Below are 56,218 nucleotides of genomic sequence, written 5' to 3'. Positions count from 1 at the left end.
ACCTCGCCGCGCTCGACGCCCGCAACGACACCTTCGCCGGTCACTGGGGCAGCACGATTTACGAGCCCGACGCCTGGCGCCACCTGGTGACCGGCTCGAAGGACTTCCGCCCGGACCTGTCGTTCCTCGTCCTGGACGGCGACAAGGTGCTGGCGTTCGTGCTGAGCCACCACTACGCCTCCGAAACCGAGGCGACGGGCGTCCGCGAGCACTACGCCACCTGGGTGGGAACGCGGACCGCGCTGCGCGGCCGCGGTGTCGCGTCCGGGTTGCTGGGGCACACGCTCCGGGCGGCGAAGGACGCGGGGTTCGACCGATCGGCCCTCAACGTCGACGTCGACAACGCGCACCGCGCGCTCGGTGTCTACGAACGGTGCGGCTATCGCGTCGAAGACGAATGGCACGTGTACGTGCTCAAAGGTCCACGAGGTTGAGCAGCTCCTCGCCCTGCGCATACCGGCGTAGCTGCTCCGCAGCGAGCTTCTTCGCGCGCGGGTAGAACGACGCCGATCCGCCCGCGATGTGCGGGGTGATGACCACGCCCGGAATTGTCCACAGTGGATGGTCCGCGGGCAGCGGTTCCGGGTCCACGACGTCGAGGCCGGCGCGGAGACGTCCGGTGCGGGTCTCGGCGACCAGCGCGTCCGTGTCGATCGCCGTGCCGCGGCCGACGTTGATCACCAGCGCGTCGTCCGGGAGGGCGGCGAGCTCGGCCGGGCCGATCAGGCCGCGGGTCGCGGGGGTGTCCGGCAGGATCAGCACCACGATGCCGGCCCCGGGCAGCAACTCGGGCAGCTCCTCGACGCCGTGGACGTCCTCGGCCGGCCGGGGGCGGCTCGCCACCCGCGTCACCACGGCCTCGGCGGCGACGAGCTGGCGTTCGACGGCCTGCCCGATCGAGCCGTACCCGACCAGGAGCACCCGGCTGCCGGCCAGCGACCGCGTGTGCTCGCGGACCCATTCGCCGCGCGTCTGCTGGGCGAACCAGCGTGGCAGGTCGCGCTGCGCCGCGTGGATGAGCGCGAGGGCGTGCTCGGCGACGCTCAGGTCGTGCAGCCCGCGCCCGTTCGCGAGGCGCACGCCGTCGGGCAGCAGCGGTACGAGCGTCTCGACCCCGGCGGACAACGACTGCACCACCCGCAGCGACGGCAGTTCCGGGATGAGCTTCGGCGGTTCCGGCCCGCGGTCGTAGGGCAGCACGTAGAACTCGACGTCGCCGAGATCGGCCGGAGGGGCGTCGACGCCGTCGTAATACGCGGCGCCAAGCCCCTCCGGCACGTCGATGTCGGTCCACGGCAGCAGTACGCGAGCGCTCATGCCGCCTTTCTACCCGCTACCGCGTGTAGTAGCCCTGCAGGTCGACGACCACGTGCGTCGAGCCCGCCGAGTTGCGGACGTCGAACCGCGCCCCCGAGCCGAGCCGGACCGTCGCGGCGTTGGACGTGTTCTCGCCCGCCGTGACGTTCACCGTCGAGGGGACACCGCTGTAGGGCAGGTCGTGCGACCAGGCGGCCAGGAACGTCGAGAGGCTCGGCTGCACGCCGGTGATGTTCAGCGCCGCGGCGGTCGCTCCGGACGGCAGCCCGCCGGCGGTCACCGTGACGATCCCGCCCTGGCCCAGCGGCGCCGCCGCGGTGCCGGCGCGGGTGTCGAGCAGGCGGGTGGGCGTGCTCAACGCCGCGTACCGGCTGCCCGCGTCGCCGGGGACGAACGCGCCGGCCAGCGACAGCAGGGCGTGGCTCTGGCCGTGGTGCAGGAAGACGCGGATGGCGCCGTCGTCGCCGATCCGGACCAGCGACTGGGCCGCGCGGTTCTCGTCCGGCCGGATGTTCAGCGTCGACGGGCCGGGCGTGCCCTGGGCGAAGACGCTGAAGTAGGTGTCGGAGTCGGCTTCGGTCCCGGTGAGGTTGACGGCCACGGCGACGGCGTCGGCGGGGATGCCCGCGACGCCGCGGACCGGGACCGTCACGACCTCGCCCGCGGTCAGCTTGCGCGGGTGCCCGCCGAGCGACGTGCGGGTGTCGAGCACCAGTTCGGCCTTGTCCTTCGGCTGATAGGTCGACTCGCCGGAGGCGCTGTAGTAACCGAGGTAGTCGACGATGACCTCGATGTCGCCGGCGTTGTTGCGGACCTTGATCCTGCCGTCCGGGCCGACCGGGACCACGGCCATGACGGCGGCGGTGCGACCGGCGCCGATGTTGAGGTTCGACGTCGTGGGCAGGGCGTCGCCGTAGGCGGTCAGGAAGGTGCTCGCGGTGCCGCCGGTGCCGACGAGCCCGACCGCGACGGCGCTCGCGTTGGCCGGCAGGCCGGGGACGGCGACGGACACGGATTCGCCTGCCGCCACGGGCTTCTTGTGCCCGCCCAGGTCGGTGCGGGTGTCGAGCACGCGCTGCGCGGCAGGCAGCGCGGTGTAGGCGTCGCCGCGGAGACGGAGGCCGATCCAGCCGGCGATGTCGTCGATACGGGTCTCGACGGTGCCCTGCCGGGTCTCGTTCGAGCCGAGGCAGCCGGCCTGCCAGGACGCGTGGTGGAGGCCGGCGAGCTCGACGACGCCGTCGCGCTCGCGCAGCAGCGGACCGCCGGCGTCGCCCTGGCAGGTCGTCGCAGTGGCGGGGTCGCCGAGGACGGCGAGGGTGGTGGCGGTGACGCTCTGCACGGCGACGGGGACGGTGTGGAGCTTGCCGGGCACCCACTCGGTGGCGGTGCGGCCGTAGCCGGCGACGCGCAGGCGCTCGTTCTGCGCCGGGGCGGCGGTGCCGATGGCGACCGGGGTGACGTCGGTGACCGGCGCGGCCAGCTTGGCGAGGGCGACGTTGCGGTCGGTCCGGAAGAGGAGGTCGACGATCGCGCGTTCGGCCCCGGCGGTGCCCCGCTGGCCGACGATGGCCTTACTGGCGAGCTTCGGCGGACCGGCTTGGGTGCCGTTTTCCGGGAAGCAGCTCGCGGCGGTGACGACCCACTGCGGCGCGACCAGGGCACCGCTGCACCCGCGGACACCGCCGACCTCGATCTTGGTGGCGAAGGTGTAGGCCCCCTCGGCGGCGGGGCTGCCCCCGGTGACGGCGGACGCGGGAGCGGCGCCGGCAACGCCGGCAACCACGGCGACGGCGAGCGCGATTCCGGCTCTTCCGGTTCTTCCGGGCATGGTGAAGGCACCCTTGACGGGCGGCATGGATCCCCCTGAGAAATCTGGTCGCGAACGGGAAATGTCGCGGTCACCCCGCACCGAGGACCCCCGTTCCTGGTCGCGGCGATGCTAGCGGGTTGCGTTGGCGGGTCGCCAGTAGCCGAAAGGCGGGTGCGGGGGGTTGGGCCGAACGGACGATCAAGGGGGGTTCGCGGTGGCGGGTGGCGCGGATCCGGCCTGCCGGCGGGTGGATTTGCGGAGGGCAGCGTCGGACGGCGCGGGACGCGGCCGGGGTAGGCGAGCAGCCACTCGACTCGCTCCCGGACCACCGAACCGGCGCTCGCTCTTCTCTCCCTCCCCCCGCCCACCCCCACCCCCCCGGTCAGCCCGCGCTCAGTGCACCCCGGCCGACACGCAGAACTCGTTGCCCTCCGGGTCGGTCAGTACCGTCCAGGCCAGGCCTGGCACCTCGTGCTCCGCCACCTCCTTCGCGCCCAACCCCACGAGCCGCTTCACCTCGGCCGCGCGGTCCTCTGCCCCGAAGTCGATGTGGACCCTGTTCTTGCCCGCTCTCGGCTCCGGTACCTGCTGGAGCCCCACCATCAGCCCACCCTGGGGCGGCGGTGCGAGCAGCACGAACTCGCCGTAGTCCTGCTCCACCCTTGTGCCCAGCGCCGCCGTCCAGAACTGCGTGAGGACCTTCGGGTCCGCGCAGTCGATCGTGATCATGCCCATCTGGATCGTCATGGCCCGACGCTAGCGGTCACCACCGACAAAAACGGGCCGCCGAGTAACCCGTTGGAGTCACGGCCGGGTGGTTGACTACCCTGAGCGGGACTTTCACACCCGCCCGGAGCAGGGAGCCCCGCAGTGATCACCAGGACTTCGTCGTTGTTCCTTCGCACGTTGCGCGAGGATCCGGCGGACGCCGAAGTACCGAGCCACCGGCTCCTGGTACGTGCCGGCTACGTCCGCCGGGTCGCCCCGGGCGGGTACTCCTGGCTGCCGCTCGGCCTGCGCGTGCTGCGCCGCATCGAGGCCGTCGTGCGCGAGGAAATGAACGCCATCGGCGCGCAGGAAATCCAGTTCCCCGCGCTGCTGCCGAAGGAACCCTACGAGGCCACCGGCCGGTGGACCGAGTACGGCGACGCCCTCTTCCGCCTCAAGGACCGCAAGGGCGCCGACTACCTCCTCGGCCCGACGCACGAAGAGCTCTTCGCCCTCACCGTCAAGGGCGAGTACAGCTCGTACCGCGACTACCCGGTCACGCTGTACCAGATCCAGACCAAGTACCGCGACGAGGCCCGCCCCCGCGCCGGCATCCTGCGCGGCCGCGAGTTCGTCATGAAGGACTCCTACTCCTTCGACCTCGACGACGACGGTCTCGCGCGCTCCTACCAGGCCCACCGCGACGCCTACACCAAGCTGTTCGACCGGCTCGGCCTGGAATACGTCGTCGTCAAGGCGACGTCGGGTGCCATGGGCGGCTCGGCGTCCGAGGAGTTCCTCGCCGTCGCCGAGACCGGCGAAGACACCTACGTCCGCAGCACCGAGTCCGGCTACGCGGCGAACGTCGAAGCCGTCGTCACGCCCGCGCCGGCCGCGCAGCCCGTTGAGGGCCGTCCCGAGGCGCAGGTGCACCACACGCCGAACACGCCGACCATCGAGACGCTCGTCGCCTTCCTCAACAACGCCGGCCTGGGCCGCACCTTCACCGCCGCGGACACGCTGAAGAACGTCATGCTCAAGACGCGGCAGCCGGGCTCGGACGAGTGGGAGCTCGTCTGCGTCGCCGTCCCGGGCGACCGCGAAGTGGACATGAAGCGCCTCGAAGCGTCGCTGGAGCCGGCCGAGGTCGCGCTGCTCGACGAGGCCGACTTCGCGAAGAACCCGTTCCTCGTCAAGGGCTACATCGGCCCGAAGGCGCTGCAGGACAACGGCGTCCGCTACCTCGCCGACCCGCGGATCGTCCCCGGCACCGCCTGGGTCACCGGGGCCGACAAGGTCGACCACCACGTCGTCGACCTGCTGGCCGGCCGCGACTTCACCCCGGACGGCACCATCGAGGCCGCCGAGGTCCGCGAGGGCGACGCGTCGCCGGACGGGCACGGCACCCTCGTGGCCGCGCGCGGCATCGAGATCGGGCACATCTTCCAGCTCGGCCGCAAGTACACCGACGCCTTCGAGGTCGACGCGCTCGGCCCCGACTCGAAGCCGATCCGGATCACCATGGGCTCCTACGGCGTCGGCGTCTCGCGGCTGGTCGGCGTGCTCGCCGAGCAGAACCACGACGACCTCGGCCTGATCTGGCCGCGTATTGTGTCGCCGTTCGACGTGCACATCGTCATCGCGGGCAAGGACGAGGCCGTCGCGGCCGGCGCCGAGAAGATCGCCGCCGAGCTCGACGCGGCCGGTGTCGAGGTCATCCTCGACGACCGCAAGGCCACGCCCGGCGTCAAGTTCGCCGACGCGGAGCTGGTCGGCGTCCCGACCATCCTGGTCGTCGGGCGCGGCCTGGCCAACGGCGTCGTCGAGGTCAAGGACCGGCGGTCCGGCGAGCGCGAGGAGATCGCGGTCGACGCCGTCGTCGAGCACCTGGTCAAGCTCGTCCGGTCCTGATGGGACTGTTCTCCCGGCGGCCCGAAGACGTGACGCCGGGGTACGAGGACAACGCGGCGCTTCGCGGGTTCGGCGGTTACGAACCCGCGGACGCGCCGCGCGCGCAGCCGAAGCGGATCCGCCCACGGCCGAAGCCGCTGAAGTGGCGCCGGGCGCCGTGGTTCGGCCTGGTGTTCATCGCCCTGGTCGCCGGCGTGCTGAACGCGCTGGGCGTCGGCAAGCCGCGCCCGGCGTCGTCGACGCCGCCGCCCGCGCCGCTGGTGGTGACGCCGTCGCCGCGCGCGGCGGTGCCGGCGGTGGTCGCGGGCTGGCAGTCCGTGGCGGGGCGCGACGGCTCGTACGCCTACGACGTCCCCGCGAACTGGGTGCCCGCGCCCACCACGCTGCACGGCTGGGAAAAGACCGCCGCCGTCCCGGGCCTCCGGCTGATCACGAGCGCGTTCCTCGGCGAAGACTTCTGCGGCGAGAACACCATCGGCGGCGCGGGAGTGACCACGCAACCGCCGCCCGACCTCGACGCGGCGGCCCGCAAAGCGGTGACCGACCTCGCGGTGAGCGCCTACAGCCCGGACAACGGCCCGCTCGCCGCCGTGACCCCGGACGCCGGCGCGGACGCGCGGATCACGAAGGCGGACGGCACCGCGGTCCCGGCCAGGGTCGTGGTCGCCGAGGTGGTCCCGACGGAAACGGGGGAGTGCGCGCCCCGGCACGCGCTGGTGGCGGCGCTGGCGTTCGGGAACGGCTCGGGCGCGTCGGGTGTGGTGGTGGCGTACGCGGACAGCGACCGCGGCGGGCCTTCGGTGCGGGACGACCTGGTGCGGATCGTGCGCAGCTACCGGTTCGTGCCGGAGGCGCAGCGGAGCACGACGACTCCGCCGCCGACGACGTACCGCTAGCGCGGACGGCTTTCGTACGCTTCGAGGTCGCCGACGATCCAGCCGTGGGTGAATTCGTCTTCCGCGGGGGACGCGCCGACGACCGAGCGGACGAAGAAGTCTTCCTGCGTCACGTCGATGTCGTCGTCGAGCATGGCGATCGAGTCGGGCCAGGCGTCCGGGACGTGCTCGGTGAGAATTTGCATCGGGGCGTTGCGGAGATCCGCGTCGACGCTGGAACCGGCGAGTTTCAGGTCGATTTCCCGGGGGAGGTTTTCGACGATGTCGAGGGCGTTGTCGTCCAGGGCGGGGCAATCGCCGAGGTCGACGTGTTCGAGGGCGTTCAGTGGGGCCAGTTCACTTATGTCGGTGAGTGAGGCGCAGCCGCCCAGCGCGATGCTGCGCAAGCCGGTCATGCGGCTGATGCCGTGGAGGCTTTCGAGCTCGGAGCCGGGGGCATCGAGAATTTCGAGGTGGGGGCACCCGGCGAAGGCGCTGAGGTCGCTCAGTGGCCACTCGGGGATGCTGAGGGAGCGCAGGCGGGGCAGGGACAGCTCCGCGGCCGGTGCGCTCGACGGCGTAAAGCCGGCCAGCTCCAGGTTCTCGATCTTGTCCAGGGCGTTGAGCGCCTCCAGGTTGATGAGCTCGATCTCTCCTGAAGCATTTATTTCCAGGTCGGTCAGGTTGGGGACGCGGTGGAAGAAAGTACAGTCGAGGGGGAGCCGGTCGCCGCCGGAATTGATGACGAAGAGAAACAACGAGGTGAGGCTGGAGTTCCGGGGCGAAGGGGAAGACCCCGGAAGGTTTCCCACAGCGGAGTCGACTACAGCCGCCCAAAGTGTCTGTAAGCCGGGAATGTCGAGGAGCGGGACCAGGTCCTCGGTGGTGAGCCGACCCATCACGGACAGGCCGGTCAGCCTCGTGTTCGCCGTCGAACTCGGGTCCGACCACCACGACGACGATATCAGACTGGCGTGGACCAGGTAGTCGCGGCTGAGCTTTCCAGTGAAGGGAACCCTGGAGAAATCCCGCAATTCCACCGCGGTCGGTGCGTGAAGCTCCGTGAGCACCTGTTCCGCGTACTCCGCGGGCGGGAAGAACGACCAAGCCTCGATCAGGCTCTGGGCGAGTGACCGGCGAAGCGCCACCGGAAGGTCGATCAGGACCTTGAGCGCCTTCGGGGTCCCGATCCGGCCCAGCGCCTCGACACAGCGTTCGAGCGCGTGATCATTGTCGGCCACACCGACCAGGAACCGTTCGACCAGGCCCACGCTGGTGTCCCCGCCGGCCACCAGCTTCAGCATCGCGTCGCTGTTGAGCGGCGGGACCAGCGACTCGAGGTACGACTCCAGCCTGCGCGTCACGCTTTCGTCCACCCGCAGACACGCGTCGACGCAGTTCATCACCAGGCTGTACAGGTATTCCCGGTCTCCGTGCGCGGCGTTTTCGGCCTTCGTCAGCAGATGGTCGAGCAGCTTCGTGGCTTCGCCGGGCCGGGCCATGCCGACTGCCAGCGCGACGACCCCGGCATACGACGGGTCGCCGGACCACTTCAGCAACGCGCCGAAGTCGCCCTGGCCGCTCATCCAGCGCGCCGCGAGGTACTCCAGGAACGTTCGGTGGGCGAAGCCGAGCACGTCCGTTGCCGGCTCGCGCAGGATGGACCGCTCGACGAGGTCCTGGAGGGCCTCGTCCGCGGTGATGGTGTCCTGGCGCAGCAAGCGAAGAGTTCGCGAGACGTGGTTCCGCGCCTTGTCCTTGGGGATCTCCGAATGGTCGTTGCGGACCAGCCACTGCGCGAGATCCTCCAGGAGTGCGAGCCGTTCCTCGGGACCGAGCGGGGATGTCGCGAGGTTCCGTTCGGTGTCGCGTCGCCCGGCCAGCATTTCGAGCGCGTTCTCGTACAGTTCGATACGCCGCCGTGGCAGGCTGCCGATGCCCTTTCTCGCGTAGGTGAGGGCGCACAGGACCGCGCACAGCAGCGGCGTGCGGGCCAGGTCCAGCAGGACCGGACTGTGCAAGATGTGCTCGGCGACCAGCTTCCCTTTGGCGCGATGGCCTTCCTGGTGCTCCTTCGGCAGGCCACTGCTCGTCGAGACATGCCAATGCTGCACCAGAGCCGAGATCTGGTCCGGCCCCATCGGTTCGAGCTGCGCCATGGCGTATTCCTCGAGCTTGAAGCCCGGGTGACGCAGCGCGGCGGGGCGGCCGCTGATGATGAACACGCTGTCGGGGAATTCGTTCCGCAAGCGGTTGAGCCAGTCCTGCACCGCGGGGCGGCGGGCGACCGGGAGCTCGTCCAAGCCGTCGATCAGCACGAGCGCCCGGCCGCCGGCGAGGATGTCGGTGCACCAGCCGACCGGCTTCCGGGCGCCGAGGTTCGACGCCACCTCGTCGGTGAGTGCCTCGACTTCCGGGAGTGGCTGCTCCACGTACCGCCGGAGCCGCACGACGAGCGGGATCCGGCCCTTCCACTTCCCGAGTTTCGGCGGCAGCTGTTCCCGGGCGGTGGCCACGGCGATCCACTGCAGCAGCGTCGTCTTGCCCGAACCCGCCTCGCCGATCACCACGTGGTGGTCGGCCGAGGCGAGGACGTTGACCACGTCGTTGCGGCGGCCACCAGACCACGTGTGGTCGTCGTCCCACCGGCCGCTCGCCGCGGACAGCGCCACGAACGCCGGCGTCAGCGCGTACCGCTCGACCGAGCGGGCGAGGTCGATGCCGAGGATCTCGAGGGTGTCGAGGTGGTTGCTGACCGCGCGCAGGTAGTCCGTCGTGTAGGCGGCGGCCGACAGCTGGGCGTCGATGGCCTCGTCGTGGGCTCGTTGCTGCCGCGGGACGCTGCTGAGGGCCGTTTCCAACGCCTTGGGGAGGTCCGCCTCGCGCTCGATCGCCCCGGGCAACGCCTCGCGGCGCAGGTCGGGGAGGCCCAGGTACGCTCCGACCAGGAACGCCGTGACGTCGGAACGGAAGTAGCCCTCGCCCGGTGAGCCTCGGTTGCCGAGGAGGGGGCGGAGCGTCGAAGCCTCGACCTTCGCGGCGTGGGAGTGGCTGACCGCCTGAAGGCCCGTGACGACTTGCTCGAAGAACCCGGCATCGTCGACGGCGTAGGCGTCAACGGCTCGTTCGAGGTGCTCCAGCAGGACTTCCTCGAGGTCCTCGAGCAGCCGCTCCGCCTTCCGCTTCTCCTTCCGATCGCGGCCCAGCGCGGGGATTTCCGCGCGCGAGCCCCACCGGTTCAGCCGCAGCAGCGCCGACAGCAGGGCGGCGGCGACGTCTTCAAGGGTGTAGGTCGTCTGGTCGACCGCGTCGAGCAGCGCGAACGCGAACTCGGCGGCGTGGCCCGCGGCGATGTCCTGCCACCCTGCCCGGTCGGATTCCGCCTTGCCGGACAACAGGTCGCTGATCCCGCGGATGACGCCGATCGAAACGCCGGACCGGGCCGACGCCGCTTTGACGAACCCCAGGCCCTCCTGCTCCGTCGCCACCACCTGGCTGTAGTGGCGCTTGATGACGTCGGCGGTGGGCGCCTCGGCGTCGGCGACGACCTTGCCGCCCGCGGCGATCGGCTCGACCACGACGGAGAACCCGGTGGCCAGCTCGTGACGCAGGTACCGGGCGGCCTGCACGAGGTCGTAGGACGCCGTGCCGACCTGACCACGCGGGACGAAGGCGTCAGCCACCTCCTTCCCGTACTCGTAGCCGTGCACTTCGGTGGCGAACACGACGTCGCCGAGCTCGACGTCCTTGACCCCGCCCGCCACACCGACGAAGAGCGCGGCCTCCGGGGAGAAGTGCTGGAGCGCGCGTTCCGTCGAATAGCTCGCCTCTTCGTTGCCACGGCCGATCTCCGCGACGGCCACCCGCCACGCACCGGACGTCCCGACGAGGTACCGGCTGCCCTGGGCGTGCGTCTGCCACCGCGCACCCGTCAGCCGGTCGGCGACCGCGGTGAACTCGACCGGCAGGGCGGTGAGGACGACCGCCGTCCGGGTCATTCCTTCGCGTCCGTGCCGGAAGGTGCGCGCAGGCGGTCCCAGTTCTTGCTGTCGCGCTCGATGGCCCGGTTCAGCTCGCCGTAGATGCGCTCGACGTCCTGCTTGAGCGCGTCCGGCGAAAGGTCTTTGCTCATGCTGTACCGCAGGTCCCGGGAAATGTTCTCGAGGTCGCGGACGGTTTGCGTCCGGAGTATCCACAGCTCACGGTGGGAGAAGAAGGCGTCCGCCGCGGCGAGTACGGTGATCAGCGCGCCCAGCGCGAGCGCGATGTTCGCGAACAGATCGGCGTAGCCGTCGAGGTTCCGCAGCCCGAGCAGGACGCTGATGGTGGCGGACAGCAGAACCGTCGAAAGCCGCAGCGCAAACGCCTTGCGCTTGTCGCGCTTGCGGCGCGTCGAGTACCGCCGCAGCTGCTGATCGAGTTCGGAGCGCAGAAAGGCAAGCTCGCCGTTGGGCTCTTCGGACACGACGTCGAATGTAGCACCGGGCGTTTTGCCGCTTCTGCTTCCGCTGGGCACGCGGATTCGGCAGGCTGCCGGGCATGAGCGGTGATGCAGACAGACGGCTCGGCCGGATCCGGGCCGTCGCGTTCGGGGTGCTGGCCGTCGCCGGCGTGCTTCTCCTCTTCGGACCGTTGCTGGCCAAGGCCTGGATCTGGCTCGTCGAACCGCGGGACCCGGACTGGTGGGGTGCGTCCGGCCAGTGGGTCGGGGGCATCGGCACGATCGCGGCCGTCGTGGTGGCGTTGTGGATCGCCATCCGCGACGGCCGTCTCGCGCGCGAAGACCGGCGGGAGCGGGACCTGCGTGAACGGCAGGAGCAGGCCGCGAAGGTCACCGCGTGGATCGAGTACGCCGGTGGCCAGGGCTACATGGTCGTCTCCAACGCGAACGCCGAAGCGGTCAACCACGTCGTCGTGTCTTTCGATCTGGTGCACAACCTGCCGATGACCGGGTCGACGCTGCACCGCGGGCCGGACATCGAGGACGACGAGTACCTCTACGCCATCCTGCCGCCCGGCAAGTGGCGGATGCCGATCCGCGAGGAGTGGCAGCGCCCGGACATGACACCCGGGGTGATGCTCGCCTTCACCGACTCGCGGAACAGCCACTGGCTGCGGCTCACCGACGGGCGGTTGATCCCGAAGGAGCAGAACGTGGTGACCCGGCGGAAGATCCGGTTTCCGCAGCGGATCAGCGTGCCCGAGAGTTACTGATCGGCGAGCGGGCCGGGAGCCCGCTCGCCGCAAGGGGTCAGCGGGTGCGGACCAGCTTGGCCAGCTCGCGCAGGCGGACGTCCGGCAGGTAGGCGCGGCTCAGGGCCAGCCCGATGCGCGGGAGGTCGGCCTCGTCGCGGAAAGCCAGGTACAGCGGGACGTGGCGCGGCTGGAACTTGGCCTTGAACGCGTGCAGGGAACGGAATCCGTAGTACGGCTCCATCACGCGGCCCAGTGACTCCAGCGCCCGGTCGACCGGCCGCGCCGGGAAACCGTTGCCGCTGCGGGCCAGGGGAGCGCCCGACAGTGACACGAACCGGGCACCTTCCTCTCGGAACGCCAGGCAGGCCGAGGCGATGAGGAACTCCATCACCGGGCGGAAGCCGTGGGCGCTGCGGCGCATGATGTCCAGGGTCCAGCCGCCGACCTTGCCGGCACCCGTGTGGACCGGGAGCCACGACGTCACGCCGTGGACCGTGCCCTCCGCGTCGACCGCCAACCCGACCCGGGTGGCCGGGTCCATGGCCTCGTCGACGCCGCCCAGCGTGAAGCCCATCTCCGGCATGGCCTTGTCGGACATCCACTCCTCCGACAGCGCCCGGACCTGCGCCAGGATCGGCTCGGGCTGGTCGGCCAAGCGCACGAGCCGGAACTCGATGTCCTGCTTGGCCGCCTTGTTCAGCGCCGTCCGGACGTCCTGCCACGCCTTGCCGCGGAACTCGAGGCCGTCGAGGTCGAGCACGTTGTCCTCGGCGACCTGGACGTGCTGCCAGCCCAGCTCGCGCGTGGCCGCGACGGTGGCTTCCGTCGCCGAGAACACGCACGGCACCAGGCCGGAGTTCTCGCACATCGCGGCGAACTCGGTGACCGTGGCCGCCGCGGTGCCGTCCGGTGCGATCGGGTCGCCCAGGGCGACCGCGACCCCCGCGTGGCGGCGGTAGGCCAGGTACGACCGGCCGTCTTCGCGGACGAAGTACGTGTTACGCGGCCAAGTCGTCATCCACGACAGCGTGCTGCCGCCGTGACGGCCCAGCAGGGTGCGGGCCAGCGCTGGCCCCGGGCCCTGCGCGTGGCGGCGCAGCCGGCGGCGCGACGGCACCCGGAAAGCGTGCCGCGCGGCGATCAGCACGCCCAGCTCGACCGTCCACAAGAGATTGTCCACGAAGAACAGCGGCAGGCCGGCGACGTCGTACTCGCCGCCGAAGATGTCGGCCACGCCCAGCGCCGTCGCGACGGCCAGACCCTGCAGCGTCACGAACGCCGAGAGCGCGACGGCCCAGCGCCACGCGACGCGGCCGCCCTTGCGCAGCCCGTTGATCATCGGCAGCACCAGCAGGACCAGGATGCCGAGTTCCGGCGCCGTCAGCGAAACGCCGTCGTCGGAACCGAACGGGCCGTCGCCGGGCACCAGGAACATGACGATCTCGGCGATGGTGAGCAGCAGCAGCCCGGCCACGGCCAGCACCCGCCACTCCCGCAGGTTCGGGGCCGTCTGCCCGGCCGCCCGCCGCGTGCCCACCAGGCGCTTGCCGAGCGGAAGGGCCAGCAGCAGCGCGAAGAAGTGCACGAGGTCGGCCAGCGTGCCGACGTAGACGATCGCGACGCCGGCGTACACGCACAGCCCGGCCCGCAGGCGCAGCGCCCACGGCGGCCGCAGCGTCGCGCTGGCGACCGCCACCGCGGCGAGCGCGCCGCCGGAGAACCCGACGTCGAGGCTGCCCGCGACCCGCTCGGCCCACAGCCAGCCGGAGTTGCGGCACAGCGCGAGGAACTGGGTCGCGACGAGCACCGAGACGATCTGGCCGCCGATGGTCACGGCCATCGCGCGCCGCGTTCCCAGCTTCCACTCGGCGAAGCCGGCGAAGAGCGCGAAGCTGCCGACCATCGGGAGGTAATACCACGGGATGACGGCGAAGAACGGCCCGGTGAACATGGTCCACCACCGGCCCGCCTCCAGCGACGGCAGCCCGTAGGCGACGAACGGGTAGACCGCGCGGTCTTCGGCCGCGTTCCACAGCGCCCCGGTCGCGACGGCCAGCACCAGCATGGCGAGCGTGACGCCGCTGGTGAACGGCAGCCGCCGTGCGAGCACGGCAACCGTGCCTCGGATGCGTCCCCCTCCGGCGGGCTTGGCCGCCGCCACTGCTTCAGTCATGAAGAAGAGTCTGTCGAGTTCCCCGCGCGGGCAACATCGGGCAAGGGAACGAGATTTCCCCTAGGGGTGTCGTTCTTTCGGCTGAGGGTTTCCCCCTCCCAAGGACGACTTTCAGCCGAAAACCGCCCGGCGGACCGCGTCCGTGTCGGCCAGGTCCGGCAATACGGTGTGCGCGCCGGCCGCCCGCAGTTCCTCGGCGGAGAAGTGCCCGGTGGCCACGGCGACGGAGACCGCGCCGTTGTCCACCGCCGCCTTGACGTCGTTGGGGGTGTCGCCGATGACGACCACCGCGTCGGCGCCGAACTCGGTGCCGTGCTTGGCCGCCGCCAGGCCGACCGCGTGGGGGACCAGGTCCGGGCGGTGCACCGACAGCGTGCCGTAGCCGCCGATCTCGAGGTCGAGGTGCTCGTCCAGGCCGAACGGGGCGAGCTTGTGCCGCGAGATCTCCGGCAGGTTGCCGGTGACGAGCGTCTGGACGACGTCGCCGCCGCCGGCGAACGCGGCCAGCGCCTCGGCCGCGCCCGGCAGCGCGCGAGCCGTCTCGGCGAAGGTGTGCCGGTGGCGTTCCGACTCCGCCACCAGGGCCTGGAACAGCGCCTGGATCGTCTCCTCGGCGGCCTCGAAGCCGTTCGCGGTGAGCAGGTCGGTCGTCGTCGCGCGTTCCGTGCGGCCCCCGAACACCGGGTGCACGCGCAGGGTCGCGCCGGTCGCGACGGTGAACGCCGTCCCGTACCAGGCGGCGCCCAACTCGGCGAAGTCCACGAGCGTGTGGTCGATGTCCCAGAGCACCAGCCGCTTCTTCTCCATCCATGCCCCCGCCGCCACCCTCAACGGAGGCGCTTCGCGCCCAGCTTTTCCCATGTGTCCGAGGCTACCGGGACAGTTATTCAACGCACGTTGACTTTTCGGCGGCGGGGTCGTACCTTGAGGCGTAATTCAACAAGTGACGAATAACTGGAGGCAGTGATGACCCGTCCCGCAGGGGCGCTCGCCCTGGTCGCCGCCCTGGCCGGCGCGCTGGTGGCGGTGGTGCTCGGATTCCTCACCTTCGGCGCGCAGGCCACCATCGCGCCGGACGGCGTCCCGGTCGCCGTCGCCGCGCCGCCGGAGATCGCGCAGCGCGTCGCCGGCCACGGCGGCGGCCAGCTCGCCTGGACGGTCGCGACCCCGGCCGAAGCGCGGCAGCTGCTGGAAGACAAGAAGGTCTACGGCGTGCTGGAGCTCGCGCCGGGGCCGGTCGCGACCGTGGTGACGTCGGGGGCGGTCAACCCGGCGGGCACCCAGGTCGCGCAGCAGGCGCTCACCGGCGCGGCGACCGCGCTGGCGGGCCCGCCGAAGCAGGAGGTCCTGCACCCGGCCGGGCTCGCGGGCCGGGTCGCGCCACTGGCCGCGAGCGCGCTGGCGTGGATCGGCGCGCTCGTCGCCGGGCTCGCGCTGACCCAGCTCGCGAAGCGGACCGGTCGCACGGTCGGCGCCGGCGCGCGGTTCCTGCAGGTCATCGGCGCCGGCGTGCTGATCACGGCAGTCGTGGCCGGGTTCTTCGCGCTGTGGGACGCGTCGCTGCCGCTGACCGCGGACGTCCTCGGCTTCGTCTTCCTCGCCGCGACGGCGTTCGCGGCGCTGCAGGCCGGGCTGCTGCGGCTGCTGGGCCTGCGCGCGATGGCCGTCCTCGCGCCGCTGTACCTGGTCGCGCCCGCGGTGGCCGGGCAGGTGCCGGAGCTGCTGAACCCGGCCTACCGCGCGCTGCTGTGGTCGTGGACGCCGTTCCGGTTCTCGGCCGAAGGTCTGCGGAGCCTGCTGCAGGGCGTGCCGGGCGCGCCCGACGTGACGACCGCGCTGTGGGTGCTCGGCGCGCTGCTGGCCGCCGGCCTGCTGGTGACGCTGTGGCCGGGCCGGTCAGCCCGCCAGGAGACTGAAGCGCACCTTGCGAACGGGGTTGTCGAGGTTGGTGTCCACTAGGCAGATCGACTGCCAGGTGCCCAGCGCCAGCACGCCGCCGAGCACCGGGATCGTCGCGTAGGGCGGCACCAGCGCCGGGAGCACGTGGTCACGGCCGTGACCCGGGCTCCCGTGCCGGTGCCGCCAGCGGCCGTCCCGGGGGAGCAGCTCGTCGAGCGCGGTCAGCAGGTCTTCGTCGCTGCCGGCGCCGGTTTCCAGGACGGCCAGCCCGGCGGTGGCGTGCGGGACCCAGACGTGCAGCAGCCCGTCGGCCGCGTCGGCGTCGCGCAGGAAGGCCTCGGCTTCGCGGGTGAGGTCGTGGACGACGGCTTCGGAGCCGGTGCGGACCTCGATCTCGGTGGAGTACATGCCGCCCAGCCTAGGGAGCCACCGGCTCCTTCGCGGGTTCGCCGGTGGTGGTGAACGCGAACGCGGTCAGCACCGCGAGGAGCACCGCGCCGGCGAGGTAGGGGACGACGGGAGCGATCTCGTACAGGCCGGTCCCCAGCAGCGGCCCGGCCATGAACGCCAGCGCGCTGCCCGCCCCCATGAGCCCGGCGACGGCGCCCTGCTCCTCGCGGGTGGCGAGCAACGTCGGCGCGGACATGAACCCCGGCGTCGCGAACCCCATCCCGGCGCCGAGCACGCCCACCCCGGCGCCGAGCAGCAGGCCGTCCGAGCCGGCGGCCACCAGGAGCATTCCGCCGGTCATGACGACCGCGCCCACCCGGACCAGCCGCAGCGGCGGCCAGTCCAGCCGCGGGACGGCGGCCACCTGGACGAGGATGATCATCCCGGCGCCGGCCAGCATGACCAGGCTGGTGACGCGGCCGGTGTCCTGGCCGGTCAGGTGCAGCCGGTCCTGCACCAGGAAGCCGATGGTCATGAGGACGATCGCCAGCGCGAGGTACAGGCCGAAGCCGAGAATCAGGAACGGCCGGAAGCGCCGGTCGAGCGGGCTGACCCGCACCGTCTCCGGCCCGGCCTCGCGCTTCGGCGGCTTCGGCAGCGCGAACGTGATCGCGACGGCGATCCCGGCCAGGACGACCGGGGCGGCGTAGACCGGGACGAGCAGGTTCCCGGTGAGGCTCAGCAGCCCGCCGAGCGCGGGGCCGGCGGCGAGCGCGAGGCCCTGGGCCGCGCCGAACACCGCCATACCCCGCACCCGCTCGGCCGGGCCGTCGGTGACATCGGCGATGTAGGACTGGGCGGTCACCGGGGTCGCGGCCCAGGCCAGGCCGAACAGGACGCCGCGGGTGAGCAGCACCGCCGCGAACAGCACCGGCACGGCGAGGGCCTTCGCCAGGCCGAGCTGGGCGACGAAGGCGAACGCGACCAGGCTCGCCATGGCGCCGAACAGCGAGACCAGCAGCACCGGCCGGTGCCCCCAGCGCGCGGTCCGGCGGCCCCAGAACGGGCTGGCCAGCACGACGCCCGCGCCGCCGACGGCCCATACGGCACCCAGCGCGAACTCGCTGAACCCGAACTCGCGGGCCAGCGGCGGCAGGATCGGGTTGAGCAGCTGCTGGCCCGCCATCAGGCCGAACACGGCCAGGCAGACCAGAAAGACCGGTCGTTTCACAACGCACCCCCAGGTGACTTTTCGAACGTGTTCCGAAAGTAGCACCGGGCGGTCGGAGCTGTCGACCGGGCATGATGGGGACGTGCCACGCATCGGGCGGCCGCCCTCGACGTCCCGCGAGCAGATCCTCGAAGCCGCGCGGGCGATCCTCGACCGGGACGGCCGGGAGAAGCTGACGATCCGCAGGCTCGCCGCGGAGCTCGGCGTCGGCGCGACGACGCTGTACCACCACGTGCGCGACAAGGACGACCTGCTGATCCAGCTGCTGGAGCACTACGCCGAGCGGCTGCCGCGGCCCGCGCTGCCGGACGATCCGCGGGAGCGCGTCGTCGCCGCGGCGACCCTGATGCACGACGCGCTCGCCGGTCGGCCCGAGATCGCGGAGGTGCTCACGGCCGACGACTTCCTCGGCGAGTCGGCGCTGTGGATGGTCGACGCGATCGTCGGGGGCGCGCTGGCCTGCGGGTGCCCGCCGGAGCGGGCCGTCGAGCTGTACCGGAACGTCTGGTACTACACGATCGGCGAGATCCTGGTCCGGGCGCGCGCCGGGCGGCGGGCGGCCGAGGGCAGGCCGAGCTACCGCGATCAGGTGTTCGCCGGGCTGGACGCGGCCCGCTTCCCGAACCTCGCCGCGGTCGGCGACCGCTGGCCGGAGCTGAGCGCGCGCGACACCTACCGGGCGGGGCTGCGCGCCTTCGTCGACGGGCTGCTGGCTCAGGAATCCAGGTAACGCAGCACCGCGAGCACCCGGCGGTTGTCCCCATCGGACGGTGACAGGCCGAGCTTGCCGAAGATCGACGTCACGTACTTCTCCACCGAGCCGGGGGAGAGGTACAGCTTCGCCGCGATCGCGGAGTTCGACCGGCCTTCCGCCATCAGGCCGAGCACCTCGCGCTCCCGCGGGGTGAGGTCGCCGAGCGCGTCGGTCCGGCGCGTCGCCGAGAACAGCTGGCTGACGACCTCGGGGTCGAGGACCGTCTCGCCGTCGGCGACCCGGCGCAGCGCGTCGAGGAAGTCCGAGACCTCCGCGACGCGGTCCTTGAGCAGGTACCCGACGCCGCCCGCGCGGTCGGCCAGGAGCTGGGCCGCGTACTTCGTCTCGACGTACTGGGAGAACAGCAGGATCGCGCAGCCCGGCAGCTCGCGGCGCAGCGCGATCGCCGCCCGCAGGCCTTCGTCGGTGTGCGTCGGCGGCATCCGGATGTCCACAATGGACACGTCGGGTGCGTGGCTTTCCACGGCGGCGCGCAGCGCGTCGGCGTCCTTCACCGCGGCGACGACCTCGTGGCCGCGGAAGGTCAGCAGCTCGGCGAGGCCCTGGCGCAGGATGGTGGAGTCCTCCGCGATGACGATCCGCATGCCGCGACCCTAGCGGGGCAGCGGCACCCGCGCCGTCACTTCGGTCGGACCGCCCGCCGGGCTGGTGACGGTCAGCTCGCCGTCCACCGTCCGCAGCCGTTCGGCGACGCCGGCCAGGCCGCCGCCCGGCACGATCCGGGCGCCGCCGGGGCCGCTGTCGAGCACCCGCAGCAGCAGCACGTCCAGGGTTTCGGTGACTTCGACCAGCGTCGTCCCACCGTGCTTGGCGGCGTTCGTGAGCAGTTCGGCGGTGCTGAAGTAGACGATGGTCTCCAGCGACGGCGGCGGGCGGCGCGGCAGGTCGACCACGACCCGCGCGTCGATCCCGGACGTCGCGACCAGCGTGGCGAGGGCGACGTCCAGGCCCGCGTCCAGCGCGGCCGGGTGGATGCCGCGGGCGAGGTCGCGCAGCTCGGTCAGCGCCTGCTTGGCGTTGGTGTGCGCCGCGGTGACCAGCTCTTTCACCTGCGGGAGGTCGACGTCGGCCAGCTCGTCCTTGGCGAGGCCGAGCTTCATCGCCAGCGCGACGAGCTGGGCCTGCGCGCCGTCGTGGAGGTCGCGTTCGATGCGCCGCAGCCGCAGGGCGGCGTCTTCGACCGCCGTCGCGCGGCTCGCCTCCAGGTCGCGCACGCGTTCGGACAGCTCGCGTTCGCCGAGCAGCCCGACGACGAGCAGCCGGTCGAGCGCGACGAAGGCGTGCGTCACCCACGGCAGCGCGAGCAGCACCAGCAGCCCGGACGCCGACCAGGCGAGCGCGCCGGCCCAGCTGTCGGCGCGGATGTCGAAGGCGGGCAGCTGCCGTTCGCCGAGCGGGTACCAGAGGAAGGAATAGGGGGTGGCGGCGAAGCTGTAGACGGTCGCTGCGAAGACGGTGAAGAGCCCGGCGAGGGTCAGCGGCAGGCGCAGGAGCAGGTAGCCGACGGCCCGCCAGCCCGCGGGATCGCCGACGCGGGCTTTCACCCAGCTCCACAGCCCGGGCTTGAGCTCGGGACGGCGCGGGGCGGGGACGCTGACGCCGAGCAGGGCTTTCGCGAGCTTCCGGTGGGCGGCGCCGAGCCCGCGGACGTAGAAGATGGCGCCGGCGAGGACGAGGAAGCCGACCAGGACGGGGGTGAGCCAGAGGCCGAGCGCGAGCAGGACGAGGAAGGTGAGGAGCGAGAAGAGGGTGAGCGGGCCGGCGAGCCACAGCCAGAGGTATTCGGCCCGGAAGTCCCGCGAGGCGAGCGGGCCGAAGACCCGGCGCAGCGGGTGGGGTGGGTCGAAGGTGGTCACGGGTTCAGTGTCGCCCGGTTCCGCGAGCGAGCCCATCCGGTTTTCCCCCGGCTTCAGCCCCCGGGAAGCGCCCGGTTCGGCACCCGGCCGCGGGGGCGCCCCCCGTTTTCCACGCTACCGGCAGGCACCGACAATTTCCGCGCCGGCCGGGGAAGCGACGTACCGGCAGGCACCGACAATTTCCGCGCCGGCCGGGGAAGCGACGCCGCGAATGACTCATTGGGGACCTCCCACGTCCCCAATGAGTCATTCGCGGCACTCGGGTTCAGGGCGTGTCCGGGTCGTCCTCCCGCGCCCGCTGCGCCGCCTCGCGCATCTCGATCACGTCGGTGAGCCAGTCACCCGTCTCGCGGGCGATGTCGCGGATCGCGCCCGTGATGATCGAAGCGATGTTGCCGACGTGCGTTGCCGCTGATTCGGTGATCACCTGCAGGGTGTCCTTCTCTCGTTCGAACTGACCCACCATGTCACCCTCACGCCGCTCGGAGCTGCCGGTCGGGTTCCACGGTAGCCGGGGACTGCGGGGCGGGCAGGGCCAGCTTCACGATCTTCTTCGCCACCGACCAGAGCTGCTTGCGCAGCGGGCCCGTGTGGTACGGCAGCCCGTACTTCTCGCAGATCTCGCGCACCTCGCCGGCGATCTGCGGGTACCGACGCGCCGGGATGTCCGGGAACAGGTGGTGCTCGATCTGGTGTGACAGGTTGCCGCTCAGGATGTGGAACAGCGGGCCGCCCGTGATGTTCGCCGAACCCAGGATCTGGCGCAGGTACCACTGGCCCCGCGATTCCGAAGCGGTTTCCTCTTCGGTGAAACTTTCGACGTCCGCCGGGAAGTGGCCGCAGAAGATGATCGCGAACGCCCACAGGTTGCGGGTCAGGTTCGCCGTCGCGTTGCCGAGGAACGTCAGCGGGGCCAGCGGACCGGTCAGGAGCGGGAACAGGACGTAGTCCTTGCCGATCTGCCGCGACGCCTTCCGCACGATGCGCCGCAGCACCGGCACGTTGTCTGTCCACGAACGCGAGCCCTTGACGACGTTTTCGACCTCGAGGTCGTGCAGCATCACGCCCCACTGGAAGAAGATCGCCAGCAGCGTCGCGTACACCGGGTTGCCCAGGTAGTACGGGTGCCACTTCTGGGCGGTGTCCATCCGCAGGATCCCGTAGCCGACGTCGCGGTCCTTGTCGACGATGTTCGTGTACGTGTGGTGGATGTAGTTGTGCGAGTGCCGCCAGTTCTCCGCCGGCGCCACCGTGTCCCACTCGAACCGCTGCGAGCTCAGCGCCGGGTCGCGCGTCCAGTCGTACTGGCCGTGCATGACGTTGTGGCCGATCTCCATGTTGTCCAGGATCTTGGCCAGCGACAGCGCGCCGACGCCGGCGAGCCACGCCGGCGGGAAGAACCCGGCGAACAGCAACGCCCGCCCGGCGACCTCCAGGCCGCGCTGGGTCCTGATGATCCGGTGGATGTAGTCGACGTCTTCCTGGCCCAGGTCGTCGACGATGCGCTGCCGCAGCGCGTCGAGCTCGCGGCCGAACTCCTCGACCTGTTCCGGGGTCAGGCGGTCCTGCAGACCGGTCATGGCAGTCTCCTCTAAGCGTCGATCTCGACGTCCCCGACCGGGACGGAGATGCAGAGCTGGATTTCTTCGTCTTCCTCGCCGGAAACCTCGCCGGTGCGCGCGTTGCGGACGCGCCCGGCGGTCTTCAGCTGGGTGCAGGAGAAGCAGATGCCCATCCGGCAGCCGTGCTCCGGCGACAGCCCGGCTTCCTCGGCCTGCTCCAGCAACGGCTTCCCCGAGTTGGCGCACTCCCGGCCGCTGCGGCGGAACCGCACCCGGCCTTCCGCGTCCGCCGTGTCGAAGGTCAGCGCCGGCGGCGTGAACTCTTCGGTGTGCACGCGTTCACCCAACTCCGCGCGGACGGCGTCCATGAGCGGTTTCGGGCCGCAGACGAACGTCTCCGCGTCGCGGAACCGCGGCTCGACGTGCTCGACCGAGAAGAACCCGTTCAGGTCGCCGCCCGTCGAGTGGGTGTAGGCGTGTGCCACTCGCAGCCCGGGGTGCCGGGCGGCGAGCTCGGCCAGTTCGGTGCGGTAGAGCGCGTCGGCCGGGCCGTTGGAGTAGTGCAGGAACGCGATCTCGCCCGGGTGGCCCTCCGCGACCAGGGTGCGCGCCATCGCGAGCACCGGCGTGATGCCGCTGCCGCCGCTGATCAGCAGCACCCGGTCCGGCCGCTCGGCGGGCAGCGTGAACCCGCCGTCCGGAGTGGACAGATTGACGACCGAGCCGACGCCGATCGAACGGTTCAGGTGCCCGGAGACCAGGCCCTGCTCCTTGACGGTGAACTCCAGTTCGTCGTCGTACTGCGAACCGCACGGCGAATAGCAGCGCGTGCGCCGGACGCCGTCGATCTCCACCTGCATCCGGACGTACTGGCCGGCGGTGAAGCCGGGCCACGCGCGGCTGGGCCGCACGGTGAGGGTGACGCTGTCCGGCGTCTGCTTGCGCACCGCCGTGACCAGCCCGCGGATCTCGCGGCGGACCAGCATCGGGTCGACGAGCTCCAGGTACCGGTCCATCCCGTGCGGCGTCAGCAGCGCCTCGGCCAGCGAGGCGAGGCCGCGCACCCGCCGGGGGATGAGCGCCGTCATCGGGTTCCTCCTCGATTACAGTGAACGACTGTACACTCAACAGTGCACTGCAGGAGTGGACGCCCTGTCAACGCGAGACGCGAAGGATGTGACGTGAGCAACGCGGTGGACAGCCGTACGCTGGACCCTGTGTCCGAACCCCTGACGCCGGTGAGCCGCCAAGAACGCAAAATGCGCACCCGCCAGGCGCTGCTGGACACCGCCCTCGAGCTGCTGGCCGACCGCCCGTTCGCCACGCTGTCGCTGCGCGAGGTCGCGAAAGGCGCCGGCATCGTCCCGACGGCCTTCTACCGGCACTTCGCCTCGATGGACGACCTCGGTGTCGCGCTCGTCGAAGAGGCGACGCGCACGCTGCGCGGGATGATCCGCTCCGCCCGCACCGATCCGGCCACCTACCAGGGGATGATCAGCGCGTCGGTGACGACGCTGCACCGGTTCGTCCGGGCGAACGAGGACCATTTCCGGTTCCTGACCCGCGAGCGGTACGCCGGCGGCTCGCTCGCCCAGGCGATCGCCGCCGAACTGCGGCTGTTCTCCGGCGACCTCGCGATCGACCTCGCCCGCTTTCCGACGCTGCGCGAGTGGAGCACCGAAGACCTGCACATGCTGGCCGACTTGATCGTTTCCGCAATGCTGACGACCATTGTCGAACTGCTCGAAGCCCGCCCAGGTGACGACGCGAAAATCACCGGAACGGCGGAAAAACGGCTGCGCCTCGTCCTGCTGGGCGTCCCGCACTGGAAAACCAGCTGAACGTTTCCCGGGCGGCACTCGTATTTCCCGGCACAACCCGGAGACTTGCGACTCACGTCACTGGGGACTGTCGGTCCGACGTGGTACAACCCTCGGATCGTGCCTCGCCGATGAGGAGGTCGTGTGACGGACAGCGAACAGAGTCAGCAGCTCACCGTGGGTGTGGTGGCCGAATCACGCCCCGGGGAGCGGCGGGTGGCCGTGGTGCCCAAGCTCGTCGGGCGGCTCGCGCAGCGCGGGCTGCGCGTCGTCGTCGAGCCGGGTGCCGGGTCCGGGGCGCACCTGAGTGACGACGCGTACACCCAAGCCGGTGCCGAACTCGGCGACGCCTGGGGCGCGCCGATCGTCGTGAAGGTCAACCCGCCATCGCCCGCGGAAGTCGCGAAACTGAGCCGGGGCGCCGTGCTCGTCGGTTTCCTCGATCCGCGCGGCAACCCGGACGGGCTCGCGAAGCTCGAAGAAGCGGGGGTGCGCGCCTTCGCGATGGAGGCGGTCCCGCGGATTTCCCGGGCGCAGGCGATGGACGCGCTGTCGTCACAGGCCAGCATCGGCGGTTACCGCGCGGTCCTGCTCGCCGCGCAGAAACTCCCGCGGTTCTTCCCGATGCTCACCACCGCGGCGGGCACCGTCCCACCGGCCAAGGTGCTCGTGCTCGGCGCCGGCGTCGCCGGTCTGCAGGCACTGGCCACGGCGAAACGGCTCGGCGCCCAGACCACGGGTTACGACGTGCGGCCCGAGGTCGCCGAGCAGGTCAAGTCGCTCGGCGCGCAGTTCCTCGACCTCGGCATCGAAGCGGTCGGCGAAGGCGGGTACGCCCGCGAGCTGACGCCGGAGGAGCGCGAGGAACAGCAGCGGCGGCTCACCGAAGCCATCACGAAGTTCGACGTCGTGATCACCACCGCGCTGGTCCCGGGCCGCAAGGCGCCGACGCTGGTCACCGCGGACGCCGTCAAGGGCATGCCCGCCGGGTCGGTCGTGATCGACCTCGCCGGCGAGACCGGCGGCAACTGCGAGCTGACCAAGCCGGGTGAGGACGTCGTGGAGCACGACGTCACCATTTCGTCCCCGCTCAACCTGCCCGCCGAAATGCCTTCGCACGCCAGCGAGCTCTACGCGCGCAACGTCGTCGAGCTGCTGGAGCTGCTCGTGACGAAGGAAGGCGCGCTGGAGCTGAACTTCGAAGACGAGATCGTCGCCGGTGCCTGCGTGGCCGGGCGCGAAGGGAGCGCGTCGTGAGCCCATTGGTGCAGAACCTCGCGGTGCTCGTGCTCGCCGGGTTCGTCGGCTTCGCTGTCATCTCGAAGGTGCCCAACACCCTGCACACCCCGCTGATGTCGGGCACCAACGCCATCCACGGCATCGTGCTGCTGGGCGGGCTGGTCGTGCTCGGCCTCGGTGTCGACGGCGTGTTCAACAAGATCCTGCTGGTGATCGCGATCGCCTTCGGCACCATCAACGTCGTCGGCGGGTTCCTCGTCACCGACCGGATGCTGTCGATGTTCAAGGCCAAGAAGCCCGCCCCGGCCGATGAGGAGGAGACGAAGTGACCGACTTCATCGCGATCCTCTACATCATCGCGTTCGCCCTCTTCATCTACGGCTTGATGGGCCTCACCGGCCCGCGCACCGCCGTCCGCGGCAACTGGATCGCCGCGGCCGGCATGGGCATCGCCGTGATCGCCACGCTGCTCACCCCCGGGATGGGCAACTGGGTGCTGATCGCCCTCGGCGTCGGGATCGGCGTGGTCGTCGGCGTCCCGTCGGCGCGCCAGGTCAAGATGACCGCGATGCCGCAGATGGTGGCCTTGTTCAACGGCGTCGGCGGCGGCGCGGTCGCGCTCATCGCGTGGGTCGAGTTCAACTCCACCGGCGGCTACGCGCACGAACCGGCGTACATCGCGATCGCGTCGCTGTTCGCCGCGATCATCGGGTCGATCTCCTTCTGGGGCTCGAACGTCGCCTTCGGCAAGCTGCAGGAGCTGATCAGCGGCCGCCCGATCACGCTGGGCAAGCTCCAGCAGCCGGTCAACGCGCTGCTCCTGCTGATCGCGGTGGCCTGCGCGGTGGTGATCATCGCCGGCGGTGACTCGTGGCTGCTGATCGTCGGGCTGCTCGTCGCGTCCGGCGTCCTCGGCCTCACCGTGGTGCTGCCGATCGGCGGCGCGGACATGCCGGTCGTGATCTCGCTGCTCAACGCCTTCACCGGGCTTTCGGCCGCGGCGATGGGCCTGGCGCTGGACAACACCGCGCTCATCGTGGCCGGCATGATCGTCGGCGCGTCCGGCTCGATCCTGACCAACCTCATGGCCAAGGCGATGAACCGGTCCATCCCGGCGATCGTCGCGGGCGGCTTCGGCGGCGGGCCGGCGGTCGCGGCCGGCGGTGGTGAGAAGGAAGCCCGGCCGGTGCGGTCGACGAGCGCGGCCGACACCGCGATCCAGATGGCCTACGCGAGCAAGGTCGTCGTCGTGCCGGGGTACGGCATGGCCGTGGCGCAGGCGCAGCACACCGTCCGCGAGATGGCAAAGCTGCTGGAAAAGAAGGGCATCACGGTCGCCTACGCGATCCACCCGGTGGCCGGCCGGATGCCGGGGCACATGAACGTGCTGCTCGCCGAGGCCGACGTGCCGTACGAGCAGCTCAAGGAGATGGACGAGATCAACTCCGAGTTCGCCCAGACCGACGTCGCGCTGGTGATCGGCGCGAACGACGTCACGAACCCGGCGGCGCAGACCGACCCGAGCTCGCCGATCTACGGGATGCCGATCCTCAAGGTCAACGAGAGCCGGTCCGTGATCGTCTTGAAACGCGGGATGAGCTCCGGGTTCGCCGGCATCGACAACGACCTGTTCTACGATCCGAAGACCAGCATGCTCTTCGGGGACGCCAAGTCGTCGGTGGGCGAGATCGTGGAGGAACTCAAGGCGCTATGACGACCGGGTCGGATGTTCGTGCGGCGTTCACGGATCCGGCCGAGAATCTCGCTTTCGACGAAGCGCTCCTCCGGGTTGCGCCCGAGTCACCGGTGCTGTGGCTCTGGCGCAACCCGGTCTGCGTCGTGGTCGGGCGCGGGCAGCGGATCGCCCGCGAAGTGCGCGTTCTGGAATGTGAGCGCGACGGCGTCCCGGTGCTGCGGCGGGCCAGCGGCGGCGGCACGGTGTTCCACGACCCCGGCAACCTGAACGTCACCCTGGTCCTGCCCGGCCCGGCCGACCGGCCGCTGGAAGCACTCGGCCAGGTGATGAGCGCCGCCGTGGACCAGCTCGGGCTGGTGCCGCGGATCGGCGACCGCGGGCTGTTCGTCGGCGACGCGAAGCTGTGCGGGTTCGCCGTGTTCCGCACCAAGTCCGTTCTGCTGGCCCACTCGACGCTGCTGGTCGAGACGTCGGCGGGGCTCGTCGGCCGCTACCTGACCAGCGCGCCGCCGGACCCGCGGCCGCTCGACTCGCACCGCAGCCCGGTGGCGTCGCTGGCCGAGCACGGCCTGCGACCCGGGTTCCCGGCCGTCGAGGCGGCGGTCCGGGCGGCGGCGTCACAGCTGCTCGGGACGCTCGTGCCCCGCCCGCCGTCGGCGGCCGAGCTGGCGCGGCAGCGGGCGTTGCTGCACACCCGCTACCGCTACCCGTCCTGGCACGCCGACGGCGCCCAGCGCGCGGCCTGAACCGTCTACTGTGGACTTACTCGGCCGCCGAGAACGTGACGGTCGGGATCTTGCGCGCGACCGCCCGGGTGGTGGCCTTCGGCTCCGCGGCCTGCTTGGCGCGAACGGGCTTCGCGGGCTCGGCCTTCGCGCGGGTCGGCTTCGCCGGCGCGGGCTTGACCGTGGTGGTCGCCTTCGCCTTCGCCTGGGTGGCTTTGGCCGGGGTGGCTTTGGCGGGTGCGGCCTTGGCCGGGGTGGCCTTGGCGGGCGCGGCCTTGGGCTTCGCGGCGGGCGGGGTCTTCTTCGCGCCGGGCACGATCCGCGGCCGGTTCTTGCGGCCGCCGGTGCGGCGGCCGGCGCCGGCGTACCGCTGGAGGAACTCGCGCAACGCCTCGGCGTTGGCGAAGGAGAGGTCGATGTCGTAGTCGATGCCGTCCAGGCCGAAGCCGACGGTCTCCGCCGCGGGCTCGCCGGTCAGATCATCCAGCACCTGCACAGCCGTGTTCCTGGCCACGACAAACCTCCCGTGCTCGAACGTGTGATGTGTTCGCGCGCACCGGGCCCGACGGCACCCGGTGCCGCCGACAGCTTGCGACTTCCTGACGGAGAATAGCCGCTGGCTTGCGTGATCCCGCGTAGTGGTGTGACCTGAAGCCATGTCTGGACAGACTTTTGACGTAGTGGTGATCGGCGCGGGTCCGGTGGGGGAGGTGGCCGCCGAACGGGCGGCCCGCGGAGGCCTGAAGGTCGCCCTCGTCGAGCACGAACGCTTCGGCGGCGAGTGCTCCTACTGGGCCTGCGTCCCGAGCAAGGCGTTGCTGCGGCCGGGAAACCTCCTCGCCGCCGCCAAGCGGGTGCCCGGCGTGCCGGTCGGCGACCGGATCGACCCGGCGGCGGTGTTCGCGCGCCGTGACTGGTTCACCGGCAAGGGCGACGACTCGGGGCAGGTCGACTGGGCTCGCGGCGCCGGCATCGAACCGGTTCGCGGGCACGGGGAGATCACCGGCGAGCGGGAAGTGACGGTCGGCGGTGACCGCGTGCTGACCGCGCGGCACGCGGTGATCGTCTGCACCGGCAGCGTCCCGAGCACGCCGTCGATTCCCGGGCTCGACACGATCCGGCCGTGGGGTTCGCGGGAAGCGACGTCGGCGTCGTCGGTGCCCGGGCGCCTCGGCGTCCTCGGCGGTGGCGTGGTCGGCGTCGAGATGGCGCAGGCGTTCGCCACGCTCGGGTCGGAGGTCCACCTGGTGATCACCGGCCCGCGGCCGCTGCCGCGCAACGCGTCGTTCGCCGGCGACCTCGTGCTGGCGGGGCTGCGCGAAGCCGGCGTCGTGGTGCACACGGAGTCGGGCGTGTCCGCGGTCGCCGCCGGTGACTCCGGGACGACGTTGACGCTGAAGGACGGCTCGACGATCGTCGTCGACGAGTTCCTGGTGGCGACCGGCCGCCGCCCCGCGACCGCCGGGCTCGAGCGCTTCGGCATCCAGCCCGGGCAGCCGCTGGAGACCGACGACACCGGCCGCGTGTCCGCAGTGGACGGTGGCTGGCTGTTCGCGGCCGGTGACGTCACCGGCCGGGCGCCGCTGACCCACCAGGGCAAGTACGGCGCCCGCGCGGCGGGCGACACGGTGGCGGCGCTGGCGGCGGGGACGTTCTCGTCGGCGGAGCCGTGGAGCCGCTTCGCCGCGACGGCCGACCACCACGCGGTGCCCCAGGTGGTGTTCACCGACCCGGAGGTCGCGGCGGTCGGCCTGGCGGACGCGCGGCCGGGCTCGGCGGACCGCGTCGTCGACATCGACATCGCGGTGGCGGGCTCGTCCCTGCACGCGGACGGCTACACGGGCAAGGCCCGGATGGTCGTCGACACGGAGCGGAACGTGCTCCTGGGCGTGACGTTCGTCGGCCAGGACGTCTCGGAGCTGCTGCATTCGGCGACGATCGCGATCGTCGGCGAGGTGCCGCTGGACCGGCTGTGGCACGCGGTGCCGTCGTTCCCGACGATCAGCGAGGTGTGGCTGCGGCTGCTGGAGGCGTACGGGCTCTGAGGGCTACTGGGCGGGCAGGTCGAGGGCGGCCTTGGCGGCCCTGACCAGGCCGGGATCGTCCGGAGTGGACGGTCCCGGCGCCCAGACGGCCTGCACGAGCCGCACGGAGGAGCCGTCGAGCTTGCTGGCGTAGGCGGCGTTCTCGAAGCGCGGGGCGGTGGCGCCCCACTGGCCGGTCTCGGTGGCGAGGTCGAGGATCCCGCCCCCGCCGGGTGTGTCGGCCACGGCCTTGAAGGCGGCGGCCTGGGCCGCATCGGGGAACTCGACGATCCCGACGGTGACAGCCCCGGCCCGGCCGTCGACGGTGGCGGCGTAGCTGGCGCGCTTGACGCCGGAGCAGCTGGTCTGCTGCAGGCTGGTCTGGGCATCCCCGAAGGCGTGCGAAGCACACCGCTGGTCACCGGCGGCGGCGCGGAGGGCGAACTGCAGGCTGCGCACGGGAGTGGTGGCGGGCGGCGCCGGCGAGACGGTGGCCGGCGGCGCAGCCGGCGCGGCGGCGGTGCCGTCACCGGTGGTGGCAACGGCAACGGCGGCAACGACGAGGACAACGAGCGCACCGATGGCGCCGAGGGGCAGCCAGCGGACGGTGCGCGGGGTCGCGGCGGTGGATTCGGGCTTCGGCCGGGGTCGGGGGAAGGGCTGCGGGGAGCCGGCCGAGGGCAGCGGGAGCCGAGGGACGCTCGACGGCTCGGGATTTTCGGCCGCGGCGGGCTGGGGGCCGGTTTTGCCGGGCCGGGGTGTCGTGGGGTCGGGAGATGGCGCGGTTTCGGTGGGGAGTTCGGGCGTGGCGGGGCGGTCGGCTGGCTCGGTTTTGCCGGGCCGGGGTGCCGGGTTCTCGGGCTCGGTCGAGGGATCGACGGCCGCGATTTGGTTGCTGCCGGGCCTGGGAAGGCTGAGGTTTTCGGTGCGTTCCGTCTCGGCGGCAGAGGAATCAGCCGGGTCCGGGGGCTCGGTGCCGGGGAAGACCGGTCGTGGCGGGGGATCGGCAGGGCGCTCTGGCTCGGCAGGCGAGGGAAGAACCTCGGTGGGTTCGGCCGGCGTGGTCTCCATGCCGGGGAACACCGGCCGCGCCGGTTCCTCCTCCACAGGCACTTCAGCGGGCGGGGAAGTGGTCTCCGCGGTCGGGGAAAGCTCCGGCTCGACCGCGGGTTCCGGCGCCGCGGGCTTCGGCTTGGCTTCGGCCGGGGTCTCGGTCCGCCAGTCGGTCTTGCCCGCCGTGGCCGGGGCCGCCTGCTTCGGCGTGGCCGGGCCGGAAACCGCCGTGGCGGGACCCGCGGCCGGAGCCACCGCTGGACCCGCGGCCGGAGCCGCCGCTGGACCCGCGGCCGGAGCCGCCGCTGGACCCGCGGCCGGAGCCGCCGCTGGAACCGCGGCCGGAGCCGCCGCTGGAACCGCGGCCGGAGCCGCCGCTGGACCCGCGGCCGGAGCCGCAGCCGGAACAGTGCCGTGAACCGCGGCCGGAACCACAGCCGCCGCGGCGCCCGGCTCGGCTCCGGCCGCCTCCGGGCCATCGTCCCAAAGGGACTCCGGGGGCGAGTCGTCCGTCAGCCGGCTGAAGCCCTCGCCCAGCAGGACTTCATCCGAAAACTCCGGGGCCGACGGCGCCAGCCCGCGGATCAACGCCCGGACCTGGTCCACCGACCGTGGCCGGTGCGCCGTCGCCAACGACACCGTGGCCGCCAGCATCGTCGTCGGCGTCGGGTGCAACACCCGCACCGGACCCGCCAGGTCCGAGACCGGCTGGTCCACCGTCTCCACGTACGGCCCCACCGCGATGATCGTTCCCACCGGGGCCGTCCCCGGGACCAGCGCCGCGATTCGCCTTTCGCAAGCCTGGGAAACGTCCAGGGCCTCCGTGGCCGGGTTCACCGAATCGTCGTCCGCGACCAGGGGCCAGCCGTCCGCCTTCCACGGGCCGCCCAGGGGGGCCTCCAGGCGCAATGCCGGGTCCGGGAGGTCCACGCCGATCACGATGATCACTCCGTGGGGGAGGAGCACCACCGCCTCGATCGGGCGGTCCGTCACCCCGCCCACGCCCACCAGGGCTATCCCGCCGATCACGGTGCTGCCGCGGCCCAGGGACGCCAGTGCCGCCCGGATGTCGTCCGCCACCCGGGACTGCTGCCGCTCCAGGCGCACCAGTCGCACCGCTGTCCCTCCCTGCTCGCCGTTCCGGGTCAACACGCTAGCGCGCGTAGCGCAATGATCCGTGCGACACGGGCGAGCCGCGGCCGGTTGCCCTCCGAAAGTGTGCGGCGGGTGACTTGTGGTGTTCATGTGGCCAAACGGCACGGTTGGGGTGCAGAATGTGCTACAACGCATCGGAGGCGGCATTCGGGAGCCGCGCTGAGGCCCGCGCTGCAGCTCGGAGTAGGGCGTAGGGGAAGACGTCCCTCGTCGAGCAAGCGGAGGTAGCAGTGAGCACCCGTGGCAGCACCCGAGGTGTGGTGTACGTCCACTCGTCGCCGTCTGCGGTGTGTCCGCACGTCGAGTGGGCCATTTCGGGCACCCTGGGTGCCCGCGTTGACCTGAAGTGGACGGCGCAGCCGGCCAGTCCGGGTCAGCTTCGCGCCGAGTGCGGCTGGCGCGCGCCCGCGGGCACCGGCGCCAAACTGGCGGCCGCGCTCAAGGCGTGGCCGATGATTCGGTTCGAGGTCACCGAAGAGCCCAGTGCGGGCGTCGACGGCGAACGGTTCTGCTTCGCGCCCGGCCTCGGCCTGTGGCACGGCCGGACCAGCGCCAACGGCGACATCGTGGTGGGCGAGGACCAGCTGCGCGCGCTCGTCACCATGACCCGCGGCGGCGAATCCCTCGCGCACAAGCTGGACGAGCTCCTGGCCGCGAGCTGGGACGAGGCGCTCGAGCCGTTCCGCCACGCCGGTGACGGCGCGCCGGTGACCTGGCTGCACCAGGTCGGCTGAGCCCCGGGAGGGGGCCGGTACCCTTTCCGGCGTGACCGCCCCCGCCCCCAGCTCTCGCCAGCGCTGGCTGGTGCCCGTCGTGGTCGTGGTGCTGTCCGTGACCGTCGGCGGCGGCCTGCTCGCGCGCGAGCTCTACCGCCGGCCCGACCAGCCCGCCGGCGACGCCTCCAGCTCGGTGCCGTCGCCGTCGCCGTCGAACAGCGGTGAGCCCGGCGCGGCGGACGCCGTCCGGATGACCGACGACGCCAGGGCGCACCCGCAGGCCGACGCCGTCCGCCGGCTCCTGGAGAAGTACTTCACGGCCATCAACCTCAAGCAGTACCAGCAGTGGACCGCCGTGGTCACCGACGAGCGGGCCGCCGCCCAGTCGCAGGCCGACTGGAAGAAGGGGGTTCGGACCACAAAGGACAGCGACGCCCTCGTCTACCGGATCGAGCGCTCGTCCGGGTCCTCGCTGCGGGTCCTGGTCGGGTTCACCAGCAGGCAGGCCGTCGAGGACGCCCCGCCGTTCTTCCGCGAGCCCTGCATCAAGTGGCGGCTCGTCATGCCGATGGTGATCGAGGACAGGACCCTGAAGATCGCCGCCGTCGACGGCGGGCCACCGCCCGAACACGAGAAGTGCTGACCGACGAGAAAGGGGCCCGGCCGAAGCCGGGCCCCTTCTTCGTGTCCGGAAAGCGAACTCAGGCCGCCGGGGTGAACAGCAGCGCGGTGTTGTGGCCGCCGAACCCGAACGAGTTGCTGATCGCCGCGGTCAGCTCGACCTTGCGCGGCTCGCCCGCGACGACGTCCAGCTGCACCCGCGGGTCCAGGTCCGTCAGGTTCCGGGTGGCCGGCACCAGGCCGTGGTAGAGCGCCAGGATCGTGATGATCCCCTCGACCGCGCCGGCACCGCCGACGAGGTGGCCGAGCGAGCCCTTCGGCGCCGTGACGACCACGTGGTCCCCGATCGCGTTGCGGATCGCCGCCGCCTCGCCGATGTCACCGACCACAGTGGACGTCGCGTGCGCGTTCACGTGCCCGACGTCGGCCGGGGTCACGCCGGCCATCTTCATCGCCGCGCGCATCGCGGCGATCTGGCCGACGCCCTCCGGGTGGTTGCCGGTGATGTGGTAGGCGTCCGAGGTGATGCCGTGGCCGGCGAGCGTCGCGTAGACGCGCGCCCCGCGGGCCTTCGCCAGGTCCGCGCGCTCCAGGATGACCACGCCGGCGCCCTCGCCGAGAACGAAGCCGTCGCGGCTCGCGTCGAACGGCCGCGACGCGCTCGCCGGGTCGTCGTTGCGCGTGGAGACCGTGCGGGCCTGGGCGAACCCGGCCAGCGTGATCGGGTGGATGCACGCTTCGGCGCCCCCCGCGATCACGACGTCGGCGCGCCCGGAGCGGATCATCTCCACCCCGCTGGCGATGCCCTCGGCACCCGAGGCACAGGCCGAGGCCGGGGAATGCACCCCGGCCCGCGCCCGGAGGTCGATGCCCACGTGCGCGGCCGGGCCGTTCGGCATCAGCATCGGCACGGTCAGCGGCGACACCTTGCGGAGACCCTGCTGGTGCAACAGGTCGTTCTGGGTGAGCAGGGTGACCGGGCCGCCGATGCCGGTGCCGATCGACACGCCGAGGCGGTCGGGGTCGACGTCGGTGTGCTCGTCGGTCGGCTCGGTGTACCCGGCGTCCGCCCACGCCTGCCGGGCGGCGATCAGCGCGACCTGCTCGCAGCGGTCCATCCGGCGGGCCTGGACCCGGGGCAGGACATCGGCCGGCTCGACGGCCAGCTGACCGCCGATCTTGACCGGCAGCTGCAGCTCCTCGACCCAGTCGGCCTCGATCGCGCGAACCCCGCTCGCCCCGGCCAGCAGACCGTCCCAGGTGGACGTGACGTCCCCGCCGAGCGGTGTGGTGGCGCCGAGACCGGTGATCACGACGTCGATGTTGCTCATGGGAGTCTCCTCAAGGAGGGAAGAGGACTTACTTCGAGTTGGCGGACACGTAGTTCACCGCGTCGCCCACGGTCTTCAGGTTGGCGAGCTCGTCGTCCGGGATCTTGACGCCGAACTTGTCCTCGGCCTGCACGGCGATCTCGACCATCGACAGCGAGTCGATGTCCAGGTCGTCCACGAACGACTTCTCGGCGGTGACGTCGTCCTGAGCCACACCGGCGACCTCTTCGACGATCTCGGCGAGGCCGGCGAGGATCTCAGCGTTGTCAGCCATGGGGTAGTTCCCTTCTCGGTCTTTCTGGGGTCTTGTTTCCCTCGGGCGAGTGCCCGCGGGGAGCGTAACGGTGATCAGGGGCAGACGAACGCCTGCCCGGCGTAGGACAGGCCCGCGCCGAACCCGACCGCCAGCACCAGGTCGCCGGGCTTCGCCGTCCCGGCCTTGCGCATGTGGTCGAGCGCGAGGGGGATGGACGCCGACGAGGTGTTGCCGGAGTACTTGATGTCGTCGGCGACGACCATGTCGTCGCGGGCGCCGTTGGCCCGCAGCTTCTTCGCGATCGCCTCGACGATGCGCAGGTTCGCCTGGTGCGGGATCAGCACGTCCACATCGGACGGCTTGAGCCCGGCCGCCTCCAGCGCGCCCAGCGCGATCGGCGCGATCTGGGTCGTCGCCCACCGGAAGACCGACTGGCCCTCCTGGTAGATGTACTTCTCGTCGCGCATGTAGATCAGGTCGACCAGGTCGCCCGCGCTGCCCCAGGAGACCGGGCCGATCTGCGGCTCGTCGGACGCGCCGACCACCGCGGCGCCCGCGCCGTCGGCGAAGATGATCGCGTTGGCCCGGTCGACCGGGTCGACGGAGTCGGTGAGCTTCTCCGAGCCGATGACCAGGACCTTCTTCGCCGAGCCCGCCCGGATCAGGTCCGAGGCGACACCCAGGCCGTAGCAGAACCCGGCGCACGCGGCGTTGAGGTCGAAGGCACCGGGGCTGGGGATGCCGATCCGGGCCGCCACCTGCGCGGCGGCGTTCGGGATGAGCGTCCGCATCGTGCAGTTCGGCAGGATGACGGTGTCCACTTCGGACGGCTCGACACCGGCGTCTTCGAGGGCGGCCTTGCCGGCGGCCACGGCGAAGTCGGTGAGCTCCTCGTCCTTCTCGGCGAACCGCCGCTCGACGATCCCGACACGCGATTGGATCCACTCGTCGGTGGTGTCCATGATCTTCGAGAGGTCGTCGTTGGTGACGATCTTCTCCGGCTGCGCGCTGCCGATACCCAGCACGCGGCTGCCGCGGGAGCCGGTGGTGAGGCTCAGGGCGGGTCGGTCGGTCACGAGGCGTCCTCCTGGCGCAGCGTCGCCAGCTCGGCCGGCGTCTTCAGCGCGGTGGTAGTGGTGACGACGCCCTTGAGCTGCCGCTTGACCAGGCCGGTCAGGGTGCCCGCGGGCGCGAGTTCGATCGTGTGGGTGACGCCGACGGCGACCAGGCCGTCCATCGTCAGGTCCCAGCGGACCGGCCGGGTGACCTGGGAGACCAGCCGCTCCAGGTACTCGGCCCCGCTGGTGACGACGGCACCGTCCGCGTTGGACAGCAGCGGGCGGGTGGGGTCTGCCGGGGTCAGCTCGGCGGCGTGGGCGCGCATCGCCTCTTCGGCGGGCGCCATGTACCGCGTGTGGAACGCGCCGGCGACCTTGAGGGCGCGGATCTTCGTGCCTTCGAGGGGCTCGGCGACGATCTTCGCGATCGTGTCGGCGGCACCGGAGGCGACGATCTGCCCGGCGCCGTTGCGGTTCGCCGCGGTCAGGCCCTGCTCTTCGAGCCACGCGACGACCTGCTCGGGGTCGCCGAGCATGACCGCGGCCATCGACGTCGGTTCCATCGCGCACGCCTTCGCCATCTCGGCCCCGCGGACGGCGGCGAGCGCGACGGCGTCTTCGGGCTGCAGCACCCCGGCGATCGCGGCGGCCGCGAGCTCGCCGACGGAGTGGCCGGCGACCGGCGCGTCCGCGGGCACCGGCGCGGTGGCCTGGAGGTGCTCGAAGGTGAGCAGCGACAGCGCGACGATCAGCGGCTGGGCGATCGCGGTGTCCTGGATCTCGTCGGCGTCCGCCTCGGTGCCGAGGCGGAGCAGGTCGAGCCCGGCGCGGTCGGACCACTGCGCGACGCGCTCGCGCGCGCCGTCGAGGTCGAGCCAGGGCGTGAACATGCCGGGGGCCTGGGACCCCTGGCCGGGAGCGAGGACTGCTGCTGTCACCCTTCAAGACAACACTCCGGGGCGGCTTCCCGGGGATGCCGACGCTCACAGTGTCTGTGCGGCGTCTTTGTCGGAACCCTCCAAAGAAGGGCGGGGGAAGCTCGCGCGTAACCCGGATGCCTTGTCGGGTTCAATCACCTTTCGCTGTTAAGTCCATCACGTGACGCCCGTCTCGGGAAGAGGCGGTCCTGCGGGGTTTCAGCCAAGCTTCTCGGCCAAGGCGACGATGAGACCTTCGGGGCCGCGGACGTAGCAGAGCCGGTAGCTGTCTCCGTACTGCACCAGCTCGCCGACGGGCTCGGCGCCGTGCCGGCGCACCCGGGCGAGGACGGCCTCGATGTCCTCGACGGCGAACATGAGGCGACGGAGACCGAACGCGTTCAGCGGTGCCGGTCCGGGGGCGGCCGGCGGCGCCGGCTCGTGGAACTTCATCAGCTCGAGCCGCCCGTGGCCGTCCGGGGTCCGGACCACCGCCAGGTCGCACCGGACGCCTTCGAGCGCGACGAGGCTGTCCACCGGCGGCCCTTCGACCGTGGCCTCGCCCTCGAGCTCCAGGCCGAGACCGACGAAGAACGCGATCACCGCCGCCAGGTCTTCGACCACGATGCCGATGTTGTCCAGCCGCTGGATCGTCATGGTTTCTCCTCGGTCACGCGGCCTCGATGGCCGCTCGTGCTCCGGGGACGGAGCCGGCGGCCGGTTCTCGACACCGAGGTGTCACCAGAGGCCGCGGGCCCTCGCCAGCCGTCCGACGGTCAGCGCGATCCGCAGCACCAGGGCGTCGCGCGGGTCGGTTGCCTGGCAGCCCGTCAGGTCCGCCGCCTTCCGCAGCCGGTAGCGGACCGTGTTCGGGTGGACGAACAGCGTCTTCGCGCACGTCTCCAGCACGCCGCCACTCTCCAGGTACGCCTCGACTGTGCGCTGCAGCGTCGGTCCGGCCTCTTCCAACGGCCGCGCGATCGTGTCCACCAGCAGGCGCTCGGCCTCCGCGTCCCCCGACAGGGCGCGCTCGGGCAGCAGGTCCGCCGAGCGCACCGGCCGGGGCGCGCCCGGCCAGCCGACCACGGCCCGCAGGCCGGACAACGCCTCCGTCGCGCTGTGGTGGGCTTCGGCCAGGGTCGGCACCGTCGGGCCGGCGACCACCGGGCCCTCGGCGAACGCCACCGACATGCGGGTCAGGATCTCCCGCTCCTTGACCCCGCCCTCGGTGGGCCCGCCGACCACGACCACCAGCCGGGACCCCTGCACCGACAGCAGCACCGGGCGGCCGACGCGGGCCGCGCGGCTGCGGACCTCGAACACCACCGTCGGCGGGTCCTCCGACGGCGGGTTGCCGACGAGCACGGTGGCCGCCGCCGTCGGGTCCCAGCCCAGCGCCGTGGCCCGCGACAGCACCGACTCCTCGGCGTCGCCGCGGACGATGCCGTCGACGACCAGCGCCTCCAGCCGGGCGTCCCACGCGCCGCGCGCTTCCGCCGCGGCGGCGTAGGAATTCGCCGCCGCGAAAGCGATTTCGCGGCCGTATCGGAGGATTCCCTCGATCAGGGCGGCCCGTTCCGCTTCGTTCGCCGCGAACTCGGGCAGCTGCTCCTCGAACACCTCGATGGCCAGCCGCACCATGCCGACCGCCTGGCGCAGGCTGATCCACCGCGACAGCTCGGCCGGCGCGTCGCGGAACGCCTCGGTCGTGAGCTTCAAGGCCTCTTTGGAATCCCGCAGCCAGTCGACGAAGCCGGCGGCGCCGGCCTGGGTGATCAGCAGGACGCTCGCGCGCTGGTCGGCGGGCAGCCGGGCGAACCAGGGCAGCCGCCGCTCCATCACCGTGATGCTCGCGCTCGCGAGGCTGCCGGACGCGTGCTCCAGCCGCCGGAGCGTCTTCGCGGACAGTCCGTGGTGCTTCGGCACCCGGCGCGGGGCGGTGGTTCCATCCATGGCGCCCGCGATCCTACGTGCCCGCAACTTTGGTAGCCCCTCGCGGCAACGCACGAGGGTGGCCGGGGCGTGTACGCACTGCCTAGGATCGGGGCCACACGAGAACGGGGGAACCGGAATGACCGGTTTAGAGATCGACGGGATTTCCAAACGCTACGGTGACGTGGTCGCTCTTCGCGAAATGACGTTCGACGTCCGGCCGGGGGAATTGTTCGGCTTCGTCGGCAGCAACGGCGCCGGCAAGACCACGACCATGCGGATCGCGCTCGGCGTGCTGTCCGCCGACGCCGGCGAAGTCCGCTACGACGGCGCGCCGGTGACGCACGAAACGCGCCGCCACATCGGCTACATGCCCGAAGAACGCGGCCTCTACCCGAAGATGAAGGTGGCCGAGCAGCTGACGTACCTCGCGCGGCTGCACGGGATGTCGACGGCGGACGCGCGGTCGTCGACCGAAAAGTGGACCGAACGGCTGGGCGTCGCCGGCCGCCGCGACGACGAGGTGCAGAAGCTCAGCCTCGGCAACCAGCAGCGCGTCCAGCTGGCCGCCGCGCTGGTGCACGAGCCGCGCATCCTGGTGCTCGACGAGCCGTTCTCCGGCCTCGACCCGGTCGCGGTCGACGTGATGAGCCAGGTGCTCAAGGAAAAGGCGGCCGAGGGTGTGCCTGTCGTGTTCTCCAGCCACCAGCTCGATCTGGTCGAACGGCTCTGCGACCGCGTCGGAATCGTCCGGAGTGGACAGATGGTGGCCGTCGGCACGGTCGGCGAGCTGCGCGTCGGCGGCACGACGCGGCTGCGGGTCGACGTCCCCGAGGCCGCCGACGGGTGGGCCGACGGCCTGCCCGGGGTGAAGGTGCTCGGCCGGACGGGCGCGGTGACCGAGCTCGAACTGGGCGAGGACGCCGACGACCAGGCCGTGCTCAAGGCGGCGCTGGCCACCGGGCCGGTCCGCGAGTTCGCCCGCGAGCAGCCGTCGCTGACCGAGCTGTTCCGTTCCGTCGTCACCACCGAGGAGGTGGCCGCGTGAGCACCCCGGTCCCGGACGTCCGGATGAGCCCCACCGCGGCGGTGGGCCTGGTCGCCTCCCGCGAGATCAGCACCCGGCTGAAGTCGAAGGCCTACCGGATCAGCACGGTGGTCACGCTGCTGCTGATCGTGGCCGGCATCTTCGTGCTCAAGCTGATCTCCGGCGGCGGCGCCGACTCGAAGGTCGGGTACACCGCCGCGACCGCCGCCTTCTCCGCGCCGCTGACCGCGGCCGGGAAGGCCCTCGACGAGAACATCGAGACCACGCAGGTCGCCGACGAGGCCGCCGGGCGGGCGCAGCTGGCCGACGGCTCGCTCGACGCGCTGCTCACCGGCGACGGCCGGAGCGTGCACGTCCAGGTGAAGAAGGACCTCGACGGCAAGCTCGCGAACGTCCTGCAGATGCTGTCCCAGCAGGTAGCGGTGACCCAGCAGGTCGCCGCGCTGGGCGGGGACCCCGTCCGGTTCCAGGCCGCGGTCGCCTCGGCGAAGTTCATCGAGGACCCGCCGCTGGAGCAGCCCTACGACTACAACGGTCAGCAGCTCGTGCTGGGCATCATCGCCGGCGTCCTGATCTACATGTCCCTCCTGCTCAACGGCCAGAGCGTCGCGCAGGGCGTCGTCGAAGAGAAGACGTCGCGGGTGGTCGAGCTGCTGCTGTCGACGATCAAGCCGTGGCAGCTGATGGCGGGCAAGGTGCTCGGCATCGGGGTGGTGGGGCTGTTCCAGATGGTCGTGATCGGCGTCGTCGGGGTGGTGACCGCGCTGGCCGCGGACGTGCTGACGATCTCCGTCTCGGCGGCCGTGGGCACCGTCGTCTGGCTGGTCGTCTGGTACCTGCTCGGGTTCTTCCTGTACTCGATCGTGTTCGCCGCGCTCGGGGCGCTGGTTTCGCGTCAGGAAGACATCGGCGGCGCCACGATGCCGGCCATGATGCTGGTGATCGCCGGATACGTGATCGGCATTTCCGTGCTGCCGTCGGATCCGGGCAACACGTTCGTCGAAGTGCTTTCGGTGATTCCGGTGTTCTCGCCGACGCTGATGCCGATGCGGCTGGCGATGGGCGGAGTGCCCGTTTGGGAAGCCGTGGTGTCGGTGGGGCTGGTGGTGCTGATGATTCCGGGGCTGATCTGGTTCGCCGCGCGGATCTACCGGAACGCCGTCATGCGCACCGGCGCGAAAGTGAAACTGCGCGACGCCCTGCGCGCGGCCTGACGTCGCTCAAGCCGGATTCGTCCGGTTAATGCTCGAGGCCGCCCGGCGCTTGCGGTTTACGCTGCGCCGGACGGCCTCGTCTCCCCGGTCCCCACCGGTAGAACCAGTATGGCCACGGGTGATCTTCGCGCGCCAGTCGTCTCACTCGATCGTGGGGCGCACGAGTTGCCGCCCCTGGGTACTTGATCGACGATCCGGTGCAAATCCGTGGAGGGAGTCGGTATGGGCGAGCAACTGAAGGACGGGCTCGGGCAGGCGTGGGCCATGGTGGCCACGTTCGTCCCGAAACTCGTGGGTTTCCTGATCATCCTGCTGATCGGCTGGTTGATCGCGAAAGCCGTCTCGAAAGGGCTGGCGCTCGTGCTCGGGAAAGCCGGTTTCGGGAAACTGGTCGAGCGGACCGGGCTGAGCGGAAAGGTCGGCCAGCAGAAGATCGACGCGACCGGGATCCTCGTCAAATTGGTCTACTACTTCATTCTGCTGATCGCGCTGCAGCTGGCGTTCGGCGTGTTCGGGCCGACCAACCCGGTGAGCCAGCTGCTCAACGACATCATCGCGTTCCTGCCGCGGATCGTGGTGGCGCTGGTGCTCGTCGTGGTGGCCGCGGCGATCGCGAAGGTGGTGCGGGACGTCGTCGCGTCCGCGCTGTCCGGCCGCGGGGCGGCGCGCCCGCTTTCCCTGGCGGCCTACTGGCTGATCATGGCGTTCGGCATCATCGCGGCGCTCGGCCAGGTGAACATCGCGACGGCGATCACCGGCCCGGTGCTGATCGCGGTGCTGGCGACGATCGGCGGCGTGATCGTGGTCGGCTTCGGCGGCGGCCTGATCAAGCCGGCCCAGGACCGCTGGCGCGGCTGGATCGCGAACATGGAGCACCAGCTGGAGACGCCGGCGCAGCGCACCGGCGAGATGGGCACCGGCCCGGCGGCCCCGCGCGCGCCGGTCGGCGCGGACAGCACCCCGACGCCGCCGGTCGGCACCCCGCGCCCGCAGGCCTGACACCGACCGCTCCAAGCACCCCAATGTGGCGTTGGGTGCGTCAGACGCACCGAACGCCACTTTGGGTGCGTGGGATGCACCGAACGCCACATTGGGTGCGTGGGATGCACCGAACGCCACTTTGGGTGCGTGGGATGCACCGAACGCCACATTGGGTGCGTCAGATGCACCCAACGCCACATTGGGTGCGTTGGGGTCCCGCGGTCCGGCGGTCGAGGAAGCCGCCGGACCGCGCCGGCCTGGCTGGCCCGGCGAGCGCCCGGGGCCGCCATCGACGCGCGGCGGCTGCGGCCCACCATCACCGGCCTGCCCCCTCGGGCGTCCACGCGCGCGTCGTCCGCGGTGGGTGCTCCACCTCGGTGACGTCCAGACCGTGGGATGTCTCGCCCCTCACACTCCCTGGGGAATTCACTCGCCGGCGAGCATGTTGGGAGCGGTAGGACGAAAGGGGCGTGACGTGGACTTCCTGCTGCACCACGGGATCACCGTGCTCGGCCAGTGGATTTCGATCGCGGAGCTCGCCGGGCAGGTGTTCGCGCTCGCCGTCGTGTTCCTCGCGCAGCGTCGCACCCTGTGGACGTGGCCGGTGCAGGTCGGGGCCACCGTGCTGCTGTTCGCCGTCTACGTCTCCGCGCACCTCGGCGGGCTCGCCGCGCGGCAGGTCGCCATCCTCGCCATCTCCGTCTACGGCTGGTGGGCCTGGACGCGCCGCCAGGACCCGGTGTTCGGCGTCGTCGTCCGGAAGGGCCGGCTCGCCGAACGGCTCGCCATGATCGGCGCCTTCGTCGTCGGCACCACGGTGATGGCGCTGGTCCTCGACGCGCTGAACGCGTCCTGGGCGCCCTGGCCGGACGCCGCCATCTTCGTCGGCACCCTCGTCGCCTTCGCGGCGCAGGGGCTCGGGCTGGTGGAGTTCTGGCTGGTCTGGCTGGCCGTCGACGCGATCGGCGTGCCGCTGCAGATCTCGTCCGGGCTGTACTTCTCCGCCGCGATCTACATCGTGTTCGCCGGCCTCGTCGTGCACGGCTGGTGGAGCTGGAACCGCTCGGCTCAGCGCGTCGCCGCCCGGCCCGGGGTCACGGCAGCATCCAGCTGAGCGCCGCGGTGCTCTGACCCCAGACGATCAGGCACATCACCAGCAGCAGCCCGATGCTCCACGGCAGCACCTTCCGCAGCAGCTTCCCCTCTTCGCCGGGCAGGTTCGCCGCCACGCAGGCGATCGTGAGGTTCTGCGGCGAGACCATCTTGCCGAGGACGCCGCCGGAGCTGTTCGCCGCGGCCAGCAGGTCCGCGGGCAGGCCGGTCTGGTGCGCCGCCGTCACCTGCAGGGCGCCGAACAGCGCGTTGGCCGAGGTGTCCGACCCCGAGACGGCGACGCCGAACCAGCCCAGCACCGGCGAGAGGAACGCGAGCCCGGCGCCCGCGGCGGCGATGAACGTGCCGATGGTGGTCGTCTGGCCGGACAGGTTCATGACGTAGGCCAGCGCGAGCACGCCGGTCACGGTGAGGATCGCGAACCGCAGCTCCTTGACCGTGGCCAGCCACTCCCGCGCGGTGTCGCCCGCCTTCACCGCGAGGATCGCCGCCGTGACGACGCCGGCCAGCAGCACGAGCGTGCCGCCGGTGTTGAGCAGCGGCAGCGAGAACGTGTTGCCGGACACCGGTTTCCCGTTCGGCGCGGCGACGTTCAGGCCGGGCCAGTGGAACTTCCAGGTCGCCTTGTCCAGCAGCCGCTTGACCGGCGGCAGCACGGCGATCGAGAAGATCACGATGATGAGCAGGTACGGCAGGTAGGCCTTGACGACGTCGTCGCGCGAATCCGCCGGCGGCGTTTCGGCGGTCGCCGTCCCGCCGGAGCCGATCCGGACGGCTTCGGGCACCGGGCGGCGGGTGTGGGGGAGCGCCACGAGCGCGGCCGCGCCGGCCAGCGCCGCGCCGATGTCGGCCAGCTGCGGGGACACGTAGTTCGAGGCGAGGAACTGCACGAGCCCGAACGCGACGCCGCAGACCAGCGCGGGCAGCCAGGTGTCCTTCAGGCCGCGCTTGCCGTCGACGATGATCACCAGCAGCAGCGGCACGACGAGGGCGAGCAGCGGCGTCTGGCGCCCGACGATCGACGAGACGTCCTGCAGCGGCAGGCCGGTGACCTGCGCCAGCGTCACGACCGGGGTGCCCATGGCCCCGAACGCGACCGGCGCGGTGTTGGCGACCAGCGCGACGACGGCCGCCTTGACCGGGTGGAACCCGACGGCGACCAGCATCACGGCGCTGATCGCGACCGGCGCGCCGAACCCGGCGAGGGCCTCCATGAGCGCGCCGAAGCAGAAGGCGATGATCAGCGCCTGGATGCGCGGGTCGTCGGAGATCCGGCCGAACGAGCGGCGCAGGACGTCGAAGTGCCCGGTCCGCACGGTGAGCCGGTAGATCCACAGCGCGTTGACGACGATCCACATGATCGGCCACAGCCCGAAGGCGGCACCCTGCAGCGCCCCGGAGACGGCCTGCACGACCGGCATCCCGTACGCGGCGATGCCGACGACGAGCGCGACGAGCAGCCCGAGGAGGGCGGCGTGGTGCGCCCGCATCCGGACGGCGCCGAGCAGCACGAGGACGGTGGCCAGCGGGAGCACGGCGACGAGCGCGGAGAGGCCCAGGGAGCCGAGGGGAGTGAGATCTTGGACGAACACGGGCGACCTCCGTTTTCCACGATGCGAAAACGGCCTTTCGGCGGGTGTCCGAGATCTTCGTCACAAACCAGGCGGTCCGTCAAGAACTTGAGACCAGTTGGCCCAACCGGTCAAGAGTTGACCGGCAGCACCGCGAGCGCGGTCTCGGCGATGCCGCGCAGGTCGGCTTGGTCGCAGCCGCCCTTGCCGAGGGCTTCGATGCCGCGCATGGTCGCCAGCAGGAGGCCGGCCAGCCGGGCCGGGTCGTGCCCGCCGGCGATGTCCCCCGCGCGCTGGGCTCCCGCGACGCAGGCCGTCAGCAGGCTGTTCAGTTCGCGGAACGCCTTGCGGGCGCGGTTCGCGATCTCGGGGTCGTGCTCCGCGCACTCGGCGGCGGCTTTCGCGATGAGGCAGCCCCGGTGGATGTCGTCCGCGGCGACGGATTCGGCGTCGGCCAGGACGTAGTCGCGGAGGCGCTGGTAGGCCTCGCTGTCGGGGCCCTCGAGCTTGCGGCGCACGCCTTCGACCGCGGTGGCGCAGTGGTCGTCGAAGATGCGCACGAAGAGGGCGTGCTTGTCGCCGAAGGCGCCGTAGAGGCTGCCTTTGCCGAGGCCGGTCGCGGCGGCGATGTCGTCGATCTTCGTGCCCGCGTAGCCGGTCGACCAGAACCGGTCCCGCGCCGTGCGCAGGACCGCGCCTTCGTCGAAGCCGCGGGGTCTCGCCATGGCTCCAGGATAGGCATTCTTGACTGCTTCGTCCAGAACGGCGTACGTTCTGGACGAGACAGTCAAGAATTTGGGAGGGCAGCATGAAGCTGGCGAACAAGACCGCGCTCGTGACCGGCGCCGGGACCGGCATCGGGCTGGGGATCGCGAAGCGGTTCGCGGCGGAGGGCGCGCACGTCGTCATCACCGGACGGCGCAAGGAGGTCCTCGACGACGCCGCCGCCGAGATCGGCGGCTCGGTGCAGGCGATCCGCGCCGATTCCTCGAACCTCGCCGACCTGGACGAGGTCTACCGCGCGATCGCCGAACGCGGCCGCGGCCTGGACGTCGTGGTGGCCAACTCTGGCAGCGGCGTGTTCGCCCCGCTCGGCGAGATCACCGAGGAGCAGTTCGACGCGACCTTCGGCACCAACGTCAAGGGCGTGCTCTTCACCGTCCAGAAGGCGCTGCCGCTGCTGAACGCGAACGCGTCGATCATTCTCACCGGCTCGACGACGTCGACGCGGGTCAGCCCGGCCTTCAGTGTCTACGCGGCGACGAAAGCGGCCGTACGCAACTTCGCCCGCAGCTGGGCGCTCGACCTGAAGGGGACGGGCACACGGGTCAACGTCCTGAGCCCCGGACCGACGCACACCCCGGGCCTGCTCAGCCTGGTGGACGAGGACGCGCAGCAGGGCCTGGTCGACGACCTCGTCGCCAGGGTCCCGCTGGGCCGCCTCGGTGACCCCGCGGAAATCGCCGCCGCGGCGCTGTTCCTGGCGTCGGCGGAGGCGAGCTTCGTCAACGGCGTCGAGTTCTTCGTCGACGGCGGCGCGGCACAGGTTTAACGCAAGGTGGCGTGGCTCGGCGTCAGGTCATTCAGGGTCCGGACGCCGAGCAGCTGCATCGTGCGGACCAGCTCGGTCCGCAGGATGTCCACGCAGCGCTGGACGCCGCGCTCGCCGCCGGCCATCAGGCCGTACAGGAACGCGCGGCCGATCAGGACCGCGTCGGCGCCGCGGGCGATGGCCGCCACGATGTCGCCGCCGGACAGGATGCCCGTGTCGATCCAGACCTCCGCCTCGCCCTGGATCTCGTCGAGGACCGCCGGGAGCAGCTCCAGCGGCGTCGGCGCGCGGTCGAGCTGGCGGCCGCCGTGGTTCGAGATCAGCACCGCGTCCGCGCCGTGCTTGACGACGTCGCGGGCGTCGTCGACGTTCTGCACGCCCTTGACCACCAGGTTCCCCGGCCAGGTCCGGCGGACCCAGTCGAGGTCGTCGTAGTTCAGCGTCGGGTCGAACAGCTTGTTGAGCAGCTCGGCCACGGTGCCGTCGAAGTGGCTGAGCGAGGCGAACCGCAGCGGCTCGGTGGTGAGCAGGTTGAACCACCACGCCGGGTGCAGCGCGCCGTCGAGGAACGTCTTGAGCGTCAGCGCCGGCGGGATGGTCAGGCCGTTGCGGACGTCGCGCAGCCGGGCGCCGCCGACCGGCGTGTCGACCGTCAGCATCAGCGTGTCGTAGCCCGCAGCCCACGCCCGATTCATCAGATCTTCGCCGGCGCCGTGGTCGCGCCAGACGTAGAGCTGGAACCACTTGCGGGCACCCGGGGCGGCCTCGGCGAGGTCTTCGATCGACGTCGTCGCCATCGTCGAGAGCCCGACCGGGATGCCGGTGCGCTCGGCGACGCGGGCCACCGCGCGCTCGCCCTCGTGCTGCATCATGCGGGTGAAGCCGGTGGGGGCGAAGGCGAACGGCAGCGCGGACGTCTTGCCGAGGATCTCGCGGCTGGTGTCCACGTCGGACACCCCGCGCAGCACGTTCGGGTGGAACTCGACGCGCCGGTAGGCCTGCCGGGCGCGGCGCAGGCTGTCCTCCAGCTCGGCCGCGCCGTCGGTGTAGTCGAACGCCGCCCGCGGGGTGCGCTTGCGCGCGATCGTCCGCAGGTCGGCGATGGTGTGCGCGTTCGCCAGCCGCCGGTCCGTCGGGTTCAGCACGATCGGCTTCGGCCGCAGGATCTGCTGCAGCTCACTCGGCTTGGGCAGCCGGCGCTTCGTCACCTTCATCACTCCCTACGCGCAAGGGCCCGGCAGACATCCGATGTCTGCCGGGCCCTGAACCTAGCAGCAGGTCACGCGTTCCCGGAATCCGACGTCTGCGGCCCGGCGGCCGCGATGTCGTCGAGCCGGTACTTCGTGGCCGCTTCGAGGACCTTCGCCTTGTCGACCTCGCCGCGCTTGGCGAGGATCGACAGCGCCCCGACGGTGATCGACTCGGCGTCGACCAGGAACTTCCGCCGCGCCGCGGGCCGGGTGTCGGAGAAGCCGAAGCCGTCCGTGCCCAGCGTCAGCATGTCGGTCGGGACGTACGGGCGGATCAGGTCCGGCACCGCGCGCATCCAGTCCGACACCGCCACGACCGGCCCGTTCGCGCCGCGCAGCTTCTCGGTCACGTACGGCACGCGCGGCTCGCTGCCCGGGTAGAGCAGGTTGTCGTGGTCGATCTCGACGGCTTCGCGCCGCAGCTCGGTCCACGACGTGGCCGACCACACCGCGGCCCGCACACCCCACTCCTCGGCGAGCATCTTCTGCGCCTTGAGCGCGTCCGGCATCGTGACGCCCGAGACCAGGATCTGCACCTCGGGGCCGTCGCCCGCGGGGGCGTCGGCGTACTTGTACAGACCCTTCAGCAGGCCGTCGACGTCGAGGTTCTCCGGCTCGGCGGGCTGCTGGTAGGGCTCGTTGTAGATCGTCATGTAGTAGAAGATGTTCTCGCCGTTGCCGTCCGGGCCCGTCTCGCCGTACATCCGGCGGAGACCGTCCTTGACGATGTGCGCGATCTCGAACGACCACGCCGGGTCGTAGGTGACCGCGGCCGGGTTCGTCGCCGCCAGCAGCAGCGAGTGCCCGTCCGCGTGCTGCAGGCCCTCGCCCGTCAGCGTGGTCCGGCCGGCGGTGGCGCCGAGGACGAACCCGCGGGCCATCTGGTCGGCGGCCGCGTACAGGCCGTCACCGGTCCGCTGGAAGCCGAACATCGAGTAGAAGATGTAGATCGGGATCATCGGCTCGCCGTGCGTGGCGTACGACGTGCCGACGGCGGTGAACGACGCGGTCGAGCCCGCCTCGTTGATGCCCTCGTGCAGCAGCTGGCCCTTCTCGGACTCCTTGTAGGCCAGCATCAGGCTCGCGTCGACCGACGTGTACGTCTGGCCGTGCGGGTTGTAGATCTTCGCCGTCGGGAACATCGAGTCGAGGCCGAAGGTGCGGGCCTCGTCCGGGATGATCGGGACGACGCGCTTGCCGATCTCGGAGTCCTTCGCCAGCTCGCGGACCAGCCGGACGAACGCCATGGTGGTGGCGACCTCCTGCTTGCCGGAGCCCTTCCGGATGCCCTCGTAGACCTTGTCGCCGGGCAGGACCAGCGCCTTCGCGGCCTTCGGACGGCGTTCCGGCAGGAAGCCGCCGAGCGCCTTGCGGCGGCCGATCATGTACTCGATCTCGGGCGAGTTGGCGCCCGGGTGGTAGTACGGCGGCAGCTTCGGGTCGCGCTCGAGCTCCTCGTCGCTGATCGGGATCCGCTGCGAGTCGCGGAACAGCTTCAGGTCGTCGAGGGTGAGCTTCTTCATCTGGTGCGTGGCGTTGCGGCCCTCGAACGCCGGGCCCAGGCCGTAGCCCTTGATCGTGTGGGCCAGGATCACCGTCGGCTGGCCGTGGTGCTCCAGCGCCGCCTTGTACGCCGCGTACACCTTGCGGTAGTCGTGGCCGCCGCGCTTGAGGTTCCAGATGTCGGCGTCGGAGAGGTCCTTGACCAGATCCTTCGTCCGCGGGTCGCGGCCGAAGAAGTGCTCGCGGACGAAGGCGCCGTCGTTGGCCTTGTACGTCTGGTAGTCACCGTCCGGGGTGACGTTCATCAGGTTGACCAGCGCGCCGTCGCGGTCGGCGTGCAGCAGCGAGTCCCACTCGCGGCCCCAGATCACCTTGATGACGTTCCAGCCGGCGCCGCGGAAGTACGACTCCAGCTCCTGGATGATCTTGCCGTTGCCGCGCACCGGGCCGTCGAGCCGCTGCAGGTTGCAGTTGATCACGAAGGTCAGGTTGTCGAGGCCTTCGCCGGCGGCCACGTGGATGAGGCCCCGCGACTCGGCCTCGTCCATCTCGCCGTCGCCGAGGAACGCCCAGACGTGCTGGTCGTCGGTGTTCTTGATGCCGCGGTCGCGCAGGTAGCGGTTGAACCGGGCCTGGTAGATGGCGTTCATCGGGCCGAGGCCCATCGACACCGTCGGGTTCTCCCAGAACTCCGGCATCAGCCGCGGGTGCGGGTACGACGGCAGGCCGCCGCCCTCACCCGCGTGGCTGTACTCCTGGCGGAAGCCGTCGAGCTGCGACTCGGAGAGCCGGCCTTCGAGGAAGGCGCGGGCGTAGATGCCGGGGGAGGCGTGACCCTGGATGTAGATCTGGTCGCCGCCGCCGGAGTGGTCCTTGCCGCGGAAGAAGTGGTTGAAGCCCACCTCGTAGAGGGCGGCCGAGGAGGCGTAGGTCGAGATGTGACCGCCGACACCGACGCCCGGGCGCTGCGCGCGGTGCACCATGATCGCCGCGTTCCAGCGGATCCAGGCGCGGTAGCGGCGCTCGATGTCCTCGTCGCCCGGGAACCAGGGCTCGTTCTCGGTGGGGATGGTGTTGACGTAGTCCGTCGAGGTCAGAGCCGGGACGCCGACGTTCCGCTCCCGGGCCCGCTCGAGGATGCGCAGCATCAGGTACCGGGCTCGCTGCTGCCCGCCCCTCGCCAGGGCCTCGTCGAAGGAGTCCAGCCACTCGGCGGTCTCCTCCGGGTCGATGTCGGGCAGGTGCGCCGCCAGTCCGTCACGGATGACGCGTACGCGTGCCGGGGTCTCCTTGCCGGAGGCGCCGTCGTTCTGCGGGGCCAAGGGGTCTCCTTGCGAAAAGTTGTAGCCGGTGGTGCTCGTACGCGGGGGTGTACGACTCTCCATCGTCGTCTTCCGTCCCGGCTTCCGCACCGCTACTTGGCGGTAACATAGGCCGACCCGGTCGAGCCACTCCCAGCGCGCGGTGTATCGCGCGCGCGTTTTCTTCCTCCCCACCCTAGGGGACGACCCCCGGTGGGGTGGCAGACCGGGGGCGCCAGGCACCCGAAACGCCGTCGCGGGCGACCGCCGGCGGGCCGTATCCTGCGACACGAGTTGTCAAAGATCCGGTGTGGACGGTTGCGCGCGGAGCCTCACCAGTGTTCGCTATCGGCAACCGGGTCGCCGAGTGTGGCGGAGTCGTACCCTCCGAGGGTGCTGCGAAGCCACGCTCCGTCGTAGTTGGAGGAGTGAAAGCAGTGGTCGCCGCGGGAGACGCTGATCAGAGCAGCGTCGCCGAGAGGCTCGGCATCAAGCCCGAGATGGTGGTCCAGGAGATCGGCTGGGACGAGGACGTCGACGACGACGTCCGCGCGGCGATCGAGGAGCAGATCGGCGGGGAAATCCTCGACGAGGACGCCGACGAGGTCATCGACGTGGTGCTGCTCTGGTGGCGCGAGGACGACGGCGACCTGGGCGACGCGCTCATCGACGCCAGGGGCCCCCTGGAGGAAACCGGGGTGATCTGGGTCCTGACCCCCAAGACGGGACAGCCAGGGCACGTCGAGCCGAGCGAAATCGCCGAAGCGGTGCCCGCCGTCGGACTGGCCCAGACCGCCAACATCAGTGTCGGCCCGAACTGGATCGGCACCCGCCTGGTGTCGCCGAAGTCGAAGTCGAAGCAGCGCTGAACAAGTCCCGCCGGACGGACACGATAGGGTTGTTGTCGCAGGCACGTGTCCGTTCGGGAGAGGAAACGCTGGTATGACCGTCGAGGTCGGTTCTGAGGCCCCTGACTTCACGCTCAACGACTACAACAAGCAGCCGGTCCAACTGTCGTCGTTCCGCGGTGACAAGCCGGTGCTGCTGGTGTTCTACCCGTTCGCGTTCAGCAGCATCTGCACGGGCGAGCTGTGCCAGCTCCGCGACGAGTTCGCGGACTACGACAACAAGGGCATCCAGGTCCTGGGCGTCTCGGTCGACACGCCGTTCTCGCTCAAGGCGTGGGCCGAGAAGGAGGGCTACCAGTTCCCGCTGCTGTCCGACTTCTGGCCGCACGGCGAGGTGGCCCAGGCGTACGGCGTGTTCAACTCCGACGCCGGCCTGGCCGTGCGCGGCACGTTCCTGATCGACAAGGACGGCGTCGTGCGGTTCGCCGAGGTCAACGCGCCGGGCGAGGCGCGCGACCAGCAGGGCTGGAAGAAGGCCGTGGCCGAACTGACGGCCTGAGTTTTCGCGGCGGCGGTCCTCCCGGGCCGTCGCCGTCCGGGCGCATAGCTCAGCGGAAGAGCACTCGGCTTACACCCGAGCGGTCGCAGGTTCGAACCCTGCTGCGCCCACCGATTGCCCACCGCGGTCCCGTTCGGGTGGTTGGCGGGTTTCGCCGCGCGGCGCTTCTCGGGTTGTCGCACACTGGCCGGTGTTGATCTTCGCCTCGGCGAAACGTCACCCCGGCGGTCAGGAGTGTCCGAACGTGAAGCGTGCCGTGAAGAACCTGGTGATCGGGGCGGGAGCCGCCGCGGTGCTGACTCTTTCGCTGGGTGGCGTGGCGAGCGCGAAGGAGGCCGGCGACTACTACGGCCCGTTCGCCACCGAAGGGGAGTGCGAGAGCGCCAGGGTGTTGTTCAACTACAGCGACCCCTGCTACTGGTCACTCCAGGGCGGCGGCACCTGGTGGTTCTACGGCGGCTTCTAATTCGCTGGCCCACCCGCCGGGCACGTCACTGGCCTCCGCCGGGTGCTCGCCGACGAGGCGCTGGCCGACGCCGCCGTGGAAGTCGAGCGGGTCGGCACCGGCACCGGCTACCGGTTGTGGTCGGCGACCTACGACCGGCCCAATTCCGCCTTCGACCTCGACGAGCCCGTGGTCACCGAGATCGTCGGCGCGCTGCCCGCGGGGGTGGCGCTCGATGCCGCCTGCGGGACCGGTCGCTACGCCGGGCTCCTGGCCGGGCGCGGCCACCGGGTCATCGGGATCGACCGCTCGCCCGAGATGCTCGCGTGGGCGCGCACCCGGGTGCCGCGGGGCGCGGTCCCGCCCGTGCGCGGTGCCGACGGCAGGCCCGGCCGGCTGGCTTCCCACCGTCACCCGATCGGGGACTACCTTCGTGCCGCGCCGGCGGCGGGACTGCAGGTGCGCCGGTGCGAGGAACCAGCGGTGGACAGCTTGCCGCTACGGAACCGGCAGCCACGCCCGGACCGTGGGACCTGTGGCCGTGGAGCCTGGCCGCCCTGGTGCCCGAAGCGGCACGAGCCGTCGCCGCGGGGCGCGCCGGCGCTGGTCGTCTGGCACTTCCAGCGGTGACATCGCCGTTCACCCCGCCATGGCCGGTTCCGGTGCGACGGCCTTCATGCGGCGCAGCGTCGTCACCAGCAGTGCCAGGCCCGCGAACAACCCGGCCGCGATCACGCCCGTCACGTTCAGCGCCGTCGTGAACGCCGCCTTCGCCTGCTCGGCCAGCTCCGGCCGGGTGACGTCGACGGCCGGCGTGGTGCCCGCCGGGAACACGCCGTGGTACACCGCCGCCGCGGTCAGGCCGATGAGCGCCATGCCCAGCGAGCCGCCCAGGTAGTTGCCCGTGTCCGCCATCGAGGCCGCCGAGCCCGCGCGCTCCGGCGGGACCGAACCCACCACCAGGCCGATGCCCAGCGCGAACAGCGGGCCCGTGCCCAGCGCCAGCACCGTGATGCCCGCCACCACCGGCACCACGCCGTCGGTGAGGACCAGCAGGAGGCTGCCCGCCGCCGACACCGCGAGGCCGCCCGCGATCGCCGTCGCCGGGGTCCAGCGGCGGGTGAGCGCCGGCGCCGTCATCGTGCCCGCCGCCACGCCGAGTCCCATCGGGGCGAACAGCAGCGCCGCGGCGACCGGGGAGTGGCCGAGGACGCTCTGCAGGTACTGCGTCACCAGCAGGCCGACGCCGGCCATCGCGACCCCGGCGAACACCAGCGCCACCAGCACCGCGGTGAACGGGCCGCTCCGGAACAGCCGCAGGTCCAGGAGCGGCGACGGCGTCGTCAGCTGACGGCGGGCGAAGGCGATGCCCAGCAGCGTCCCGGCGGTGATCGCGGCGACCGGCAGGACCGGCGAGCCGGTGGTCAGCTGCTTGAGGCCGAACACGATCAGCAGCACCGCACCCAGCGAGAGCCCGACCCCGGGCAGGTCCAGCCGGCCGGACGCCGGGGCGCGGAACTCCGGCAGCAGGACCGGCCCCGCGGCGAGCAGCACGGCGACGGCCGGGACGGCGACCAGGAAGACCGAGCCCCACGAGAAGTGCTGGAGCAGGAAGCCGGCGAACACCGGGCCGGCCGCGCCGCCGGCGAACTGGCAGGTGGCCCAGATCGCGATGGCCTTCCCGCGCTGCTTCTCGTCGCGGAACATGTTGGTGATCAGGGCGAGCGTCGACGGCATCAGCGTCGCCCCCGCCACCCCGAGCGCCCCGCGGACGACGATGAGCATCACCGGCCCGGTCGAGAACGCGGCGACGATCGACAGGAGCCCGAACGCCCCGCCGCCGGCGAGCAGCAGCCGCCGTCGCCCGATCCGGTCGCCGAGCGTGCCCATGGTGATGACGAACCCGGCGACGACGAAGCCGTAGCTGTCGGTGATCCACAGCTGTTCGGTGCTGCTCGCGCCGAGATCGGCGCTCAGCTGCGGCAGCGCGAGGAACAGCGACGTCATGTCCATCGCGACGAGCAGGGTGGGCAGCACGAGCACCGCCAGGCCCAGCCACTCCCGCCGTCCGGCCGGCTTCTCCATGTTCGGCTCCTTCTCCGTGGTCCGTTTGCCAGGAGGTCGGAGCCGCCGCGGGGAACCGGACACGGGTTCCGGAATTTTTCCGCGCCGGTCACGGCCGTCCCGGCGAACCCGCCGGGACGGCCGTGACAGTGGTCAGCCGCAGTGCCAGCGCACCGGCGCCTTGGTGCGCTCCGGCACGTACACCGTGGCGCTGCCGAGCACGTCGCCGCTCTCGGTGATGTCGCTCACCTGGACGTCCTGGCCGCCGAGGACGACGACCTGCGTGGGACCTCCGTCGGCGGGGGCGAGCACCGTCTCCCCGTAGGGCCCGGATCCGACGACATCCCCGGCGGCGTTCATCGCGTCCGGGTATCGCAGCCCAGGCAGTGCCCGCTCGACCGAACCGTCGTGCCGCCACACGTAGCCGGCCCCGCCGTCACCGGCGTATCCGGCGACGCTGTCCGCGTTGACGGCCTTCGGAACGACGTCGCCGGTGGAAACCGGCGACGTGAGACCGACGGGATCGCCGGCCTCCCGCAGCAGGTAGCCCGCCAGGCCGCCGCCGGTGGACCAGAAGGCGAAGGCCGCCGCGATGGTGCCCTCGTCGTCGATGTCTCCCGCGACCTCGTACTCCTGGCTCGGCACCGGCACCAGCTCCACGGTGCCCGGCGCCGCCGCGGGCCACCGGACCAGCCGGTGCACCCCGTTGGCCGCGGTTTCCCCGACGAGGCCCACGACGTCACCGCGTGCGTTGACCCGCCACGCCTTGCTGTTGGTGTAGCCCGGCGGCTCGGGCAGCCGCTCGAAGCGACCGCCGGTGTACCGCACGGCGTGGTTCAGGGGGAACTCCCCGAACTCCCGCGGATCCATGAAGGAGCCGACGGCCACTCCGGCCGCGTTCACGTCGATCAGTTCGGTGTCCAGGCCGAACGCCGCGCCGAGCACCTGGACGCCGTCCGCCCGCCACACCGCGCCCACGCGCGGCTCGCCGGTCGCGTCCGGCCACAAGGTGCCGGCGACCGCCCCCGCTCCGTCTCCCTTCCCGAGGCCGTCCAGCCGGTAGGCCTCCGGCACCGGCAAGACGGTCTGCCGCCACTGGCAGCCCTCCGCCGCTGCCGCTGTGGCCGGCGCCCCGGCCAGTACCGCCCCCGCGAGCACCGCCACCGCGATGTACTTCCCCCTGTTGCGCAAACGTCCTCCTCGAATCTCGGGCCAACCCCCGACCGAACACCTCCGATTCTAGTGGCGGGCACCGACAGAAACGGGATTCCTGTTGCCGCGCAAAGGTTTTGGTTTGATGGGAATGTGGTTGCCGGAGCCGGCGGCCGCCCCGGGACGCCGTCGCCGAGGCCTACCGCGAATTCGCCGAGGGGACGCGAACGGCCGCACGCCGTGCCCGCTGATCGGGCGCTTTGTCAAGATCCGCACGCAAGGACCCGAACTTCTTGCGCGAAACGCCGAAAATCCCGCATGCCCGTAACGGGTGATCGTCGGCGGCCGACAGGCAGTGCGGCAAGTGACCAACTCACCTGAGGGGGAACCTGTGAAGGGTTCAGGGTTTTTGCAGCGAGCCGCCGCCGTCATCGCGGTGCCCGTGCTCGCCGTGCTCGTGGGGACCGTGCCGGCGCAGGCGCAGCCGGTCGCCACCGGATCACTGTCGTTCAGCGGGGACGAGGGCGACTACATCAGCGGAGGGAGCACCTACGCCTACTCGACGGACGCGAAGGACCGGCTCACGGTCAACGCGTCCGCGGACCGCAACCACATCGCCGTGAGCGTCAGCGGCTTCAACAGTGACTGGTGGACGCTCGACCTGGCCGCACCCAGCGGCACGGCCCTGACCGCGGGCACCTACGGCGAAGCGACCCGGTACCCGTTCCAGGGGGCCAACGCGCCGGGGCTGAGTCTGAGCGGGAACGGCCGGGGCTGCAACGAACTGATCGGGACGTTCATCATCCAGAACGTCGTCTTCGGGCCGCACGGGTACGTCCAGACGCTCGACGCCGCGTTCGAGCAGCACTGCGAAGGCGGCAAGCCCGCCGCGCGCGGTGAGGTGCACATCGCGAACCCGCCGGCTCCGCCGGAGCTCGGGATCGGGCTCAAGGTGGCCACGGACGGCACCGCGAGCACGCTCAACGGCAACGCGTACCTGCACGGCACCGTCGACTGCACCGCCGCGGCCAAGGTGACCCTGAGCGGGGCCACGACGCAGGTCAAGCGCAACGTCATCATCCGCGGCAACTACACGACGCAGGTCGCCTGCACGCCGGGCACGCCGGCGCCGTGGCAGGCGACCGTGGTGCCCACCGGCACCACGCCGTTCCAGAAGGGGAAGGCCGAGGTCGTCACCCAGGCGACCGCGCTCGACCCGGTCTACAACACCAACGTCTCGGTCGACGACACCACCGTCGTCACCTTGGTGAAGGGCTGATTTCCCGGCCGTGGGGGGGGCGGGGGGGGGGGCCCCCCCCCGCCCCCCCCCCCCCGGCCGGCGCGGCGGGCGCGGGGGCGCGCGGGGGG

At 71.5% G+C, this 56,218-nt stretch carries 52 protein-coding genes and 1 tRNA gene (1 of these 53 running past the window's edge); 25 read left to right on the top strand and 28 right to left on the bottom strand.

Annotation, left to right across the window (positions count from 1 at the left end; genetic code table 11):
- On the top strand, positions 1-434 hold the 3' end of the coding sequence (locus tag I4Q55_RS10955) for a GNAT family N-acetyltransferase (RefSeq protein WP_206786646.1). It extends 532 nt beyond the left edge of the window; 434 of the gene's 966 nt are visible here — the last part of the coding sequence; the start codon falls outside the window, past its left edge; the stop codon is at positions 432-434.
- On the opposite strand, the gene I4Q55_RS10950 is transcribed toward I4Q55_RS10955, so the two are convergent.
- From I4Q55_RS10950 to I4Q55_RS10940, 3 genes are all read right to left on the bottom strand, one after another.
- Complete coding sequence (locus tag I4Q55_RS10950; protein ID WP_206786637.1) at positions 415-1,317, bottom strand: 2-hydroxyacid dehydrogenase; 903 nt, start codon at positions 1,315-1,317, stop codon at positions 415-417. The genes I4Q55_RS10955 and I4Q55_RS10950 overlap by 20 nt on opposite strands.
- 16 nt (positions 1,318-1,333) lie before the next feature.
- Positions 1,334-3,148: a trypsin-like serine protease gene (locus I4Q55_RS10945; RefSeq protein ID WP_206786635.1), complete on the bottom strand. Its 1,815-nt coding sequence runs from the start codon at positions 3,146-3,148 to the stop codon at positions 1,334-1,336.
- A gap of 375 nt (positions 3,149-3,523) precedes the next feature.
- Positions 3,524-3,877 carry a VOC family protein gene (locus I4Q55_RS10940; protein ID WP_206786633.1) on the bottom strand — a complete coding sequence of 118 codons (354 nt, stop codon included), beginning with the start codon at positions 3,875-3,877 and terminating at the stop codon, positions 3,524-3,526.
- A gap of 123 nt (positions 3,878-4,000) precedes the next feature.
- Between I4Q55_RS10940 and I4Q55_RS10935 the strand changes: the two genes are divergently transcribed.
- A complete protein-coding gene (locus tag I4Q55_RS10935) occupies positions 4,001-5,749 on the top strand; it encodes a proline--tRNA ligase (protein ID WP_206786631.1) in 1,749 nt (582 codons plus the stop codon).
- Positions 5,749-6,645 (top strand): hypothetical protein, encoded by an 897-nt coding sequence (locus I4Q55_RS10930; protein WP_206786614.1) that lies wholly within the window; start codon positions 5,749-5,751, stop codon positions 6,643-6,645. Before I4Q55_RS10935 ends, I4Q55_RS10930 begins: the two co-directional genes overlap by 1 nt.
- On the opposite strand, the gene I4Q55_RS10925 is transcribed toward I4Q55_RS10930, so the two are convergent.
- Together I4Q55_RS10925 and I4Q55_RS10920 are read right to left on the bottom strand one after the other, a co-directional pair.
- Positions 6,642-10,622 (bottom strand): NACHT domain-containing protein, encoded by a 3,981-nt coding sequence (locus I4Q55_RS10925; RefSeq protein WP_206786612.1) that lies wholly within the window; start codon positions 10,620-10,622, stop codon positions 6,642-6,644. The genes I4Q55_RS10930 and I4Q55_RS10925 overlap by 4 nt on opposite strands.
- The gene (locus I4Q55_RS10920; protein ID WP_206786601.1) at positions 10,619-11,089 is read right to left on the bottom strand and encodes a DUF4231 domain-containing protein; all 471 of its coding nucleotides are present in this window, start codon (positions 11,087-11,089) and stop codon (positions 10,619-10,621) included. The genes I4Q55_RS10925 and I4Q55_RS10920 overlap by 4 nt, the downstream gene beginning before the upstream one ends.
- A gap of 74 nt (positions 11,090-11,163) precedes the next feature.
- Between I4Q55_RS10920 and I4Q55_RS10915 the strand changes: the two genes are divergently transcribed.
- On the top strand, positions 11,164-11,838 hold the full coding sequence (locus tag I4Q55_RS10915) for a hypothetical protein (RefSeq protein WP_206786599.1): 675 nt from the start codon (positions 11,164-11,166) through the stop codon (positions 11,836-11,838).
- A gap of 37 nt (positions 11,839-11,875) precedes the next feature.
- Here I4Q55_RS10915 and I4Q55_RS10910 read toward each other — a convergent pair whose 3' ends face one another.
- Positions 11,876-13,993, bottom strand: a complete 2,118-nt coding sequence (locus I4Q55_RS10910; RefSeq protein ID WP_242545740.1) for a bifunctional lysylphosphatidylglycerol flippase/synthetase MprF — start codon at positions 13,991-13,993, stop codon at positions 11,876-11,878.
- A 111-nt stretch (positions 13,994-14,104) separates the two neighbouring features.
- Positions 14,105-14,800 carry a haloacid dehalogenase-like hydrolase gene (locus I4Q55_RS10905; RefSeq protein WP_206786598.1) on the bottom strand — a complete coding sequence of 232 codons (696 nt, stop codon included), beginning with the start codon at positions 14,798-14,800 and terminating at the stop codon, positions 14,105-14,107.
- 159 nt (positions 14,801-14,959) lie between these two features.
- Here I4Q55_RS10905 and I4Q55_RS10900 point away from each other — a divergent pair, with 159 nt between their 5' ends.
- Positions 14,960-15,952 (top strand): ABC transporter permease, encoded by a 993-nt coding sequence (locus I4Q55_RS10900; protein WP_206786596.1) that lies wholly within the window; start codon positions 14,960-14,962, stop codon positions 15,950-15,952.
- On the opposite strand, the gene I4Q55_RS10895 is transcribed toward I4Q55_RS10900, so the two are convergent.
- Together I4Q55_RS10895 and I4Q55_RS10890 are read right to left on the bottom strand one after the other, a co-directional pair.
- The gene (locus I4Q55_RS10895; RefSeq protein ID WP_206786594.1) at positions 15,890-16,300 is read right to left on the bottom strand and encodes a secondary thiamine-phosphate synthase enzyme YjbQ; all 411 of its coding nucleotides are present in this window, start codon (positions 16,298-16,300) and stop codon (positions 15,890-15,892) included. The genes I4Q55_RS10900 and I4Q55_RS10895 overlap by 63 nt on opposite strands.
- 10 nt (positions 16,301-16,310) lie before the next feature.
- The gene (locus tag I4Q55_RS10890; RefSeq protein ID WP_206786592.1) at positions 16,311-17,513 is read right to left on the bottom strand and encodes an MFS transporter; all 1,203 of its coding nucleotides are present in this window, start codon (positions 17,511-17,513) and stop codon (positions 16,311-16,313) included.
- Positions 17,514-17,595: 82 nt separating this feature from the next.
- Between I4Q55_RS10890 and I4Q55_RS10885 the strand changes: the two genes are divergently transcribed.
- A complete protein-coding gene (locus tag I4Q55_RS10885; protein WP_206786591.1) occupies positions 17,596-18,243 on the top strand; it encodes a TetR/AcrR family transcriptional regulator in 648 nt (215 codons plus the stop codon).
- On the opposite strand, the gene I4Q55_RS10880 is transcribed toward I4Q55_RS10885, so the two are convergent.
- From I4Q55_RS10880 to I4Q55_RS10860, 5 genes are all read right to left on the bottom strand, one after another.
- Positions 18,228-18,872, bottom strand: a complete 645-nt coding sequence (locus I4Q55_RS10880) for a response regulator transcription factor (protein WP_206786589.1) — start codon at positions 18,870-18,872, stop codon at positions 18,228-18,230. The genes I4Q55_RS10885 and I4Q55_RS10880 overlap by 16 nt on opposite strands.
- A 9-nt stretch (positions 18,873-18,881) precedes the next feature.
- Positions 18,882-20,180, bottom strand: coding sequence for a sensor histidine kinase (locus I4Q55_RS10875; RefSeq protein WP_206786587.1), 1,299 nt, complete (start codon positions 20,178-20,180; stop codon positions 18,882-18,884).
- Between the two features lie 229 nt (positions 20,181-20,409).
- Positions 20,410-20,610, bottom strand: a complete 201-nt coding sequence (locus tag I4Q55_RS10870) for a hypothetical protein (protein ID WP_091307018.1) — start codon at positions 20,608-20,610, stop codon at positions 20,410-20,412.
- Positions 20,611-20,617: 7 nt separating this feature from the next.
- A complete protein-coding gene (locus tag I4Q55_RS10865) occupies positions 20,618-21,724 on the bottom strand; it encodes an acyl-CoA desaturase (protein WP_206786585.1) in 1,107 nt (368 codons plus the stop codon).
- Positions 21,725-21,735: 11 nt separating this feature from the next.
- Positions 21,736-22,794 (bottom strand): ferredoxin reductase, encoded by a 1,059-nt coding sequence (locus tag I4Q55_RS10860; protein ID WP_206786583.1) that lies wholly within the window; start codon positions 22,792-22,794, stop codon positions 21,736-21,738.
- Positions 22,795-22,887: 93 nt separating this feature from the next.
- On the opposite strand from I4Q55_RS10860, the gene I4Q55_RS10855 reads away from it, so the two are divergent.
- The 5 genes from I4Q55_RS10855 to I4Q55_RS10835 all read left to right on the top strand — a co-directional run bounded on the left by I4Q55_RS10855 (position 22,888) and on the right by I4Q55_RS10835 (position 27,207).
- Positions 22,888-23,547, top strand: coding sequence for a TetR family transcriptional regulator (locus I4Q55_RS10855; protein ID WP_206786581.1), 660 nt, complete (start codon positions 22,888-22,890; stop codon positions 23,545-23,547).
- A gap of 123 nt (positions 23,548-23,670) precedes the next feature.
- The gene (locus I4Q55_RS10850; protein WP_206786572.1) at positions 23,671-24,783 is read left to right on the top strand and encodes a Re/Si-specific NAD(P)(+) transhydrogenase subunit alpha; all 1,113 of its coding nucleotides are present in this window, start codon (positions 23,671-23,673) and stop codon (positions 24,781-24,783) included.
- A gap of 5 nt (positions 24,784-24,788) precedes the next feature.
- The gene (locus I4Q55_RS10845; protein WP_033261827.1) at positions 24,789-25,094 is read left to right on the top strand and encodes an NAD(P) transhydrogenase subunit alpha; all 306 of its coding nucleotides are present in this window, start codon (positions 24,789-24,791) and stop codon (positions 25,092-25,094) included.
- Positions 25,091-26,479, top strand: a complete 1,389-nt coding sequence (locus I4Q55_RS10840) for an NAD(P)(+) transhydrogenase (Re/Si-specific) subunit beta (protein WP_206786561.1) — start codon at positions 25,091-25,093, stop codon at positions 26,477-26,479. Before I4Q55_RS10845 ends, I4Q55_RS10840 begins: the two co-directional genes overlap by 4 nt.
- Positions 26,476-27,207: a lipoate--protein ligase family protein gene (locus I4Q55_RS10835; RefSeq protein ID WP_206786559.1), complete on the top strand. Its 732-nt coding sequence runs from the start codon at positions 26,476-26,478 to the stop codon at positions 27,205-27,207. Before I4Q55_RS10840 ends, I4Q55_RS10835 begins: the two co-directional genes overlap by 4 nt.
- A gap of 16 nt (positions 27,208-27,223) precedes the next feature.
- Here the strand turns inward: I4Q55_RS10835 and I4Q55_RS10830 are convergent, their stop codons facing one another.
- A complete protein-coding gene (locus tag I4Q55_RS10830) occupies positions 27,224-27,700 on the bottom strand; it encodes a histone-like nucleoid-structuring protein Lsr2 (protein ID WP_307793179.1) in 477 nt (158 codons plus the stop codon).
- 142 nt (positions 27,701-27,842) lie between these two features.
- On the opposite strand from I4Q55_RS10830, the gene I4Q55_RS10825 reads away from it, so the two are divergent.
- A complete protein-coding gene (locus tag I4Q55_RS10825; RefSeq protein WP_206786557.1) occupies positions 27,843-29,231 on the top strand; it encodes an NAD(P)/FAD-dependent oxidoreductase in 1,389 nt (462 codons plus the stop codon).
- Positions 29,232-29,234: 3 nt separating this feature from the next.
- Here the strand turns inward: I4Q55_RS10825 and I4Q55_RS10820 are convergent, their stop codons facing one another.
- Entirely contained in the window at positions 29,235-31,379 is a 2,145-nt protein-coding gene (locus tag I4Q55_RS10820; RefSeq protein ID WP_206786555.1) for a hypothetical protein, read from the bottom strand.
- A 269-nt stretch (positions 31,380-31,648) separates the two neighbouring features.
- Between I4Q55_RS10820 and I4Q55_RS10815 the strand changes: the two genes are divergently transcribed.
- Both I4Q55_RS10815 and I4Q55_RS10810 read left to right on the top strand, forming a co-directional pair.
- Positions 31,649-32,152 carry a DUF3145 domain-containing protein gene (locus I4Q55_RS10815; RefSeq protein WP_206786553.1) on the top strand — a complete coding sequence of 168 codons (504 nt, stop codon included), beginning with the start codon at positions 31,649-31,651 and terminating at the stop codon, positions 32,150-32,152.
- A gap of 31 nt (positions 32,153-32,183) precedes the next feature.
- Complete coding sequence (locus tag I4Q55_RS10810; protein WP_206786551.1) at positions 32,184-32,777, top strand: hypothetical protein; 594 nt, start codon at positions 32,184-32,186, stop codon at positions 32,775-32,777.
- Positions 32,778-32,835: 58 nt separating this feature from the next.
- Here I4Q55_RS10810 and I4Q55_RS10805 read toward each other — a convergent pair whose 3' ends face one another.
- From I4Q55_RS10805 to I4Q55_RS10780, 6 genes are all read right to left on the bottom strand, one after another.
- Positions 32,836-34,086, bottom strand: coding sequence for a beta-ketoacyl synthase (locus tag I4Q55_RS10805; protein ID WP_206786549.1), 1,251 nt, complete (start codon positions 34,084-34,086; stop codon positions 32,836-32,838).
- Between the two features lie 28 nt (positions 34,087-34,114).
- Positions 34,115-34,360 carry an acyl carrier protein gene (locus I4Q55_RS10800; RefSeq protein WP_004559006.1) on the bottom strand — a complete coding sequence of 82 codons (246 nt, stop codon included), beginning with the start codon at positions 34,358-34,360 and terminating at the stop codon, positions 34,115-34,117.
- Between the two features lie 74 nt (positions 34,361-34,434).
- Positions 34,435-35,418 (bottom strand): beta-ketoacyl-ACP synthase III, encoded by a 984-nt coding sequence (locus tag I4Q55_RS10795; RefSeq protein WP_206786547.1) that lies wholly within the window; start codon positions 35,416-35,418, stop codon positions 34,435-34,437.
- Positions 35,415-36,338 (bottom strand): ACP S-malonyltransferase, encoded by a 924-nt coding sequence (locus I4Q55_RS10790; protein ID WP_307793178.1) that lies wholly within the window; start codon positions 36,336-36,338, stop codon positions 35,415-35,417. The genes I4Q55_RS10795 and I4Q55_RS10790 overlap by 4 nt, the downstream gene beginning before the upstream one ends.
- A 198-nt stretch (positions 36,339-36,536) precedes the next feature.
- Complete coding sequence (locus I4Q55_RS10785) at positions 36,537-36,974, bottom strand: VOC family protein (RefSeq protein WP_206786545.1); 438 nt, start codon at positions 36,972-36,974, stop codon at positions 36,537-36,539.
- 81 nt (positions 36,975-37,055) lie between these two features.
- Entirely contained in the window at positions 37,056-38,270 is a 1,215-nt protein-coding gene (locus I4Q55_RS10780) for a CdaR family transcriptional regulator (RefSeq protein WP_206786543.1), read from the bottom strand.
- A 118-nt stretch (positions 38,271-38,388) separates the two neighbouring features.
- On the opposite strand from I4Q55_RS10780, the gene I4Q55_RS10775 reads away from it, so the two are divergent.
- The 4 genes from I4Q55_RS10775 (at position 38,389) to I4Q55_RS10760 (ending at position 42,606) form a co-directional block, all read left to right on the top strand.
- Positions 38,389-39,297 (top strand): ABC transporter ATP-binding protein, encoded by a 909-nt coding sequence (locus tag I4Q55_RS10775; protein ID WP_206786541.1) that lies wholly within the window; start codon positions 38,389-38,391, stop codon positions 39,295-39,297.
- Between the two features lie 23 nt (positions 39,298-39,320).
- Entirely contained in the window at positions 39,321-40,511 is a 1,191-nt protein-coding gene (locus I4Q55_RS10770) for an ABC transporter permease (protein WP_206787382.1), read from the top strand.
- Positions 40,512-40,733: 222 nt separating this feature from the next.
- Positions 40,734-41,510 (top strand): hypothetical protein, encoded by a 777-nt coding sequence (locus I4Q55_RS10765; RefSeq protein ID WP_206786532.1) that lies wholly within the window; start codon positions 40,734-40,736, stop codon positions 41,508-41,510.
- Between the two features lie 457 nt (positions 41,511-41,967).
- Positions 41,968-42,606 (top strand): nicotinamide mononucleotide transporter family protein, encoded by a 639-nt coding sequence (locus I4Q55_RS10760; protein ID WP_206786530.1) that lies wholly within the window; start codon positions 41,968-41,970, stop codon positions 42,604-42,606.
- Here the strand turns inward: I4Q55_RS10760 and I4Q55_RS10755 are convergent.
- Positions 42,587-44,197 carry an L-lactate permease gene (locus I4Q55_RS10755; protein ID WP_206786528.1) on the bottom strand — a complete coding sequence of 537 codons (1,611 nt, stop codon included), beginning with the start codon at positions 44,195-44,197 and terminating at the stop codon, positions 42,587-42,589. The two genes, I4Q55_RS10760 and I4Q55_RS10755, sit on opposite strands and share 20 nt — an antisense overlap.
- A gap of 110 nt (positions 44,198-44,307) precedes the next feature.
- Positions 44,308-44,901 (bottom strand): TetR/AcrR family transcriptional regulator, encoded by a 594-nt coding sequence (locus I4Q55_RS10750; RefSeq protein ID WP_206786526.1) that lies wholly within the window; start codon positions 44,899-44,901, stop codon positions 44,308-44,310.
- Positions 44,902-44,984: 83 nt separating this feature from the next.
- On the opposite strand from I4Q55_RS10750, the gene I4Q55_RS10745 reads away from it, so the two are divergent.
- Positions 44,985-45,728: an SDR family oxidoreductase gene (locus I4Q55_RS10745; protein WP_206786524.1), complete on the top strand. Its 744-nt coding sequence runs from the start codon at positions 44,985-44,987 to the stop codon at positions 45,726-45,728.
- Here I4Q55_RS10745 and I4Q55_RS10740 read toward each other — a convergent pair.
- Both I4Q55_RS10740 and aceE read right to left on the bottom strand, forming a co-directional pair.
- Complete coding sequence (locus tag I4Q55_RS10740; protein WP_307793190.1) at positions 45,725-46,936, bottom strand: alpha-hydroxy acid oxidase; 1,212 nt, start codon at positions 46,934-46,936, stop codon at positions 45,725-45,727. The genes I4Q55_RS10745 and I4Q55_RS10740 overlap by 4 nt on opposite strands.
- 71 nt (positions 46,937-47,007) lie before the next feature.
- On the bottom strand, positions 47,008-49,803 hold the full coding sequence (gene aceE, locus I4Q55_RS10735) for a pyruvate dehydrogenase (acetyl-transferring), homodimeric type (protein WP_206786516.1): 2,796 nt from the start codon (positions 49,801-49,803) through the stop codon (positions 47,008-47,010).
- Positions 49,804-50,219: 416 nt separating this feature from the next.
- Between aceE and I4Q55_RS10730 the strand changes: the two genes are divergently transcribed.
- The 5 genes from I4Q55_RS10730 (at position 50,220) to I4Q55_RS10710 (ending at position 52,264) form a co-directional block, all read left to right on the top strand.
- The gene (locus tag I4Q55_RS10730; RefSeq protein WP_206786514.1) at positions 50,220-50,651 is read left to right on the top strand and encodes a DUF3052 domain-containing protein; all 432 of its coding nucleotides are present in this window, start codon (positions 50,220-50,222) and stop codon (positions 50,649-50,651) included.
- A gap of 73 nt (positions 50,652-50,724) precedes the next feature.
- Positions 50,725-51,189, top strand: a complete 465-nt coding sequence (locus I4Q55_RS10725) for a peroxiredoxin (RefSeq protein ID WP_206786512.1) — start codon at positions 50,725-50,727, stop codon at positions 51,187-51,189.
- Between the two features lie 38 nt (positions 51,190-51,227).
- Positions 51,228-51,299, top strand: a tRNA-Val gene (locus I4Q55_RS10720).
- A 134-nt stretch (positions 51,300-51,433) separates the two neighbouring features.
- Positions 51,434-51,655, top strand: a complete 222-nt coding sequence (locus I4Q55_RS10715) for a hypothetical protein (protein WP_206786510.1) — start codon at positions 51,434-51,436, stop codon at positions 51,653-51,655.
- 42 nt (positions 51,656-51,697) lie between these two features.
- Positions 51,698-52,264, top strand: a complete 567-nt coding sequence (locus I4Q55_RS10710) for a class I SAM-dependent methyltransferase (RefSeq protein ID WP_307793177.1) — start codon at positions 51,698-51,700, stop codon at positions 52,262-52,264.
- 9 nt (positions 52,265-52,273) lie between these two features.
- Here I4Q55_RS10710 and I4Q55_RS10705 read toward each other — a convergent pair whose 3' ends face one another.
- Together I4Q55_RS10705 and I4Q55_RS10700 are read right to left on the bottom strand one after the other, a co-directional pair.
- The gene (locus tag I4Q55_RS10705; protein WP_206786507.1) at positions 52,274-53,719 is read right to left on the bottom strand and encodes an MFS transporter; all 1,446 of its coding nucleotides are present in this window, start codon (positions 53,717-53,719) and stop codon (positions 52,274-52,276) included.
- Between the two features lie 132 nt (positions 53,720-53,851).
- Positions 53,852-54,889: a hypothetical protein gene (locus tag I4Q55_RS10700; RefSeq protein WP_206786505.1), complete on the bottom strand. Its 1,038-nt coding sequence runs from the start codon at positions 54,887-54,889 to the stop codon at positions 53,852-53,854.
- A gap of 370 nt (positions 54,890-55,259) precedes the next feature.
- Between I4Q55_RS10700 and I4Q55_RS10695 the strand changes: the two genes are divergently transcribed.
- Complete coding sequence (locus I4Q55_RS10695; RefSeq protein WP_242545739.1) at positions 55,260-56,129, top strand: hypothetical protein; 870 nt, start codon at positions 55,260-55,262, stop codon at positions 56,127-56,129.
- Positions 56,130-56,218 lie beyond the last annotated feature (89 nt).

It is taken from the genome of Amycolatopsis sp. MtRt-6 (assembly GCF_017308975.1).
In the GTDB taxonomy this organism is placed as follows: Bacteria; Actinomycetota; Actinomycetes; order Mycobacteriales; family Pseudonocardiaceae; genus Amycolatopsis.
Note: the sequence above shows the minus strand (reverse complement) of the source record. Positions and strands in the feature narration are given on the sequence as shown.

What these genes read in the sequence shown, in the direction of transcription:
- I4Q55_RS10950 (WP_206786637.1), bottom strand. Translation starts at nt 1,317, where the DNA reads ATGAGCGCTCGCGTACTGCTGCCGTGGACCGACATCGACGTGCCGGAG.
- I4Q55_RS10945 (WP_206786635.1), bottom strand. Translation starts at nt 3,148, where the DNA reads ATGCCCGGAAGAACCGGAAGAGCCGGAATCGCGCTCGCCGTCGCCGTG.
- I4Q55_RS10940 (WP_206786633.1), bottom strand. Translation starts at nt 3,877, where the DNA reads ATGACGATCCAGATGGGCATGATCACGATCGACTGCGCGGACCCGAAG.
- I4Q55_RS10930 (WP_206786614.1), top strand. Translation starts at nt 5,749, where the DNA reads ATGGGACTGTTCTCCCGGCGGCCCGAAGACGTGACGCCGGGGTACGAG.
- I4Q55_RS10925 (WP_206786612.1), bottom strand. Translation starts at nt 10,622, where the DNA reads ATGACCCGGACGGCGGTCGTCCTCACCGCCCTGCCGGTCGAGTTCACC.
- I4Q55_RS10915 (WP_206786599.1), top strand. Translation starts at nt 11,164, where the DNA reads ATGAGCGGTGATGCAGACAGACGGCTCGGCCGGATCCGGGCCGTCGCG.
- I4Q55_RS10910 (WP_242545740.1), bottom strand. Translation starts at nt 13,993, where the DNA reads ATGACTGAAGCAGTGGCGGCGGCCAAGCCCGCCGGAGGGGGACGCATC.
- I4Q55_RS10905 (WP_206786598.1), bottom strand. Translation starts at nt 14,800, where the DNA reads ATGGAGAAGAAGCGGCTGGTGCTCTGGGACATCGACCACACGCTCGTG.
- I4Q55_RS10900 (WP_206786596.1), top strand. Translation starts at nt 14,960, where the DNA reads ATGACCCGTCCCGCAGGGGCGCTCGCCCTGGTCGCCGCCCTGGCCGGC.
- I4Q55_RS10895 (WP_206786594.1), bottom strand. Translation starts at nt 16,300, where the DNA reads ATGTACTCCACCGAGATCGAGGTCCGCACCGGCTCCGAAGCCGTCGTC.
- I4Q55_RS10880 (WP_206786589.1), bottom strand. Translation starts at nt 18,872, where the DNA reads ATGCGGATCGTCATCGCGGAGGACTCCACCATCCTGCGCCAGGGCCTC.
- I4Q55_RS10875 (WP_206786587.1), bottom strand. Translation starts at nt 20,180, where the DNA reads ATGGGCTCGCTCGCGGAACCGGGCGACACTGAACCCGTGACCACCTTC.
- I4Q55_RS10870 (WP_091307018.1), bottom strand. Translation starts at nt 20,610, where the DNA reads ATGGTGGGTCAGTTCGAACGAGAGAAGGACACCCTGCAGGTGATCACC.
- I4Q55_RS10865 (WP_206786585.1), bottom strand. Translation starts at nt 21,724, where the DNA reads ATGACCGGTCTGCAGGACCGCCTGACCCCGGAACAGGTCGAGGAGTTC.
- I4Q55_RS10860 (WP_206786583.1), bottom strand. Translation starts at nt 22,794, where the DNA reads ATGACGGCGCTCATCCCCCGGCGGGTGCGCGGCCTCGCCTCGCTGGCC.
- I4Q55_RS10835 (WP_206786559.1), top strand. Translation starts at nt 26,476, where the DNA reads ATGACGACCGGGTCGGATGTTCGTGCGGCGTTCACGGATCCGGCCGAG.
- I4Q55_RS10825 (WP_206786557.1), top strand. Translation starts at nt 27,843, where the DNA reads ATGTCTGGACAGACTTTTGACGTAGTGGTGATCGGCGCGGGTCCGGTG.
- I4Q55_RS10805 (WP_206786549.1), bottom strand. Translation starts at nt 34,086, where the DNA reads ATGAGCAACATCGACGTCGTGATCACCGGTCTCGGCGCCACCACACCG.
- I4Q55_RS10800 (WP_004559006.1), bottom strand. Translation starts at nt 34,360, where the DNA reads ATGGCTGACAACGCTGAGATCCTCGCCGGCCTCGCCGAGATCGTCGAA.
- I4Q55_RS10785 (WP_206786545.1), bottom strand. Translation starts at nt 36,974, where the DNA reads ATGACGATCCAGCGGCTGGACAACATCGGCATCGTGGTCGAAGACCTG.
- I4Q55_RS10780 (WP_206786543.1), bottom strand. Translation starts at nt 38,270, where the DNA reads ATGGATGGAACCACCGCCCCGCGCCGGGTGCCGAAGCACCACGGACTG.
- I4Q55_RS10775 (WP_206786541.1), top strand. Translation starts at nt 38,389, where the DNA reads ATGACCGGTTTAGAGATCGACGGGATTTCCAAACGCTACGGTGACGTG.
- I4Q55_RS10770 (WP_206787382.1), top strand. Translation starts at nt 39,321, where the DNA reads ATGAGCCCCACCGCGGCGGTGGGCCTGGTCGCCTCCCGCGAGATCAGC.
- I4Q55_RS10765 (WP_206786532.1), top strand. Translation starts at nt 40,734, where the DNA reads ATGGGCGAGCAACTGAAGGACGGGCTCGGGCAGGCGTGGGCCATGGTG.
- I4Q55_RS10750 (WP_206786526.1), bottom strand. Translation starts at nt 44,901, where the DNA reads ATGGCGAGACCCCGCGGCTTCGACGAAGGCGCGGTCCTGCGCACGGCG.
- I4Q55_RS10745 (WP_206786524.1), top strand. Translation starts at nt 44,985, where the DNA reads ATGAAGCTGGCGAACAAGACCGCGCTCGTGACCGGCGCCGGGACCGGC.
- I4Q55_RS10725 (WP_206786512.1), top strand. Translation starts at nt 50,725, where the DNA reads ATGACCGTCGAGGTCGGTTCTGAGGCCCCTGACTTCACGCTCAACGAC.
- I4Q55_RS10705 (WP_206786507.1), bottom strand. Translation starts at nt 53,719, where the DNA reads ATGGAGAAGCCGGCCGGACGGCGGGAGTGGCTGGGCCTGGCGGTGCTC.